A 55,130-nucleotide genomic window follows, 5' to 3' on the forward strand; every position below is an offset into this window, starting at 1 on the left:
CGCCACAGCGCGATTCCGGTTTTTTTTATGCTCATCTGAGAGGGTGTTGTTACACGGATGTCCCAGCCTCATTTTTGTGTAGTTATTTTAATTCTTCATGGTGTTTCGCGCGGTACTGTGCAAGGTCACCTGATATCCCCGGTGTTGTTAAACCGTATGGGCTAAGAATTTTGTCGATTTCTTCTGGTGTGAAGTGACCGTATTCAACACATAGCTCACGTACAGGTTTACCTGTTGCAAGTGCTTCGCGTGCGATGCGAGAAGAAGATTCGTAACCGATGTATGGTGATACAGCTGTAATAATACCAATGCTGTTTTCAACATAAGCAAGTAAACGTTCTTTGTTTGCTTTGATGTCTTTTAAGCAGTATTCTGTAAATACTTCAAATACGTTGTCCATAATTTGTAATGATTGTAGTAAGTTGTACACAAGTACAGGTTCCATAACGTTTAATTCAAATTGACCTGCTTCAGAAGCCATTGAAATTGTTAAGTCATTCCCTGCTACTTGGAACGCTACTTGGTTCATTACTTCAAGCATTACAGGGTTTACTTTCCCTGGCATAATTGAAGATCCTGGTTGGCGTGCAGGTAAAATTAATTCACCTAGACCAGCAGTTGGGCCAGAAGCCATCATACGAATATCATTTGAGATTTTTGACATGTTTAGCATACACACTTTTAATACAGATGATACTTCTGTGTAAACATCGGTGTTTTGTGTACCATCGATTAAGTTTTGCGCTAATGCATATGGATAGCCTGTATTTTTGCGTAAGAAGTTAATCGCAAGTTCGCGATATTCTAAATCAGCATTTAAACCTGTACCGATTGCTGTTGCACCAAGGTTGACGCTTAATAAGCTTTCTTGTGCTTTTTTAATACGTGTAATATCACGACCTACTACCGCTGCATATGCTTCAAACTCTTGACCTAAGCGAATTGGCACAGCGTCTTGTAAATGTGTACGACCCATTTTTACAATATCATCAAACTCTAATGATTTTGCAACGAATGTGTCTTTCATTTTTTTCATCGTCTTACCTAGTTTTTGAATCATTGAATGTGCTGCAATGTGGATTGCAGTAGGGAATGAGTCATTTGTTGATTGTGCCATATTGACATGGTTGTTCGGGCTAATGATGTCGAAGCGACCTTTGTCATAACCTAAAATTTCAAGAGCACGGTTTGCGATTACTTCATTGGTATTCATATTGATTGAAGTACCAGCACCACCTTGGATTGGATCCACAATAAACTGCTCGTGCCACTGACCATCAATGATTTCATCGCATGCTTCAATCATAACATCTGCAGTCGATGGTTTTAGTTGATGTGTCGCAGCATTTGCTTGTGCAGCTGATTTTTTTACAATCGCCATTGCACGAATTAATTCAGGATGAATCGTATATCCTGTAATTGGGAAGTTTGCTTTTGCGCGCATTGTTTGTACGCCATAATAAGCTGTGTTTGGAATTTCTAATTCGCCTAAAAAATCATGTTCTTTACGTGTATCCATAGTAGTGTGTCAAGCGAGTAACTCGCTGACTCTCACCTCTCTTTGTCATTTAGTTTATAGTCGTCGCATCATAAGTGTAAAGCGTTCGATTGTTAAAAACAGTGCTGATTATGTAAAAGCTTTTACAATACTTATGATGCATTTTTCTTTCACCATTACGCTAACGTTTTTTGGAAGCGTTATCAACTAATTCGCCTCAAAAATTTCACATTTTCGTAACTTATCTCATTTTGGCATAGTATTAATCTTTTTTCAAGATAAATAAAGGAATTTCTGCATAAAAAAGAGAATTTAATACAAAAAGGGGGCTACGATATGAAATATGATGTCATTATCATAGGTGCAGGGCTCGCTGGGCTTGTTGCAGCAACCGAATTAATTGAACGTGGTAAATCGATTTTATTGCTTGACCAAGAAGGAGAACAATCAATTGGAGGGCAAGCATATTGGTCGTTTGGTGGGTTATTTTTTGTCAATTCACGCGAACAGCGACGTTTAGGCGTAAAAGATAGCTTTGCTTTAGCGTGGAAAGATTGGCGCCATGCAGCTGGCTTTGATCGTTTAGAAGATGAGGATAGCTGGGCGATTCAATGGGCACATGCCTACGTTGATTTTGCGACGCATAAAAAATATGATTATTTAAAAGAAAAAGGCATCAAGTTTTTCCCGGTAGTCGGTTGGGCAGAACGGGGAGCTATGCTAGCGGGCGGTTATGGGAATTCTGTGCCGCGCTTTCACATTACATGGGGGACAGGTCCAGGGCTAGTAGAACCGTTTAAACAGCGTGTATTGGCGGCGCGTAATGAAGGACAACTAAGTTATTTAGCAAGACATCAGGTGACAGAACTGATGATGACAGAGGACGGTGTACAAGGCGTTCGAGGGAATATTTTAGTACAAGATACCGCCGAACGTGGAACAGCAACCTCGCGCGATGTCGTGCGCTCATTTGACTATATGGCAGATGCGGTCGTCATAGCTTCTGGTGGAATCGGTGCAAATTTAGAACTCGTACGAAAAAATTGGCCTGCGCGACTTGGGAAAGTGCCCGGCACGATGATTGCCGGCGTGCCGAGTTATGTCGATGGTAAAATGCTTGAAGTAGCTGAAGCAAGTGGAGCGCGTATCGTCAATAAGGATCGGATGTGGCATTATACGGAGGGATTGCGAAATTTTGCGCCGATTTGGGAAAATCATGGTATTCGTATTTTACCAGGGCCGTCATCATTATGGCTTGATGCAGAAGGCAATCGCTTTGAGGCGCCTAATTATCCGGGCTTTGATACATTGTCAACGTTAGAAGCGATTTGTAAAACCGGCTATGATTATTCTTGGTTTATTTTAACCGAAGAAATGATTGAAAAAGAATTTGCATTATCAGGTTCAGAACAGAATCCAGATTTGACGAATAAACGTTTTTTTGATGTGCTACAACGCGTTAAAAAAGGCGCACCGAAACCTGTACAAGACTTTGTAGAGCAAGGCGTCGATTTTGTTGTGGCAGATGGCGTAAAAGAGCTTGTCGCAGCGATGAATGACCTAGCTGGCAATGAACTACTTGATTTTTTATCAATTAAGGAGAAAATTTTGAGTCGCGATGGCGAAATTGTGAAAAAACAATCAACAGACCTACAAATTCAAACAATTTATCGCGCAAGAGACTATATCGGTGATAAAATAGTACGCGTAGCGAAACCACATCAATTATTAAGCCCAGCTAGTGGTAAACTCATTGCGGTACGCCTCAATATTTTGACGCGTAAAACGCTAGGAGGCTTACAAACAAATTTAAACGGTGCTGTCTTAGACGAACAACAACAAGCCATCAATGGATTATATGCGGCAGGTGAAGCAGCCGGATTTGGTGGCGGAGGTGTTCACGGTTACCGTTCGCTAGAAGGAACTTTTTTAGGTGGCTGTATTTTCACGGGATATACAGTCGGGCGTGCAATACCATAGGAGGATGTAAGTAGATGAAAAAGTTTAGTTTATTGTTTATGCTAAGTATCGTATTTGTTGTACTGACGGCATGTAGCCAAGAAGAACCAACACAAACATACGATTTTAAAGCGACAAATAGTGAGTGGGAATCAACTTATAAAGTTGTTCAAGAGCCATCGGTTGGTCAAAAACAATATGAGTTAACAATCAAGTATATTGGTGACGGTGACTTACCAAAACAAGTAGGCTACGAATTAGCCGAAGAAAAAATTGCGGGTACAGGCGAATTATTAGTGAATAATTCCATTACAAAAGGGAATTCATGTAACGAATGTACATTAGCTACAGAAAAAGATAAAAATTTAACGCTAACATATGACGGGAAACAAGAAACATTAGTGTTGAAAAAACAATAAGTAAAAAGGAAGTAGGAGGTTTAAAAGCCTTAACTTCCTTTTTTTGTATGTTACAATAATGTGTGAGGTGAATGGTGTGCATAATCGAAGTGCAGTTATAGTGATCGAACAGCGGAATGTAGCGCTCATTAAACGCGTTAAAAATGGCTGCTGCTACTATACTTTTCCCGGTGGCAAGGTAGAAGAACATGAAACGGTTGAAGAGGCAGCTATTCGGGAAGCTTATGAAGAGCTAGGACTGGTCGTGACGCTTGGGCGTTGTTTTTTACAAGTACCTTATAATGGCATGCAGTATTACTATTTTGCAAAACGCCAGCGCGGCATCTTTGGCTCGGGGACAGGAGCGGAGTTTATCGCTATGTCACCACATGATACATATGAAGCGGTATGGATGCCACTTCAAGCACTATTGCAACACGACATTATTCCGATAGAAGTTGCTCAAAAATTGTTTGAGGAGGCATAGGATGCGACCTAAAATTCAACTAGCTAAAACGCGGTCAGAAAAAATAGCGAATGTGATTGGCTATGCAGCACTGTTATTTTTACTATTCTTTTTCTTCTCCAAAATAATGACATTACCAGCAGAAATTCCGCTACATTATAATGGCGATACGGTCGACCGTTATGGCTCGAAATGGACGACGATTATCATCGTTATAATAGCAATTGCGCTGCATATTGGAATGACCGTTTTAGAACGAAAACCGCATATTCATAACTATCCAGCGCGTATTAATGAAAAAAATGCGGCGCAGTTTTATCGCGTTAGCGTTCAAATTTTAAATTACACAAAAAATACAACTGCTGTACTGATGGTGTTTGTAACCTATGACCTGTTACAATTGCATGCACAAGTATCGCCATTTTTCTGGGTACTACTTATTATGATTTTACTCATACCTGTTTGGGGCTTTATTAAAATGCAGCGTATTCCCGATTAAAAAAACCGCGAAGCTCGTATTATACGGCTATCGCGGTTTTTAATTATTTCGCGTCTAATTCGGCGCGTAACATTGGTTGAAGTTGTTCTAATGGAATATGTCCAACAAGTGGCTCATACATCCCATTATTTAAAATAACACGTGTATGTGGAATCCCCATTACATCAAATTGTTCGGAAATTTCCGGATGCTCATCAACATTGACTTTCAACACTTGAATATCGTCATTATCGCTATCAAGTTGTTCTAGTACTTCTGCGAACATGCGGCAAGGACCACACCACGTGGCCCAAAAGTTTAAAATGACCATTTTATTAGATGCTACTTGTTCATTTATTTGTTGCGGATTCGTTACATGAATAATTGACATTCGTCTTTCCCCCTACATAAGCTAGGAGTATCATAGCACCGTATTTTCATTTGATGCAACGAAAGTGCTCACGCTATTACTAAGATAATTGCTAACAAAAAAAGTAGGAACGGTAAAAGTCCTACTTTTTATGAATGGTTACTCGAATTTTGTTTTATAAGCACTAACATAGGTGCCATCAGTTGTTTTAAAGCGTGGAACCCCATTTTTATTAAATTCGATATCAGCGATTTGAATGGTTGTACCAACTGGGATTCCTTTTACTTTCGTTAGTAACTCAACATCACTAAATTCAGAAATAGCTTGTACCGTTTTTACGGTTTTAGGGAAATCTGTTGTGTAATAATATTTTTTTATGTCTTCTGGAACAGCGAGTGTATATTCTTTTAATGCAGTCATATATTTACCGCTTGATGTTTTTAAGAATGGCGTCCCAGCATCGGTATATTCAATGCTATCAATGACAAATGTACGATCGATACCATAGTTTTTATATACGCTCGTGCGTTCGAAATCATTATAAAGTGTTTGTTCTTTTAATGTAAGGACACGTTCAGGTACATCTGTAATATAATTTTCAATGTCTGTACGTACTTTTTGCACATATTTTTTATTTGCAGAAATATAGCGCCCATCTGCTAACTCTAAACGCGGTGTGCCACCATCTGTAAATTCAACGCCAACGATATCTAATATAGCGCCTTTAGTAGCAGCACTAACACGTGTTTGAGATGTAAAGTCGACATTGTCGTATAAGCTTGCGTCTTTCTTCAATAAAATCTTCTTAGGATTCGTATAATAGAATGATTCATAATTTGCGGTGATTTTTTGCATATATTTTTTGTTTGCAGAAATATATTTATTCGTGCCAATTTTTAAACGTGGAACGCCACTTGATGTAAGTGAAATGCCTTGTACTTCAACAACCGAATTTTTATCTAACGTACGGATTTTTTGGCTATCTGAAAATGTGGTGTTTTTATAGACGCTTGCATCTTTTTTTAGTATGACATGTCCAGGGTTTGTTACGAAGAATTTTGTTGGGTCAATCTCATTTCCTGCTTCTGTCACAAGTGACGATTTCCCGCGAATATCCCCTAAATCTTGGCTTGGGTGTAAACGATTTAAATCGACATAGCCACCAATGCCGCTGACAATTCCTTTATCTGTATATTGCCATAAATCGTAATTATAAGCAGGAGCCGTTGAGCCGTAGCGTGGAATCCACACAAAGTCAGCTTTTGATGTATCTAAATTTAATTGATTATATAAATGGTGTGCAATATAGAGACCTACTTTTTTATCTGTATATTTACGTAACTCATCTACATAGGCATTAATAATTGTACGCATGCTCTCACCAGAAGTTCCGGTCATTTCTTCAACGTCGATAACATACATTTGTGCATCTTTATCAGCACGATTATAGAAGTCGCGAGCTTCTTGACGAGCATCAGAGCTTGAAACCGCTAAACTATATGAATAAACGCCGAATGGTACGCCATTTGCTTTTGCTTGTTTTTCATATGTACGGTGCATATAGTCCTCAACAGAACTACCATATTGTGTACGGATAATCGCAAAGTCAACCGTGTTTGATACTTTGGCCCAATCGATATTTCCTTGCCATTTTGAAACATCGATAATTGTTTCACCCGTAGACATTGTAGTTGCTTTTGATTTATTTGTTGTATCTGTAACAAAAGGTGTACCTTCCCATTCAACTTGGCCATCTGGTTTGGCTGGTGATAACTCCTCGGCATTTGCAGCGATTGGTGCCGTTAATGCTGAGGCTAACAATGCGGCAATACTTGCAGAACGTAGTAAACTTTTCATATTCTAAACCTCCTAATATTCTTAACTTTGCCAGTATAACAAAGGAATAAGACAACGACGTTTTATTTTTGTAACAAAACAATCTCAAAATGTTAGTTTAATATGACAATATTATTTATAATGTCAAAAAAGTAATAAAAAGTTGTTTGACTTTTCAAAACTTTTCCGATATATTAACACCACATTTAATGAAGGAGTTGGTTGATGTGAAAGTGTTTGCTGTGATTCCAGATGGACTTTCTAGTGCAAAAATAGAAGAAATTGTTGAAGCGGTTATTGCACGTATTGATGATTTTGATTATGTATGTATTCGTCAACAATGGCATAGCGAAACATTGTTGCGTTATCTTTTGACATGTAACGTGAAAAAAGAAAAAATTATTTTGTACGGTAATATCGAATTAGCGGTAAATTATGATGTAGCTGGCGTACACTTCTTGGCACATGATGATCGTTTAGAAGCTTTTAAACAACAATATCCACATAAATTGGTAGGGCAATCGATTCATACGTTAGAAGAGTTTCAATGTGTTTCAAATGCCGACTATTTCATTGTTGGTCCCGTGTATCAATCTTTTTCACAACCGACTAAAGAGCCGATCGGGGAAGTTGTATTACAAAAAATTTGTAACAGCACGAGCGTACCAGTGATTGCAATTGGTGGTATGACCGAAGAAAAGAAAGTATTGTTAGAATCAATTGGCGCAGCAGGAATTGCGGTATCGACGTCATTTTTTCAACTACCTCTTTTACATAATTTTAAAAAATAAAATACGAACGTATGTTCAAACGCCTTGAAAAGAGGTATAATGGAAACAAATCTATAACTAGAAAGTGTGTTGAATGTGTCTTCAGGAAAAACACATGACCGCGTTAATAGCATATTTATTACGCTTTTGGTGTTGGTATTATTTTTTTACAATCTAATAAATGATGTTAGCATCCTTTATTTCGTTTTGGGCTTTATGATTGGAACCTTTTATTTAGGGCCGGATTTAGATTTGCGTAGTAATTTATACTATCGCTGGGGTGCTTTACGCTTTATTTGGCATCCGTATCAAAACATGTTGTCACATCGCTCAGTATGGAGCCATTTCCCACTAATTAGCGATATTATTCGCTACATTTGGGTTGGTGTGATGTATAGCATCTTCTTTTTATCGCCATATATCCTATCAAAATATGTGTTAGAAGATATGCAATACATGAATGCAGCCTATCTACTGTTGACCATAGCGGTGCTGTTATATGTGACGGCAACGAAGAAAAAATTGCCGAAAAAGTATCGTAAAAAACGTATTCATGTTGATTTCGGTAGCGTTGTACTTATTTTATTTATTGTCAACAGCGCTTATGTATTAATAAATGGGCATCCATTTTTTATGGAACTAAAAGATCATGCGTTAGCAGATGAGTTACATCGCTTATGGGACCCATTTAGCATTTTCTTTTTAGGGAATGTTTTAGCCACAACATTGCACTCCCTGTTAGACATGTTATCAACAGGCTTTAAAAAAATGAAAAAATAATGCTGTAGTAAATACCTCGTTATAACAGTAATTTGTTTGTTTTTTCGAAAAACAGACAAAAATTAGACATATTTGATGCAAATAAATCTTTTTTAGCCGATAATAGATAGTAACAGTAGTTAAAGGAGTGAGCGCAATGATGAAACAAAGTTTAGTAGATGTTTGTGTAGATAACGTGATGTTAACAAGAACAGCAGCAGAGATGAGTGAACAAGCCTATCACGCAGCAATCATCGAGGTGGCGCATCATGAATTTGCGCATGGATTGTATACAGGCGCACAATATGATGCACTAAAACATAGTTATTTGTCTGTCATTGCACCAGATCGTTACGGAGCCATTGAGCAAATGATGGCTTTACCAATCATGCGAAATCAACGTTTGCAGAAAATGAAATTACAAGATAGTTTTGGATATGATATGTTAGTTTATCATCGTGAAGATGGATGGCGTGAAATTATTACGCCACCAGAAATGGCACGCGCAATAGAATTTCATGCGTTATATGAAGAATGTTGGTACGCGTTACAATCAATGTGTGTATCGTAAAAATAGAACAACATAAAAAAGCAGAAATCACGGTTTGTTCCGCGACTTCTGCTTTTTTTATTGCAAAATAATTGCTGGATTGAAATAAAGAATCACAAGTGCAGCTAGTCCATAGAAAATCAAAAAGAAAATATTGATTAAATGTTCACGGGATTCACGAATATATTTATATTGCATAATAATATCAAATAAATATTGAACGAATAAAATGACTAAAAATAGCCATAGAATATGATATTCGGTCGTGAAGCTAATGATAACGATAGCTAATAATGCTACCATTAAAATATTTTTCCCGATTCTATGTACATTGTTGACGGGTGCAATCGATAAAATGCTTTTAGGTACATTAAATTGTTTTCGCACAGTGATTTCTAAAATATACGATGCGATTAATAAAATCAGAATCGTAAAAATAAAATTCAAACTATCCACCTCTTTCACATGTTCTTATTATAAGCGACAATGAAAAGAAGCGTCCACGCAGGAGCATGACCGATGCTAAAAACGCCAAAAATCTAGCGTTTTCGATGATGTATTAATCTTTACGGTTCCACCGATTGGAAATGTAAACATAGATTGTGTATGACCAAAGTCTGTATTGTATATAACAGGTATATTTTGTAATGATGGAATTTTGCGTAATATAAATTCAATTTCGACATCACTCATTTGAGAGGCACGTTGAAAACGTCCAATAATGAGCGCTTGCACATTATGAATATTTTGAAGTAGTGACGTTAAATCACGCGCAAATATCTGTGGGCGTGTTTCGTAATCGTCTTCAATAAATAACACTTTTTTATCAAACCCGCTCGGCATATAAGGTGTACCTTGTAATAAGTTTAGCGTGCATAAATTGCCACCAAACACTTGGCCACATGCTTCTCCTTCATGAAAAACTTTCCAAGTTGTTTGCTCAAATCGGCGATTGTCTTGGTCAATATACCATTCATCGTCACTCCAATAAGAAGAGGGGGTAACGGTATATGATTCCTCCGAAGTCAGACATTTCAGAAAATTATGTTCGTGATATGAGCGACCTTTTTCCATATGGAAGGTTGAAAAATGTGGTCCAGAATACGTGATAAGTCCAGACTTTGTTGTGATTGCTGTTGCGAGTGCCGTAATATCACTAAAGCCGCAAAGAATTTTAGGGTTTTTCTTTACCAATGTATAATCAATGTATGGTAGAATTTCATTGCTACTAAAGCCGCCGATAGCTGTCAAAATAGCTTTTACATTTGGATTTTTAAATGCTTCATGTAAATCATCGATGCGGCTTGCAATAGACGATGAACCGAAAAGGTCGGATTCATAAACATGTTTGCCGAATGTGACGACAAACCCAAGCTCTTCTAAACGAGCTTTTGCATTTGCAATTCCAGCGTCTCCTAGAATTTTAGCGCTGGTGCTTGGTGCGATGATACGAATTTCATCACCTTGTTGTAATTTCGATGGAACAATCATAGAAACGCCCCCGTATAAAGTTTTTGTAAATAGTATTAGTATATAGGTAAATGAAAGGGAGTACAATCACAACATGGATTTATTAGGCTGGATTTTATTTTTTATTCTAGCGGTATTAGTAATGGTTGTCATTACGAAATTTGTGACGAAAAAATTTAACATTCCTCAGCAACCTGCTGGAAAGTATGAGCATGTTAATGTGTGGCAAAAACAATTGGAACGAATGTTGTATATCGTTTTTCTCATTGTGTTAATGATTGAAATGTTTATCGTACAAAATACGCGTCCATTTTCAATCTATGTCTTTATCGTGTTATTTGTCGGGTCACGTATGTTTTTTGAGTATCGTTATCGCCAAGAAAATAAACAATATATTATTTATGGTGTAACACTTGCTTATATGTTAGTGTTCTTTGCGATTATTGATTTTATTGGTTAATAAAAAAGAGTCTGAGGTATTAGCGCTCAGACTCTTTTTATTATTTTGATAAATCAATCGTGAAAATCCCAAATCCTTTTGCATCGGTTTTACCAGTATAGCTATATGGGCTTGTTTCTTCTAAATACTTCGCACCGGTAGGAGATGATGTAAAGGTTACATTTGGTGTACCAGTCATTTTTGTAAGTGACCAGTTATTATCGGCTGTTGGTACGATTTCTTTTTGCTCTGAAATGTAATCCATTAATACTTGACGATTTTCATCTTGACTGTCAACGACAATTGGACTTGCTTTGACACCAGGGAAGTTACCGCCACCTGTCGCGCGGTAATTATTTGTAATAACGATAAATTGTTGTTTTTCGTCAAGTGCTTTACCATTATAAGAGAGGTTTTTCACGCGATTTGCTGTTGGATTAATCAACACACCATCTGGGTCATACTTAGACGGTTGTGTGACATCGATTTCATATGTTACACCATCAATAACATCAAAATTATAAGGTCTAAAATCGCTGTTGATTAATGATTGTTCAGTAGTTTTCGTTGGGTCGATTTGGTTAAATTGACCAGCAGAACGCTCTAACCATTCTTTAACAGTTGCACCAGAAACTTTGACTGCTTTTAATGTGTTATCGTATAAATAAAGGTCTGCAGCACTACGAATCGTTAAATCACCTTTTTGAATTTCTGTGTATTCTTCTGGGCCATTACGTCCAGCTTTAAACGGCGCACCTGCTGATAAAATTGGTAAATCTTTTAGTGCTGGATCGTTCGCAACGATTTTTTCGACATACCATTTTTGTGCGTTTGTTACGACTTGAATCGATGGGTCATCTTTTACAAGCGCAAAGAAGCTATGAATCGCGTCGGTGGTTGTGCCGATTGGTGTGTTAACATAGTTGATTGTTTGTTCATGACCTGGCTTCACGATAGCTGAAATTGTTTTCGCTGGACGCGTTGCTTTGGCATTGCGCGTTTGTGATTGTGAAGAAACGACTTTCCATTTATTCGTTTTTGATTTTGTTAATTTCAAATCGATAATACCAAGCTCGGCACCACCATAACCAGCTTGAACAGCTGCGACGCCATTGATTGTACCTTTAGCATTATTAACGCCAGGAAGTAATTTGCCATCTTTATCTTTAAATGATGAGCTCAGTGACGCTTCATCTTTTGCAGGGAATACTTGGTGGGTATGTGAGAATGTCACGGCATCAATGCCTTTTACTTTTGTTAATGCATAGATGACATCTTCATTGTTTGTGAGGTCTGCACTGAAGCCTGAGTGCGCCATCGCAATCACGACATCAGCACCTTTTTTCTTCATTTCAGGAACATAATTTTCCGCTGTTGCGACGATATCTTTAGCTTTAACTTTACCAGCTAAATGCGTTTGATCCCAGCTCATAATTTGCGGTGCAACAAAGCCGATGTAACCAACTTTAATGACATGGGATTTTCCGTTAGCATCTTTCACTTTTTTGTTTACAATTGAGTACGGTGTATATTTATTTTTGTCGTTGTTATCATTTTTATCGTGGTCATCGACATATACATTGGCGTTGACGCGTTTAAAATCACCGTCATTATAAACTTCCTTTAAGTAACCAAGGCCGTAGTTGAATTCGTGATTGCCGTATGTTGCAGCATCATAGCGCATGGCATTCATTGCTGCAATACTTGGATGTACTTCCCCTTTTTTAATGCGGTCCACTTTTGCAAAGAATGTACCAAATGGTGTTCCTTGAATCGTATCACCATTATCTACAAGTACATTGTTTTTATTTTCCTTACGTGCTTCGTGTACTAATGTTGCCGTTTTGACAAGCCCTACTGCATCTGTTGGTGCATTTTTGTAGTAATCATAATTCATTAGATTCGTATGCACGTCTGTCGTTTCCATAATACGAAGGTCCACATTTGCCGTTGTCGATTTAGCATCAGCCATTGTTGGAACAGCTAAACCCATAGTCAGAATGGTTGCTAGTGCGATAACACTTTTCTTGCGTCGATGATTTACCATACATAAAACCTACCTTTTACTGTATTTGAAAAAAACTTTTCCTTCTTGTAATATAGCGTAATTAGAACTTAATGAATACATTTTTTTGTTAAAAAAAGGTCTTTTTGATAAATTTTATTCGAAAGGAGTGAAGATGGATGAAAATCACCGTTTCATTACTATGTGCAAGCTTCTTACTATTTTCACCAACAAATAAAACCGGAGATGAAAAAATGAATATAACAACGATTCCGAAATCAACGTGGGTTTGGAATGCATACAGTTTACAAGATGTTGATTTGTCGGCATTACGTGAGCAACATGTCAAAAAGATATATGTTCAAGTAGAAAAAGAAGTTCCCGTTACAGATTATGCCGCATTTAGCGAGCAAGCAAAAAAATATGGTATTCGACTGTATGCGCTAGATGGTGCAAGTACATGGGCGTCTAATCCAAAAGAGGCTCGTGCAACGCGAGCATGGATAGAAGCAGCGCAGCAACAATATCAATTGTTCGCAGGTGTGCATTTAGATATCGAACCGTATACATTGCCATCTTATGAGAATAATAAACAACAGTTGTTTGAAAATTATTTTGCTATTTTAAAATCGTATCGCGCGATGACGAAGAATTATGCTATGAAATTAGAGGCGGATATTCCATTTTGGTATGATGAGGAACGTTATGATAATCGATACGGGAAAGGACTTGTTTCGGAATTCTTAATTCGCCAAACAGATGAGGTAGCGGTCATGGCTTATCGAAACAATGCGCGGCATATTATCGACATTACAAAAAGTGAACGTGCATATGCAATGAAAAAAGGGAAAAATATAACGATCGCTGTTGAAACACACCCTTCAGAAGAAGGAGACAATATTAGTTTTGCTAATAAGTCCCGATACTATTTTGAACGCCAATTAGAGAAAGTTTATGCTGAAACGAAGCAACCGATAGGCATTCATTTTTTACAGTCTTGGCAAGCACTGTACCAATGAAAAAGCAGGAATTCTGCGATGTGTGGAATTCCTGCTTTTTTTATAATGTTTGCTTGAAAATTTCTGTTGGAATACCGTCAATTATGCCCGCTTCGACTGATGTGAAGCCGGCACGCGTTAAAATTTTACGTGAAGCCATATTTTTTGGATCAATCATCGCAATTAACGATGGGACATTTGTGTGGCGTGCAAGTGCCACTAAGGCATTAGCAATTTGTTGACCGTAGCCTTTTTTAAAATAGCGCGGGAACATCATATACCCAATTTCTGCTTCGTTTTTGTCAGTATCATAAAGCACCATACCAAAGCCGATATAGATGTCCTCAACGAAGATTTTATAACTACCAAAAGTGGCATGTTCATCATTTTGACGAATGCTTTTTTCAAAGCGAACTTGTGCTTCTTCCGGAGAGAGTGCGTGTCCAGTAATGTATTCCATAACAGTCTCATCGCAAACGAGTGCATAATAATCATTAAAATCTTGTGCTGTATATTTTTTGAATTGCAAATGGGTCATCCTTTCATGTGTGAAAAATCGAATATTATGTCGAATTTTCATGGCTTGAGCTATTTTCCTAGAAACTGAAAACGCCTTCAAGTACAATGCTTATAATATTCATAAAGGCAGGAAAACGCAATGATTAAATTGGTGACACCGAAGCCCTTTTTTTATGAGGGGGATGAGCGCGCAGTGTTATTGCTGCATTCATTTACAAGTACAACAAGCGATATGAAACGTTTAGCAAAATATTTAAATAAGCAAGGATACACTTGTCATGTGCCGCTGTATAGTGGACATGGTGAAGCACCGGAGCAATTTTTAAAAACAGATTTAGCGCAGTGGTGGGCGGATGCAGAAGCGGGTTTTCATTATTTACAGGCACATGGCTATCAAAATATTGCGGTGATTGGGTTATCAATGGGCGGCTTATTCACACTGAAGTTGGCACAACAGGAGCCGGTGAAAGGAATTGTGACGATGTCGGTACCTAATCATGATGCCGCGGCGTTTTTATCGTATCGTTTTTTAAATTATGTGAATCGCTATTTAGAGCTCGAAGGAATGAGTACAACAGAAATTGAAGCGCATGCGGAGCCATTGAAACTAAAAGCACGGCACATTTTAACAACACTTGTTGAGCTAATTGATGCCGTACATGACAATATTGACCATGTACGCGTGCCAACGAGGTTATTTTATGGCGAGCAGGACCGAGCATTATATAAAGCGAGTGCAGAGGCAATGTATGCGCGCTTAAACATTGCTGATAAGCAGGTCAGAGGGTATCCGCATGCAAGTCACCTTATGACAGTTGGTGAAGATGCGGCGCAATTGAATGCAGATATTTTTGCCTTTTTAGAATCCCTAGATTGGTAATGAAAAAGAGGCTTTGACAAAACAGTTCCTGTTCCTTTTTTAGCGTTCGCCACAAAAAACCGGAACCGCGCCACCGCGCGATTCCGGTTTTTCTTATGCTCATCTGAGAGGGTGTTGTTACACGTATGTCCCAGCCTCTTTTTTCAATCTGTTTAATTGTAAATTTCGCCACCAGCGCAATTAATAATTGAACCTGTTAATAATTTACCGTTTTCCATTGCAAAAATCATTGATTCAGCTACTTCATCTGCTGTTGCTGCAATATTTTTACCCGTCGACGCATGAATAGCAGCGCCCACTGTCGCATCAAGTGTGACTGTAGCACTTTGCGCAATCGTCGTTTGCATTGTGTTTGGTGCAACGCCGACTGCATAAATTTGTTGCTCTTGATAATCTTGGCCAATTGATTTTGTAAACGCAGCTAACGCATGTTTTGTCGCTGAATAAATTCCATTATAAGCAGTTGGTTTAAACGAATTTGACGATACGGTATTAATAATCGTACCACCGCCATTTGCAAGCATTACTGGAATGACATGTTTAATGCCCAGAAATGGTCCTTTTAAATTAATGTCCATAATACGGTTATACTCTTCAGTTGTATAGTCATGTAATAGACGGAAAGGCACCATAATACCGGCATTGTTAAAGAAGAAATCAATCGTACCAAACGTTTCAACAGCTTGTGCTACATAATGTTTCACCTCTTCTTCATTTGAAACATCTGCTTTAACGAAAAGTGCTTCTGCGCCAAGTGCTTGAGCATCTTTCATCGTTTGCAAGCCTTGTTGTTCGTTGAAATCAACAAGTACGAGATTAAATCCTTGTGTTGCTAATTTTAATGCGGTTGCGCGGCCTAAACCAGTGGCAGCTCCTGTAATTACTACAACTTTTTTCATCATTTACCATCCTTTATTTCTAATAAAATGTGTGTGGTCCCATTATAGAATTAGGGCCTCTTGCTAGTTAAATTTAATTTACCATTAAACAATTAGTATTGACAACTTTTAAATTACTGAAATATTAAATGAAAATCATTTTCAATTAATGCTTACGTGAATAGATAAAGCATAGTATAGTGTTAAATGAAAGAAAGGGAGGTTTTTATGGGCTTTATATTTCGTTATTTGTCGCCATACAAAGTAGCGGCGATTTTAGCACCTCTTTTTATGGTGTTTGAAGTAACGATGGATTTAATTCAACCGACGATTATGCAGCACATCATTGATAATGGCATTGCGCAACAAGATCATGCATATGTGTTGAAAATGTTTTTGTTTATGATTTTAGCGGCGATTGGTGGATTAATTGGCGGTATTGGCTGTTCCATTTTTGCATCGCGCGCGGCTGTTAATTTTTCAACAGATTTACGCGAAGCTATTTTTGCAGCTACGATGTTGTTCTCGTCAAAAAACAAACAAAATATTGGGATTGGCACGTTGATTACGAATGTCACGAGTGATGTTGAAACATTACAAAAGGCGGTGTTGATGACGTTAAAGGTGTTTGTGCGAGGTCCGCTGTTATTTATTGGCGCTGTTGTTATTGTTTTTATTACAGCACGTGAATTATTTTCATTATTACTCATTATTGTACCTATTCTTATTGTACTTATTGTTCTTTTCACGCTGCTTTCTAGTAAAGTATTCGGACGTGTTCAAAAACAAATGGACCGCGTAAATACATTTATGCAAGAAAATTTAGCGGGTGTGCGTGTCGTCAAAGCGTTTAATCGTAGCAAACATCAAACGCAGCAATTTACAGCGATTAATGATGATTTAGCCGCGCGCTCTATTCGTGCTGAGAAAGTCGTTGGTACGCTATCACCACTAAGTATGTTGGTGATTAATGTGGGTATGATGGCTGCGCTTTGGCTAGGCGTTATGAAAGTGGACCAAGGTACGCTTGAAGTAGGGGTTATTTTAGCGTTCATTAATTATTTAACAATTATTATGAATGGTATTATGTCATCGAGTAATGTCCTCATTCAAATTGCGCGTGCAGTGCCGAGCGCCAAACGTTTAAAACGTGTTCTTGCTACGCGTACGACGGTTGAATCAGCTAATGATGCTGTTAAAACGTCGATTCGAGGGGAAGTTTCGTTTGAAAATGTGTCATTTTATTATTACAACAAACAGGAATATGTACTGAAAGATATTTCATTCCAATTGTCGCCAACTGAAACATTAGGCATTATTGGCATGACCGGAAGCGGGAAATCGTCCTTAGTACGACTGATTCCACGACTCTATGAAGCACAACAAGGGCGCATTTTAATCGATGGTCGCCCAATTGAGCAGTATGACGTGCAAACGCTGCGCGGGGCTATTGGTTTTGCGCCGCAGCAAGCAACGTTATTTTCGGGCACGATTGAACAGCAGCTACGCTTTGGACGCGAAGAGGCATCACAGCAACAAATGATGCACGCACTTGAGGCGTCGGCTGCCACTGAATTTGTTTGCCGTTTTGACGATGGCTTACAGCATGAAGTGTCGCAAGGAGGGCGTAATTTATCAGGAGGTCAACGTCAACGTTTAGCGATGGCACGCGCCTTTATTCGTCAGCCAGCAATGTTGATTTTAGATGATACGACATCGGCAGTAGATGCGATATCGGAGACAAAAATTCAGTACAGCATTGCGCGTGATTTTGATGCAACAACAAAGATTATTGTCGCATCAAAAATTTCATCAATTCGTCATGCGGATAAGATTTTAGTGTTAGATAATGGTGAAATGGCGGGCTTTGGCACGCATGAGCAATTGCTAGCAACGAACGCAATCTATCAAGAGATTGCTGAAACACAAGCAGAAAAGGGAGCTGTGTTGCATGAGTAGAACAGGCTTAGAAAAGGGCCCGCGTATCGGCAATATGACATTTGAAAAACCAAAAAATCAAATGTCAACGCTTAAACGGTTATGGCTCTATATGCAAAAGCAGCGCCTCGGAATTATTATTGCGACGATTACGGTTTTTGTTGCAACGGTATTAAAAATAGCAGGGCCGTGGCTCATTGGATATATCGTGGACCATTATATTATGAAGTTGGACATTCAAGGGACTATTTCGATGTCACTCATATTAGGTGCAACGTATGTCGGGCTCTTTATTGCGACATACATTCAAACGATTGTCATGATTTATGTGGCACAAAAAACGATTCAGCGCTTGCGCCGGACATTGTTTAAAAAAATTCAAGTACTGCCACTACGTTTCTTTGATCGACGTCAACAAGGCGATTTAATGAGCCGTGTAACGAATGATATTGATAGTTTAAATATGGCATTAACGCAAAGTGTCACACAAATTTTAACAGCTATTTTAACGATTGTTGGAACGACGATTGCGATTTTTTGGCTCGATTGGTGTTTAGCACTCGTTGTCATGACAGTGATTCCATTAATCGTCTTTTTATCAAAGCAAATTATTAAACGTTCAAGCGTGAATTATCGCGCACGTCAAAAAGCATTAGGCGAAGTTAATGGTTTTGTCGAAGAGTCTTTGAGCGCCTCAGAAGTCGTCACATTATTTGGTAAGGAACAACAGCATGTCGCAGCATTTCATCATAAAAATGAAGCGTTACGGCAAGCTGCAGTACGCGCCGAAACGATTTCAGGTTTTATGGGGCCGATTAACAACGCGATGAATAATATAGGTTTAGGATTAGTCATTGGCGTTGGGGCATTGCTAGCGGTGAAAGGCTATACAACAATTGGCGTGATTGCGGCGTTTACGACGTATACGCGTCAATTTTTCCAGCCAATTAATCAACTGTCCAATTTACTAAATGTTTTTCAATCAGCCATTGCGGGTGCTGAGCGCGTCTTTGAAGTGTTAGATGACGAAGAGGAAGTGCTTGAAGGGCCCGCAACGAAAAAGATTAAAAATTTGCATGGCGATGTTGTTTTTAACGACGTCGATTTTGAATATGAAGCACATAAGCCGATTTTAAAAAAGATGTCATTCCATGCAAAAGCAGGTGAGATGGTCGCGTTTGTTGGGCCAACAGGTTCTGGTAAAACGACGATTATTAATTTATTATTGCGTTTTTATGATGCCACGGCAGGTTCTATTACGATTGATGGCCATAATATTCGCGATTATGAATTAGCAAGCTTACGCAATCATATTGGCGTTGTATTACAAGATACGTATTTATTTTCAGGAACGATTCGCGAAAACATTCGCTTTGGTCGTTTGGATGCGACAGATGCAGAAGTAGAGCAGGCGGCAGAAATTGCATATGCGCATCAGTTTATTCGCCATTTTCCAGCACAATATGATACACAAATTGAGTCAGGTGGTACGAATTTAAGTCAAGGGCAGCGCCAACTGATTGCGATTGCGCGTGCGATTTTAGAAGACCCAGATGTACTTATTTTGGATGAAGCAACATCAAATATAGATACGCGTACCGAGGTTCATATTCAAAAAGGCTTGCATAATTTAATGCAAGGTCGTACGAGTTTTGTTATTGCACATCGTTTAAAAACAATTGAGCAAGCAGACCAAATCTTCGTATTACAGCAAGGTGAAATTCATGAACATGGGACGCATGAGGCACTTATGCAGCAACAAGGTTTTTACTATACGATGCAAACAAAGTTAGCAAACTAAAAACAGGAATCGTATGTGGACTGACCTAAAAAACAGAAACAACGTAAAAAGAGTAAGACACTTCTAGAGTAAAAACTTTAGAGGTGTTTTTTGATGGGCAAAAAATAAGTGTATTCGCATGACATCAAAATAATTAACATGAAATTACCGAATAAGAATGTTAAGATAAAGGACCTTACGAAGAAGAAATGTGAGAGTTAGAACAGTTAAAAAAAGCATTATCATGAGCATGTCCGGTAAAGGTCAACCCTCTGATAACGCCATTGTTGTAATGTTTTATTTTGAACGGCTGACATGAGGTTACCGTTCAAACAGCTCTAAACTACTAGCATTACTCGAATTTTGGAAAAGCGAAACTACCTAACTCCAGTTGCATATCGAAAAAAGGCGGTTAAACGAGAATTTGACGGCGGCTCCTAGGGAAAAGTATGAGCAGAAGATCCACAGTGAGCTTGCGAGCGAGGAGGTTTCAGGAAAGCGTCCGTTAAATTCAACTAAAAGAAGCGTCTTTTTCACTGTCCCAATCTAGTGGGTGAATTCCATTACACACTTCTTTTTTTGTTATTTTCGCTTTAGCAGTTGCCACAATGCAAGTAGGAGTATAACGATACCTAAGGCGCTGAAGCAAGCGATAAAATGCCCACTCCAATAAACAAACAGCCCAAATAATGCCGGGGCAGTAATAATAAAGAATTGGTTGATTGTTAAGGCGGTACTAATCGTTAGCCCCATCATGCGTTCATCTGCCTGTTCTGAAATACTGACGATATACAATGAATACCAACCAAATGCAAACAAGCCAAGTACGAAACTGTAGCTGCTAAAAAACCACAAAGGGCGATCGATAATTAATGGGAACAAGACGATAAAGCAGCCTGTTATCGTTAAAATAATGACGAGGAAAAACAAGCACCGTGTTGCAAAGAAGCGGTCGCTAATTGCTGCTAAAATGATGCGTCCAATAACGCCACCAATCATTGCTAAACTCAATACAAAGCCGGCCTGCTGGAGTGATAGGTGCAATGTACCGTAGAGAAATGATACATAATGTGCGGGAATTACCATTTGAAATGCCACCATAACGCCACCAATTGCATATAAGCTATAAAGGCTACGATTATGTTTAATCGCACGTATTTTAGCACGGAATGTAATTGTCTCAGTGCTGTTCGTTGTTGTATCGGGAGGGTCTTTATAAAGCGTTAAAAATAAGAGTGCCCCGCTAATGGCGATTGTGGCTTGTGTATAATGTGCTGCTGCAATTGAGTAATGAAAATACATTACCGGTAATAAGAGCGCCGCGATAGCACCACCGATTGGTAAGCCCGTTTGCCGAATACCCATTGCGAGGCCGCGATGTTCTTTTGGAAACCATTTTGTAATGACCGTGCTACCGCCTGTTTGAGCGCTACCATAAAATAATCCAACGATAAATAATAACAATAAGAGCGTTGCATACGATGAGGCAAATGGTAGTAAAGCAGCTGTTATACCAAGTAATAGTGCGCTAATGCCGATAACATATTTTTCACCGTAACGATCCATTAAATGGCCAAAAATCATCATGGAGCATAGTGGGCCTAAATTTGTCATCGTCGAAATAAATCCTGTTTGAAATTGTGATAGTTGCCATTCGACTTGATAAAATGCAGCAATCGTTCCCATGCCATAGGTGACAACAGAACCAACTGCCAACGCAATTGTAGCGATGGCAACGATTAACCAACGATACATGAAAATTCCTTCTTTCTACTATAGTTATAAGTGTACAAATATTCTGCGATTTTGTGAAATTCGATATCGTAAGAGTGGGTATCAATTCTATTTATATCCCAGTATTTATTATGTTTATTTTGTTAAAAAATAGCTAATTAATTGTTTTTAACATAAATTTAATCAAAAAAATAGCAAAAAGGTTCCTTCGCACTAGTTGAAAATTGATATGATAAGTGCGAGGCGTTTTAAAAGTTTCAGCAAGTAGATAGGTGATAAAAAGTTGTTTTTTTGAACGATACTACATCGAAAAAGGCTTTATCGGCCATTTTCTAGCTGCCACTCAAAGTACAAGCTGCGTCTTTGCGTGGCTTTTTTGTTGTGGCAACAATTGATAAGGCGTGCTCAAATCAGAAGGGAGAAACAGCAAAAATTGAAAAGTACAAAGCAATTTTTTGTTGTCGCTTTTAGTTTCGTATTATGTTTCATCGTTGCAAGCAGTGCACAGTTAACGGCTTCTGCTATTGATGAACAATCAGGGAAACCTGATGGCACCATCCAATGGGAAGGCCAACCATACGTAACAGATTACACATCAGGTGTTCAAACGAAAGCTACAACAGGTAAGATTATTGATGTCTCAAAATGGCAAGGGAATATTAATTGGGCAAAGGTAGCAAAGTCAACGGATTTAGCCATCATTCGCGTACAATACGGTAGTGCAGTACAAGATTATATGCATAAAACGTATGAAAAAGGTGCGACGGCAAATGGTGTGCCATATGGTGTTTATTCATATATGCAAGCTTCTTCAAGTGCGAATGCACGCATAGAAGCACGCAATTTAATTAATCGTGCAAGTAATAATGCAAAATTTTATGTTATTGATGTCGAAGAAATAACAAGTAAATCAGGGGAATCGATGCGTACAATCGTCAATGCGTATGTCGATGAATTGCGTAAGCATACAGACAAACAAATTGGCTTATATATCGCGCACCATATTTATAGCAAATTAAATTTAGATACAAAAAAAGCTGACTTTGTGTGGATCCCACGTTACGGTTCAACAAAACCCGCATATCGCTATGACTTATGGCAATATACGGACCGTGCAGTTGTTAGCGGCATTAGTGGTCCAGTAGATGCAAATAAATTAGCACCTGGAAAAAAAGTGAATGATTTCTTGAAAAAATCACCTCTCGCAAAAGATTCAGGTATCACGCAAACGACTAATAATCGTTATTATTCAATTAACCCCCGTAAAGTCGTGTTAAAACAAAATGTTGGAGAATATCGTGATACCGCATTTAAATCAAAAGTACGTATACTTAAGAAAAACACCATTGTTGCTATCGATGATGTGCAAATTTTATCGAATGGTGTACCGCGCTTGCGATTAGAAAACGGCAACTATATTACGGCGAATCGCGCCAATGTTTTAAAAGTGCGTAGTGATATTGAAAATTATATTACGGACGTACCCGATCGCGTTTTATTACGTCGCTATCAAATGATTTATGATTCGAAAGATTTTACAAAGCAACATGAGGTACGTAAATATAATAAAAATACGACGTTTGAAGTTGCCTCAATTGTCTATACGGCAAATGGCACGCCGCGCTTGAAAACGCCAAGCGGCAATTATTTATCTGCGCGTAAGGACATTACACGCGCTGTACCAGCAGATATTAAAAAATATTATTATGTTAGTCCAAAGCAAGTAACCGTTGCGCAAGATTTGAATGTATTTTCAACGGTAGATTTTAAGGCCGATGAAAAGCTACGCATCGTGCGCGCTGGTGAATCGCTGCCAATTGAAGGAATTCGTTATACAGACAACGGTGTACCGCGTTTGAAAATTGCAGATGGGCAATACATCAGTGCTTATAAAGCTCGTTTTAAATAGAAAAAAGAGGAATTGCATTTTTGCGCAATTCCTCTTTTTTTTAGCTGTAATTGAATGAACATTCAAAGTCCAAAAGATTTGAAATATAAAAAAGGTGTAGTTTTTAAGATGTATATATATAAAATAAATATAATAATATTTATGCTTTTGTAGACTAAAATTCATAAAAAGATTGATTTTTCTGAAAAAATGTGTCATATTAAATATGTAAATAGAGAGTGCAACGATTAGAATTTTGGTCATGGAAAGGATAATCAGTTAATTAAGTATAATCGCATCAGTCGTGTATGACAGGTGGATATATATGATAACGAACTGATAGTCAACAGTGATTAAAAAATGAACTAAAGGGCTCCATTGATAGTAAGGCGTCATAAGAACTTAGAGTAAATACTATTCCAATGAGGTGAACATCATGAAGTCAAAATTGGTGAAGTGGACATTAGCTGCCAGTTTGGCGACATCAGCTTTTGGATTAGGTGTAGTAGCATCTCCAATAACTAATGTAGAAGTAGCGCAGGCAGCATATACAATGTTCTCGATTACAGATGGCGTTAATGTACGTAGTGGTCCAGGAACAGATTATCGTATTTTAGGTAAATTAACATTTAATGACCCAATCTCAGTCATTAGCAAATACAACAGCTCTTGGTCAAAAATTTTATATAAAGGTAAAACAGCTTATGTATCCAATAGTTGGATTGCCGCACAACCAAATGTCCAAGAATATTATACGGTGAATACCGGTAGTGCAAATTTAAATGTGCGTAGTGGTCCGGGAACATCGTACAGGATTTTGTTTAAAAAACCAGGTGGTTCAATAGCAGCAATGCTCAATAAAACAACTTCAAAATGGTATCGTATTTGGGGTGGCGGTAGTCGAGTAGGGTATGTATCCGCAACATATTTAGAACGCTTACCAGCATATATTGTTAACTCGGGCGATGCGAAGTTATATTTACGTACAGGTCCAGGGTCAGCGTATAAAAAAGTTCGTACAGTGACAAATAATGAAGTGTTATATGCGGTCAATGTAGAAAGTAGCAAATGGTTTGCGGTAGCGTATGAAGATGGAAAAATTGGTTATGTGAATGCAAAATATTTAACCCCTTTCCCATATTAAATCGTAAGGAGGAGTAGTTATGGCCAGGTCCCTTTTAAAAAAATGGATGATGGCGACAGGTATCGCATTTTCAGCTTTGGGAGTAGGTGCGCTCGTACAACCGGATTTTACAGTGCAAGCCGTTCAGCAAGTTACAACAAAATATGCGCAGTTTAATGGTGTAAAGGCATTTGAAAAACCAACGATTTCAAGTGCTGTAGTCGGAACATATACACTGAATAATCCAGTGCATATTGTAAAAACGTATAATGCTGATTTTTATGAAGTACGCCTCGATGGTCAAAAAGGATATGTCCAAAAAGAATATGTTCAAGCAACCCCTTATTTCGTAAAAGCGGTTATGGTTTATGCGCCGCATGATACACTTAATGTTCGTACGGGCCCAGGTGTTAAGTATCGCAAATTTGGTGCCGTAGCGCATAATAAACCACTATATGTGACGAGTGATAAAACTTGGGGTAATTGGATTCAAGTTTGGCATAAAGGGAAATTTGGTTTTGTGAATAAACGTTATACAGTAGCGCCACCATGGTATACCGTTCGTGTGCCGGCTGATGATACGCTTGCAGTACGCACAGGCCCAGGTGTCGGTTACCACCAAATCGGAGGATTGTATAATAAAGATCGCGTTCAAGTGTTAGCGAAAACAACATCGAAATGGTACCAAGTGTATCACCGAGGTGAAATTGGTTATGTGTCAGCATTTTATGTGACAAAATAATAATAGAGGTGAGATGTCATGAAGTCAGCATTGCTTAAGTGGACGATGGCTGTGGGCATGGCAACATCAGCATTTGGATTAACGTATGCCGCACAACCAACGCAAATGGACGAAGCATATGCAGCGACAACAATGTATTCGCAAGTTGATAATTTAAATATCCGTACAGGTCCTAGTACAAAATATCGTTCTATTGGACAATTTGATACGAATGATAAAATTAAAGTATTAAAATCATATAACAGCTCATGGTATCAAATTTCGTACAAAGGGAATAAACGTTACGTTTATAAATATTGGGTTAGCAAAAATATTTTTGTTTTAACAACAGGTACAGTTGTAACGCCAAAAGGAGTTAATTTAAATATTCGCTCAGGTCCAGGAACCGGCTATCGTATTGTGACAAAAGCTGCTTCTGGTGCAAAAGTAAAAGTCACAAGTTTCCACAATGGCAAATGGTTCAAAGTGTATCACAATGGACACTTCGGCTATGCAAGTAGCGACTATTTAAAAGTGAAATACGAATAATAATTGAAAAAACTATCGCATGAAAGCGAACACTACAGCGATGGCGATATCAATAGCGAGCAATTTGGCGGGGGACAACCACCCCGCTTCTTTTTATGGCGCTTTTTTGAAACTATGTTATACTGTACATAATTAAAATTGTTGCAGGGGGACACAATGTGTTGAGAAGGTTAAAACCTGACCCTTAGAACCTGTCCGTTAATACGGGCGTAGGGAGCAATGTACGAGATTTTGACGATGTACATTTGCTCTCCGTTATGGAGAGTTTTTTTATTGCACTATTTTAATTTGCGGGGGGACACAATGTGTTGAGAAGGCTAAAACCTGACCCTTAGAACCTGACAGTTAACACTGACGTAGGGAGCAATTTTTTGAAGCACGCTCCTATTTTATGGCGCGTGCTTTTTTTTGCCTACGTCCATCCAAGAGGAGGACTTTTAATGACATTTTGTGAACGAGTACGACAGGAGAACGATATTTATTTTGAAGCAAGTTTTAATCACCCATTTGTACAAGGAATTGTCGATGGTACGTTACCACTTGAAAAATTTAAAGACTATATGATGCAAGATGCCTATTATTTAAAGCATTATACGAAAGTATTGTCGATTGCAGCATCAAAAGCGACAGAAGCAGATGAAACGTTGTACTATTTACAGTCAGCACAAAATATTCAATTAGCAGAGCTTGAAATGCATCGTATTACATTCCGTGAATTAGGTGTGACCGAGGAAGAATTAGCAGCATTTGAACCAGCACCCGCCGCGTATAATTATGTAAGCCATATGTATAATGCGGCGCATAATGGAGATGCAGCTGAAGCATTTGCGGCGATGTTCCCTTGCCCATGGCTTTATTTAGAGATTGGCAATCGTTTTAAAGATGCTAAACCTGGTGTGCCATTGTACGAGCAATGGATTGCCCTATATAGTTCAGATGAGATGAATGAAAATATTGGGCAGCAACTAGCGCTTATGAACCGTTACGCAGAAGCACAGCCAGAAAAAGAAGCGTTGTTCAAACAGCATTTTAAAAAGAGCTGTTATTATGAGTGGAAATTCTGGGAAATGCCTTGGACAGCAGAAAATTGGGAACAAGAGGTGGCGCACTATGTCACTCGCTAATATACGCAGTAAAGCGCCACTTGTACATTGTATAACAAACTATGTTGTCGCAAACTTTACAGCAAATGGCCTACTTGCTATTGGCGCGTCCCCTGTCATGGCAGATGCATGTGATGAAGTAGCCGATATGGTACGCGTTAGTAGTGCGCTATTATTAAATATTGGCACGTTAAATGAACGGACAACGGAATCGATGTTGATGGCAGGAAAAGCAGCGAATGCCCATCAGATTCCAGTTGTACTTGACCCGGTCGGTGTTGGTGCTACACCGTTTCGCCAAAAGTTTGTGAAGGAGCTATTAACAGCTGTACACATTGATTTATTGCGCTGTAATGTAGGTGAGTTAGCGGCCATTGCAGGTGTTGAGTGGCATGCAAAAGGTGTCGATAGTGGCGCTGGCGAAATGGATATTGTAGCAGAGGCCAAAAAAGTAGCGCGTAAATACGATTGTGCCGTTATTATTACCGGTGCAACGGATATTTTCATAGAACGTGATGTAGTGCAGTTCATTCCAGGTGGTGTCGTTGAAACAACTGCCGTTACGGGAACAGGGTGTTTATTAAGTGCCGTATGTGCCGCGACACTTGGTGCAGGTGCATCACTTGCGGAGATACTGCATGATTATAAACAGGCAGCAGAACGTGTAGGCCCGAAAGCAACAGGGTCATTCCAAGTTGACTTTTTAGATGCCTTACATGATATTTCGGAGGGATTGTAATGATAGCATTAACGATTGCAGGGTCAGATAGTGGTGGCGGTGCAGGCATTCAAGCTGATTTAAAAACATTTCAAGAATTAGGTGCATTCGGAACATCCGCAATTACGGCATTGACTGCACAAAATACGCTTGGCGTCCATGACATTATGGCAGCGGAGCCAGCATTTGTCGAAGCACAGCTTCAAGTATTATTTGATGATTTTTCAATTGCTGCAGCTAAAACAGGCATGTTATTTTCACCAGAAATTATTAAAGCTGTCGCCAATTATATGCGACAGCAAAATATACCGCTTGTAGTCGATCCCGTTATGATTGCCAAGGGTGGTGCGACATTGCTTGCACAACAAGCTGTTAAAACGATGAAGGACGTATTATTACCTGTCGCGACAATTTGTACCCCAAACATTCCTGAAGCAGAAATATTAGCTGATATGTCGATTACGACCGATGAGGATGTTGTTGAAGCTGCACAGCGATTAATGGCGCTTGGCGCACAAAACATCGTCATGAAAGGTGGCCATTTACATGGTGCACAAGCAGTGGATCATGTGTTTTTATCCGATGGTACATCGTTTACAATGACGACGCCACGCATTGATACGACAGCAACACATGGGACCGGTTGTACATTTTCAGCAGCAATTACTGCAGGGCTTGCGAACGGACAGTCATTAAAAGAAGCGATTGTCGAAGCGAAACGTTTTGTTCACGCAGCGATTGAAAACCCACTTGGTATTGGGCATGGACATGGGCCAACCAACCATTTTGCATACAATCGCTATGAGTGTGAGGTAATCGTTAATGAAGCGTGATGATTTAGCTGTTTACTTTATTATGGGGACAGAAAATTGTGTGAAAGCACCATTAGAAACGTTACGTGAAGCACTTGAAGCAGGCATCACGATGTTTCAATTTCGTGAAAAAGGGCCACGCGCTTTAACAGGACAAGCATATGAGCAATTTGCGCGTGACTGCCAACAGCTATGTGCGACTTACGGGGTCCCATTTGTCGTCAATGATGACGTCGCATTAGCGACACGCTTACGTGCAGATGGTTTGCATATTGGTCAAGATGACGCGCGATTGCAACAGGCGAAGGAGCAATTTAATGGGTTTATTGGCGTCTCTGTACATACAGCAGATGAAATGGAAGCGGCTATTGTAGGCGGCTGTGATTATGTGGGGATTGGCCCCATTTATACTACGGCATCAAAAGCAGATGCAGAAGCACCTTGTAGTACAGCGTTCCCGGCAGCTATGCACAAGCAGTTCCCACAATGCCCCATTGTAGCGATTGGCGGTATTCAAACTCATAATGTGGAGCCGGTTTTGTCCACTGGTGTTGATGGTGTATCGGTGATTTCAGCGTTGTGTCACAGTTTAGACATGAAACATACCGTGAAACAATTAAAAGGTGAAACTATTTATCACTAGTGCGCGTCTATAGTTTAATGACGCAAATCTAGGGGGATTTAGATGGCTAGTAAGCAAACGTTATCAGACATTGTGACAGACTGTTTTAAAGGGCAGTTATTAACGAAGTATGTAGCAAAAAGTCCCGTTTATGTTCGTAAGGGACCTGGCGTAAGCTACGAAGAATTAGGTTATTTAAATAAGGATGAAGTCGTCGACGTTTTTTGTACGACTGGTGAATGGTGCAAAGTGCAATTTCATCATCACATTGGTTACGTTAATAAGTTATACTTGCAAAAACTTTCATAACTCGAGCCCTCGGCGTATACTACAAGCAAAGGGGGCTTGAGGATGTTAGAAAATGAAGTCGTCATGTTAAAGCCGCTTGCGCGTGAAGACGCAGCAGCTTTATTTCATGCAGGAAATGATGAGCGAATTTGGGAGATGACGCAACCGCGTATCCATTCGTTATCAGATGCGGAGGCCTATATTGACAAGGCATTAGCTGCAACAGATCAACAAACTTTTGCGGTGTTTTCCAAAGTACATAATCAAATTGTTGGAGCCACGCGATTTTATACAATTGACGAAGGTTTTGGAAGTGTTGAAATTGGTTATACATGGCTCAATCCAATGGTGTGGCGCAGCGCGGTTAATACGAATATGAAATTATTAATGCTCACGTATGCGTTTGAACAATGGTCGATGAAACGCGTTCAAATTATGGCTGACGAGCGTAATATACGTTCGCGTAATGCTATCGTTCGTATTGGTGCAACATTTGAAGGGATTTTACGAAAACACAAATTCGGTGCTGATGGCGCTATTCGAAATAGTGCCGTGTATAGCATTATTGATGATGAATGGCCAGATGTGAAGCAACATATTGAAAACAAATTATAATAAAAGAGCAGGAAGTGCCATCTAATGCGCTCCTGCTCTTTTATTATTCTGAATCATTAGACAGTTCTTGTGAAGGCTTAGCAAGACGCCAACAAATCGCTATAATCGCGATGAATAATGCTATAAAAATAATCAATGGGCCCGTAATAATAACGGTTGTATGCGGATGAATAATCGTATAAACTTCAATCGCTATTTTTGTTGATAATACACAAAGCAAGCCATTTTTAAGGGCATTTAATAATGCAGTTGAATTTTTGTAAGATAATTCTCTATTTTCAGAATTTTTATCGCAAAATTCATGCCATTCTGGATGGTGTTCGAGTATGTGCAAAAAACTCCAAAGCACAATGCCAATAAGAAGGGGCAAAAAAATAAATGCCCGCGTTTGCCAGTCATTAAAAAGCGCACTATGAATAAATGGAGGGAGCGTTTGAAAAGCTATAGTTGTATACAGTACAACTATACTGAAAAAGCTAATTGTTGCGGTCGAAAAAATTCTTTTCTTCATTAATCTGCCTCCTTTATGCTCCATTATATCAAATAAGGCACTTTCTTTTCGAGGCACTTGGAATCGCTAACTCATCGCGGTATTTTGCGACCGTACGACGTGCGAGTGTAATATTTTCTTTTGCCATTAATAAGTCCGTAATTTTTTGGTCGGATAATGGGCGCGTTTTATTTTCGGTATTAATTAAATTTTGAATATGCACTTTAATCGAAGTTTGAGATGCACCATGCTCACGTACAGCATTTGTAAACAGTGAACGTAATTGAATCGTCCCAAATGGCGTCGCAATCCATTTGTTTTTTGTCGCGCGACTAACGGTTGATTCATGAACGCCGAGAATTTCGGCCACATCTTTTAATAATAGCGGTTTAAGTGCAATATATCCGTTGTAAAAAAATGGTTGCTGATGTGAAATGACCGCTTCGAGTAAACGCGTCAAAGTATTATGGCGTTGGTTGAGGCTATGCATAAGCCATTCATAACGTTTAAATTGCATTTTTAAAAAATCAGCCGCTTCTTGATGTTCAAAAAAGGCATCATATGCTGTTGATAATGAAATTTTAGGCATACCAGCTGTATTCAATTGGAATGTAAAGCCTTCCTCTGTCAACATAACCGTTGCATCGGGTGTGATAGTTGTTGCAGGGCGGCTAAATAATGAGCGGCAAGGTTTTGGTTCGAGAGTTTGAATTTTGCGAATAGCGCGTCGTAATGCAGGTGGCGAAATTTGTAGTGCTTGTGCAATCTTATCATACGCACCGTTTGCCACATCTTCTAAATGATGCGCTACAATTTTTTCAACGATAATTTGGCGAGGCTCCATTGTTTCTAGCTGTAATAATAAACAATGGCGTAAATCAAGTGCACCAATACCAGCGGGGCCATGCTGCTGGAGTTCTTTAATGGCTGCTTGCAATAACTCTTCAGGCATTTGATAAGGCGCAATCGCTTCGCGCGATAGATAGCCATTGTCATCTAAATTATGGACGATTGTTAGGCAAGCATAAAGCAGTTGTTGATCTCGAATTTCGCAATGAAGGAGTTGCAATAATTCATCACGATAATCGGTTTCGCCCGCAACAGATGGAAGTACGTCATCAAAGCCTGCCATTGATTTCTGATATGTAGGCGTTGTTTCTTGAAGCTCAATTAAAGGGTTTTCTAATGCTTGTTCACGTATGAATTCTATTAAATCTTCATGCGAATACTGTAGTAATTCAATCGATTGGCGCAATTGTGTCGTCATATATAATTTTAGTTGTTGTTTTTGCGATAAACTCATCTTCATATGTGAAACACCTTCTTTTTTCTCTTTTAAGAAATTATTTTCTATATCATACCACTTTTTTAATTCAAGGGATATTATTTGACCTAAAAATTTTTTTTGGTGGGACGAATGAGTACCCGATTTTCTACAAAAAAGCGTGGTTGTGCTGTTTTATAACACTCTTTAAGTCATATAACAGTTAGCAATAGTATAACCTAATAAAAAAATGTGTTGACTTGATAAAAATCGTGCATTATATTATGTGTAATCGGTTACATATGGAACCGGTTACATACAAAAAGTTTTGAGGTGAAGGCATTGGCAACAATTCGTGATGTCGCAAAAGAAGCAGGCGTTTCTGTGGCGACCGTTTCTCGACATTTGAATAACAAAGGATATGTAAGTGAAGATGCAAAAAAAGCGATTGAAAAGGCCGTTGCTACATTGAATTATGCGCCGAATCAATTAGCGCGCTCGCTAACGACTAAGCAAACGAATTTACTTGGTTTGCTTGTGCCAGATATTACAAACCCCTTTTTCCCTGAATTGGCGCGTGCTGTAGAGCGAACAGCTTATAAGCATGGCTATACCGTGGTGTTGTGCAATGCTGGTGAAACGAGTGAGAAAGAAAAACATTATATCCGTTCGTTGCAGCAAAATTATGCAGCAGGATTTATCGTAACAACAAATCATATTAAAGCGGATTTTTATAAGAAGCTAAATGTGCCAATTGTCGCGCTTGATCGAAATTTATCGGACGCGATTCCAACAGTAACGTCAGATAACGTATTAGGTGGACAGCTTGCAGCTAATTATTTTGTTGAGCAAAAAGTAAAACGCATTTTATGTGTGCGTGGTCCACTTGATATTGATGTAGCAAATGATCGCATGCATGGTTTCGAAGAAATTATGACAGCACATCCAGCGATTCAATACGATACAATCGTAAGTCCATTTGATTTTGAAGCGGCGAAAAAAATTGCAATGGAACATTTACAGTTTGACCGTGATTATGACGCTGTATTTGCTTCTAGTGATGCCTCAGCAATAGGCGTTATGAAAGCTGCGGAGTCACTTAGTATTCGTATTCCAGAGGATGTATCGCTTGTTGGATATGACGGTATTAATATTGGTACATTGCTATCGCCAGAGCTAACAACCGTCGCGCAACCAATTTCCACAATGGGTGAGCGTGCAACGGAATTATTAATTGCATTAATTGAAGGAAAAGAAATGGCAACGACACGCGTTGTATTTCCACCAGAGCTTGTCATTCGAAATTCAACAACGAAAGGAACGGAAGCATGATTACAGTAATAGGTAGTATTAATATGGATATCGTCGTTGAAACGGCTGTTTTTCCGAAGCAAGGGGAAACGGTGTTTGGACAAGCATTTCATACCGTTCCAGGTGGTAAGGGAGCGAATCAAGCTGTGGCAATTGCACGATTAGGCAGCGATGTGCATATGGTCGGAGCAGTTGGGCAAGATGCTTTTGGGCATGAATTACGCACGATTTTACAACAAGAAAAGATTGACGATACATACGTTCGTACGACAACTACAGCGACCGGTATTGCAAACATTACTTTATTTGACAAGGATAATCGCATCATTGTTGTGCCGGGTGCCAATGCGGACGTGACGCGTGAATCAATTGATGCGGCACGTGCATTAATCGCGAAGAGTGATTTAGTCGTGATGCAGCTCGAAATTCCGCAACATACGGTGGAATATGCGTTAACTATTTGTGAAGAGGTAGGGACACGCGTGCTATTAAATCCAGCGCCTGCTGAAAATTTTAAAGCAGCATGGATGGAGCGCGTTGCATACTTTACACCAAATGAAACAGAATGTGCCGATATTTTTGGCGTGGATGTAGAAAGCGCCTTAGAACGCTTCCCGAATCAATTAATTGTGACATTAGGTGCGGAAGGTGCACGTTATTATGATGGTGAAAAGCATGTTGTTGTCAAGGGTTTTAAGACGACACCCGTTGATACAACAGGTGCAGGTGACACATTTAACGGAGCACTTGCATATGCACTCACAAAGAATGAAACGTTAGCGCACGCTGTTGAATTTGCGAATGTTGCGGCGTCATTATCGGTTGAAAAATTTGGTGCGCAAGGTGGTATGCCGCAAAAAGATGCGGTGCTGAAACGTTTGGGAGGCGCACAATAAATATGAAAAAACAAGGAATATTAAATCGCGAATTAGCCGGGATTTTTGCGCGCATTGGTCATACTGATCACATCATGATTGCTGATTGTGGGTTACCAATTCCAGATGGCGTAATGTGCGTTGATTTAGCTTATAAAATTGGTGAACCAAGTTTTATGGCGATTTTAGATGCTGTTGTAGCAGACTACAAATCAGAGAAAGTCATAATCGCGACTGAAATGGCATTACAAAATACGCCACTTTATAAAGCGGTACATGAGACGTTTGATGTGCCATTTGAAGAAGTATCACATGAACAATTGAAAGTGTTATCTGCCAAGGCAAAAGTGATTATTCGTACAGGTGAAGCAACACCGTATGCCAATATTTTATTGCAATCAGGTGTCATTTTTTAGAAGGAGGGAACGTGCATGATTGAAATGTCTGGCATTCAAAAAGCGTTTAATGGCAACGTTGTTTTGAAAGACGTCCAATTCCAATTAGCAGATGGTGAAATCCACGCGCTAATGGGTGAAAATGGTGCTGGTAAATCAACAATGATGAAAATTTTAACGGGAATTTACGAGCGTGATAACGGCGTCATTAAAGTCGATGGTGAAGAAGTTCATTTCAAATCACCAAAAGAGGCAGAAGCAAAAGGAATTGCCGTTATCCACCAAGAATTAAATATTTTACCTGACTTAACAGTTGCTGAAAATTTATTTTTAGGTAATGAACAAACAATCGGTATGGGCATTATGAAAAATAAAGAAATGAATAAAGAAGCACAGCGTATTTTAAGTCAACTTGGTTTAGATATCGATGTGCGTATGCCAGCGGGTGCTTTATCGGTCGGGAAACAGCAAATTATTGAAATTGCGAAAGCGATGGAAACAAAAGCGAACGTTATTATTATGGATGAGCCAACAGCGGCATTAACGGATCGTGAAATTCAAACGTTATTTAAAACGATTCGTAAATTGCAGTCAGAAGGCGTGTCATTTGTCTATATTTCACACCGTATGGAAGAAATTTTTGCGATTTGTGACCGTATTACGATTTTACGTGATGGTGAATATGTCGGTGTCCGGACGATTAAAGACACAACATTTGATGAAATTGTCCAAATGATGGTTGGGCGTGAGCTTGGGGAACGTTTCCCCGGGCGTACCGCAGCAATCGGCGACGTGAAGTTAGAAGTGAAAGGGCTTACACGTCCGGGCCTTTGCGAAGATATTCATTTTAGTGTTCGTAAAGGTGAAATCGTTGCACTCGCAGGTCTTATGGGTGCTGGTCGTACAGAAGTTGCACAAGCCATTTTTGGTTATCGCAAAATGACAAAAGGTGAACTTTTTATTGACGGCAACGCAGTGAAAATTAACAATCCTCGCGAAGCAAAAAAACGAGGCATTGGTTTTGTAACCGAGGATCGTAAGACACAAGGATTGGTTGTTGACTTCTCGATTAAAGAAAATATCGCGATGGCTAACTTTAATAAAACATCAAAATCAGGTATTATTCGCGGCTCAAAAGAAAAATCATTCGTTGGCAAACTTGTGGAAAAATTAGGTGTTAAAACGCCGAGCGCAGAATTGCCAGCTAAATCATTGTCTGGTGGGAATCAACAAAAAGTTGTTATCGCCAAATGGTTAGGTATCGAACCGGAAATTTTGATTTTAGATGAACCAACACGCGGCGTTGATATCGGTGCGAAAAAAGAAATTTATCAAATTATGAATGACCTTGCAGAACAAGGCGTGGCGATTTTAATGATTTCTTCTGAATTACCAGAAGTTATCGGTATGTCTGACCGCGTGCTAGTGATGCACGAAGGGAAAATTACCGGCGAAGTTGCTGGTGATGATATGACACAAGAAAAAATTATGCATTATGCTACTGGAGGTGACAAAGTTGTCCAAAGCCAAAACTTCTAATGGCCTAATGCAAAAATTAGGACCATTATTTGGATTACTACTTATTGTCGTTATTATTTCTATTATGAGTCCGAACTTCTTAACAACGGACAATATTTTCAACGTATTACGTCAAGTTTCAATTAGTGCGTTAATCGCATTCGGGATGACGTTTGTTATTTTAACAGGTGGGATTGATTTATCAGTTGGTTCCACATTAGCGCTAACCGGTGCTGTTGCGGCAAGTTTATTAGCTGGCGGTACAGATCCATTCATCGCGATGGGTGTTGCGTTAATGTTAGGGTTAATTTTAGGTGCGATTAATGGCGTCATTATTGCCAAAGGGAAAGTAGCACCGTTTATTGCTACATTAGCAACAATGACAATTTATCGTGGTTTAACGCTTGTATATACAGATGGTAAGCCAATTTCAGGTTTAGGCGATCATTTAGCATTCCAAATGTTTGGTAAAGGTTATTTCTTTGGAATTCCGGTACCAGTCGTTACGATGTTAGTTACATTCTTCGTTTTATACTTCATCTTACGAAAAACAACATTTGGTCGTCGCGTTTATGCAATCGGTGGCAACGCCGAAGCAGCTCGTCTGTCAGGTATTAATGTAGACCGTACAACGATTGCCGTTTATGCATTAACAGGTATGTTAGCTGCAATGGCAGCATTAATTTTAACATCTCGTTTAAATTCTGCTCAGCCTACTGCAGGTCAATCTTATGAATTAGATGCTATCGCAGCCGTTGTTTTAGGCGGTACAAGCCTTACAGGTGGACGCGGTTGGATTGTTGGTACATTAATCGGTGCGTTAATCATTGGTGTGTTAAACAATGGTCTAAACTTAATCGGTGTATCATCATTCTTCCAACAAGTAGTCAAAGGGTTAGTTATTTTATTCGCGGTATTAATCGACCGTAAAAAAGCAGCATAAAGGGGTAATTTACGATGAATATGAAAAAATTATCAGTTACAGCATTACTCGCATCATCTTTATTATTAAGCGCTTGTTCAATGTCACCAAATGGTGATGATAAAGCGAAAGATACTAAAAAAACAGATTGCGATTTCAAAATTGGCATGTCGGTATCAACGTTAAACAACCCGTTTTTCGTTACATTATCTGATGGTGCGAAAGCTGAAGCAAAAGATGAAAAAGTAGACTTAACGGTCGTAGATGCACAAGATAATGCTTCAAAACAAGCATCTGACGTAGAGGATTTAATCCAACAAGATGTTGATTTAATCATTATTAATCCAACCGATTCAAAAGCAGTTGCTTCTGCTGTAGAATCAGCAAACAATGCAAACATTCCCGTCATTACTGTTGACCGTGTTTCTGAAGGAGGCGACGTGATTTCGCATATCGCTTCTGATAATAAAGAAGGCGGTAAAATGGCGACGGCATACTTACAAGAAGTAATTGGTGAAGGTGCAAAAGTGGCACAACTTGAAGGTGTAGCGGGTTCATCAGCTGCAACAGACCGTGGTGCTGGCTTTGAAGAAGTAGCGAAAAAAGGATTTGATGTTGTTGCTTCTCAAACAGCAAACTTTAACCGCGCTGAAGGGTTAACAGTTATGGAAAATATTCTTCAATCAAACGGTGACATTAAAGGTGTCTTTGCACAAAATGATGAAATGGCTTTAGGCGCAATCGAAGCGATTGAAGCATCAGGTAAAGATATTAAAGTTGTCGGCTTTGACGCTACCGACGATGGTGTACAAGCAGTTAAAGATGGTAAAATGATTGCGACAATTGCTCAAAAACCAACTGAAATTGGTGAAACAGCAATCGAAACAGCAGTCAAATCATTAAATGGTGAAAAAGTAGAAAAAGATATTCCGATTGAATTAGAATTAATCAAGAAATAAATGAACATGATGTAAGAGGTTGGATTCGCGTATCCAACCTCTTTTTTTCACGAATGACATCTGTTATAATACAATTATGGTAAAAATTACAAAAAGAGGTGTGTAGTATGACAGAAAAATTTGATAAAGGGTTAGCAATTCGTCGAAAAGTGATGGGCGATGAGTTTGTTGACCGTGCATTTGCAAATGCCACAGAATTCACTGAAGATTTACAGCAGTACATAACGGAAGTTTGTTGGGGTGGTATTTGGGGACGACAAGGCTTAGCTAAACGTGATCGTAGTTTGATTAACCTTGCGATGTTAACGGCTCTAAATCGTTCACAAGAACTTCGTGGTCATGTCCGCGGTGCCATTAACAATGGTGTGACTGTAGAAGAAATCAAAGAAGTCATGCTACAAACGGCTGTTTATTGTGGTGCACCAGCAGCGCAAGAAGGGTTTCGTATCGCTGCGGAAGTATTAGAAGAAATGAATGTACGTTAGGTCTATGAGTTTACAGGTATCAATCCAATAATGGGATGATACCTGTTTTTAATTACGTGCAACTTGTATAAGGTGTAAAAAATAGGCATTAAAAGACAAAAGTATTAAAAATTTTCAGAAAAATATGATAAAATATAAATAACCTTTTTAAATATGTAATTTATTTCTTTTGAGAGGAAGTGAGCCACTATGACCGATTTAAAAATGAATAGCATTAGTTTACTTATCGCGATTGTTATTTTTCATGTGTTGAGTTATTTTACGCATTCCATGAATGATCATCAGCTTCTTCTATCAATAGGTATTTGGCTCCTCGTAGGCTGTTTATTAATTTTTGGTGTAGAACTAAAAACAAAACGCCAACGAACGAAAGAAGTCTCATAAGGCTTCTTTTTTTATGTCAAATTCATCATTTTATATGCAAACTATCATATTTTCGCGCATTTTAGGTAATAAGTATATTAATCCATTTATCTAAAAAAAAGGGGAGTGAGCGCGGTGATCTTTTATATGGGCACAGTGGGGTATTTATTCTATTTACTATTGATTGTTGGAAGAGTTGGAATACGAAAGATGCGATTAACGAGGCGAAGCATTACGTTGCTGAACTTATGCGCACCAGGAATTGGGTATTATTACAATCATGATATGAAGCGATCCGTACTCTTTTTTTCGATGTTTATAGTGTTGACTTGCTTACTTCTCGCAGGAAGTAGTGTGTGGATGCTTGCAAGTAGTATGTGGATTACGCTCGCAACTTGTGAATGGTGTACGTGGCGCAGTCAATCCTTATTAGTGCATATGAAGCGTTTGGAAATGCATACGCATAAACGCCCTATTGTTGCACTAGATGCGCAGGCAATGGCACATGAAAAGAATCGCCGCAAGCTTTGGAAATTATATGAGCAATCAACGTATGAATTTGCGATTACAAAAGAGGTTATCGCACAATTGCAACGCGAAAATTGGGGTCGCCAATTAGAGTTGATGTTTTATGAACGGCGTCTGCGTATCGTCGATTATCATACGCAAATGATTACGCGACATTTTCCAATTAATTTAGAAGGTTCAGACGATATGGTACATTTTATCGCCGATAGTATGACACAAAAGGAAGTTTTTGTGATGCCATTAACAAAAAATATACCAAAATTCCCTGGAATCGTTAATTTTAAAAGATTGGTTAATAATAATTAAATCTTTAGAATCAATAAATGAACATATTAATAGTCTATAAGGATTGTTTTTTTAGTCTAATATAGCTATAATGAAATGGAATTTAATCGATAAAGAGGGCGATTATTATTGCACAACAAAATATTTTATTAGTGTACACGTATTTAGTGTTAAAAAAATATTCTAGTGAAACAACACCGCTTAATGCAACTCAAGTTGCTAAATATATTATGGTTGAATTTGATTTGGCACAGCAACTAGATCGGCGAACAATTTATGCACATTTCGTTGATTTGCAAACATTGGCGCAATGTTATCCAGAACATATTGATTTTACATTTTATCGCCAAGCAAATGGTGCAGTGTACGTAAAAATGAAATAAATTCTCGTCAAAAAATGAGCAACCGTTGTATGATACGGTTGCTCATTTTTAGTTGGTGCGAATTATAATGTATCTGGTAAATCGTTGGTGTACATTACAAGCGCATCTTGTGCTTCTTCTAGTACGTGCATTGTTTTGTTGTTTGGTGCTACATAAATGGTTTCATATGTTTTTTCACCGAGTGATTCATCAGGAATAAAGGCTAGTGCAGGCTCTTCAATCGACAATTCGGTTTGCACATTACCACGCGCATCAACGTAAATCCAACGATTTAATGTAGTTAAATAAATGCCATTAAAGGCGTGCAGATAGTACCCTTGTTCTGGTTCATCAAACAGCATAAGGCGCTGATAGCAAAAGCCACTAGGGATGCCCTCTTTGCGAAGTAGTGCCGCGAGTAAGTTTGCTTTAGCGTAGCAAATGCCTGTTTGATGTTCAGCGACTTCAGATGCTGTACGTGTAACGACATGGTTTTGTTCATCCCATGAATGGGCGATGTCGTCGCGCACATATTCATAAAGGCGTTGTACTTTTTCTAATTCTGATAGTGGTGCAATGTGCAGCGTATCGATTATTTGTTGAATATGCGGATGTTGATAGTTGACAACGTCTGTCGGTTTCAAATAGTCATCAATAAATGGAGATTCTAATTGGAATGGCATGGTCATCATCCTTTCAAAAAATTTCATTCTTCTTTTTATTGTATATCAAAACATGCAAAAATGTGGAATTTTTTAGTATATATTCTAAAAATTATTGCTAAAAATGAACAATAGTCATGAAGAGGAGTCATTAATTAAATAACAAAAAAGAAGCAATGACATAATTGCTTCTTTTATTTTTTAAGAGTACGCTAAAGCCGTTGTCCATTTCCAATGACGAATTAGATTTAGAACACTCAAGTCTTGTCATATCAAGGGTTTGAACATTTGGTTCCCCAAGAGGTCCCCCAATTGTACTTTATTAATACTTTTCAAATATCTTACCTATACGCTGAATTGCTTCCTCTCGTTTATCATTAATCGCATGAATATAGGTGGTTTGGATTGTTCCAACGCTATCTCCCATAAGCGATGCTACGGTTGCAATGTCTACTCCCTCACTAATTAAAACACTTGCATATGTGTGTCGAAAAACGTGAGGCGATAGTTTTTCAATTTCAAGTTTTTTTCGCATGGTGCGGAAGAAAAATTTGACCGCTGAATAACGGAGTGGCATTCCTCTACTATTTCTGAAGACATAGCGCAATTCAAACTGCTTGCCAGAAATAAATTCAGCAGCCAATCCGCCTTGTAAAAGTCCTTCTTTTTGTTGGAGCTTGTATTTTTTTAGTTGAGTTAGTATTTTCGAAGGAAGTGGAATGAGACGATAGCTATTTTTAGTTTTGGGTGTGCCTTCTCCGTAGTCAGTGGTCATTGTGCAATTGATATCAACTGTGCCTTCTACAAAGTCAATATCACGCCATTTTACGCCAAGAGCTTCACCTACGCGTACACCGGTATTAATGAGGAAAAGTAAGAAATGCAGCATATAGGGTTTGTTCTTACGCGTATACGCTATTATTTGAGTCATTTCTTCGACTTCAATTACTTTATGCTCAACATCATAATCAAACGTAATACTTAAAAGTCGGTTCTTATCAAGAAAGTCATTTTGCACAGCGAAATTGAGCACTGTACAAATTCGACTGTGATACTTAGCCAGTGTACTTGTTTTAACGTTACCTAGCTTATTAAGAAAAGATTTTTTATATAGATAAGGGGTTAATTTATTTATAGGAACATTGCCAATTAATGGATTCATTCTCTTGGAAATAGATTGTGTAGCATGTAATGTATTGGGTTTAATATCATTTTTTCGATACTCTATAAACATCTCAAACGCCTGGGCGAGTGTCAGTTGGCGGTGATCTACCTGTCCATAATTTCCTTTAAGCAACTCAGCTTTTAATTCAGTAAGAGCCAGTGTAGCATCTTTTAACGCTATAAATCCTTGCTTATAAAATTCTTTTCGAGTATTATCTACACGTGTATGACGATAGCGATATGCATATCGTTTTTGATTTGATTTAGTTTTATAGCTAAATACATGAGCTTCTTTCGTAGCAGCTAATTTTGGTCGTCCCATAACTTTCCCTCTCTTTTCGTACATCGGCAAATGAATGGAATAGGGGGAGTTTTATGGGGAATATTTTGATTAGTGCAGCGTAAAGAATGATAGGGACATACATTGCGGTATGTCCTTTTTGTGTTCATCGATATCGCTACACGCTTCCAGTATAAAGAGTTTCATCGTATTTTGCACTTGAAACATTAAAAAAAACGAATATACGTTCTTTGTGTGATGAAATAAAACCTCACTTTTGTGAAGTGAGGTTAAGCCAATTCTTTGACCCAATCATCTTTCTTTGACCAAGTTAAAACTTCAATTTCATAATTTGCTAGAGATGTTAAGAATTTTTTGTCGATTTTGTTATCATCGTTAGCAATTACTATAAATTCAGAATTCGTCCTGTTGTCTTTGATATCCAAAAATGATAATAAAGGAGATTTATAAGCCTCTTTTGTAGGATTGTTTATAGTCTTAATTATTTTTTCAACTTTCTTTTTTGAACGAGGGATAATGAAGTCAAATTGATTAGCATTTCCGGTTTTTCCAGTGATACTGACGTCACTAATTGCAGGGATATCATAATCCTCAAATAAATTTGAAACTTCTTCAAAGAATATACTAGTAATAGTAGTTCTACTAGTCATCATCATGTCAGAAATTCTTATGATACATTGTAAGATTCTAAATAGCTGAGTTGGATATTCTTCTAAAGAGTTTATTGTGATAAGTAATTCAGAGTCTAAAGATATTTTTACTCCAAAACTATTTAATGTTTGATTCAAAAATTCTTGGCGTTTAGTCGATTTTTTATAATCAATTTCATATGTTTTTAGTTCATTTAAGGTATATCCATCATCTGAAATAACAATTTGATTGTCTTGATGATACATAACAACGTGTAATAAATCATGATGATTGTCAACAAATGGAGTGATAATTTCTACAAAATCGCCGTGATCAACAAGTTTAATGTTTTCTTGATTCCATTTTGAATAAATTTGATTTAATTGATCAATATTAAAGTTATAGGAATTCATAGCGACACCTCCTTCAAATGTTAAATTGTTCTTGTTGTGTATTGAATGAATATGTATTTAGGTTTACAACATTACATTTATCTAAGAATTTTTTGGTAACTTGAATAAAATCTTCTAATTCTTCTTCTGTTAGGTATAAGCCTGCAGTTTTCGAATTTAATGGATAAGCAATTTTATCACCGTAACCTTCTTTAGCAATATGTATATGAGGACAAGGAATCTTTTCTCCTGCAAATGGGAAATTCCCAGGAGGATTTGGGTGATCTGGACCAACCAAGTCAAGTCGTAATAAGGGTAATTCTTTTTTTCTTTTCGCTCTTAATTGTAGTGTATACCTTTTTAAACGTCTTCCTTGTTTGTTTAAATCAATATAAAAAAAATCAGAATGTGATTTCGCTTCAATTAATTCTTTATTGTTAAAATCAGGTATGTTAATTAGTGTGGTGTCTAATAATAATCTTTTAAGCGAATTAATTAAATTATCAATTTCAGGTTGTTGCATATTATATTATTCCCTTCTTTCAAAAAATAAGCAATTAAAATTTTATAAATACTTTTACCTATATTTTATATTCTTCACACCACGCGTAAAACCCTTTAATTTGGCATTTTGAAATAACCAAGCCTATTATGTATTTGAATTTAAATAAGATTCTGAGCTAACGAAATCAAAAATATTTTTGTTGCGCCACTCTAACTGGAATAAAAAATCATCTATTCTTTTTTTTGCGAAATTTTTACTAACTGTGAATTTTTCAGCTATATCAAAATATAAATGTTCCTTTGTAGCATAGCTGTCAAAGTCAAAATTTAATAGCATGAATGTAGGAATACAGTAATGTGCAGCAAAAGTTTCAGCTGTCCATTCTTGATATTCTTTCCATAGTGGCTTCAATAAAGTTTGATTACCTTCATGCCATAGGGCGTGACATAGTTCATGCGCAAAGATTTCTCTAAAATGTTCTTTTTGTACATCGATATTCATATAAATAATGCCATTCCCTGAAATAACTTTCATTTTGAAAGGGAGAAAGACAACTTCAATATCAAGTATTTTAGAAATATGCAGGTCATTTTTATATGAAGGTTGTGATACTTCAGCTAAATTATAAATCTCTCGTATTATTTCTTCTTTTTTATTGAGTGTAAATTCCATCAAATCTCTCCCAGCATCAACTTATGAAATCTAAAGGTACATCTTATAGGATGGTTAGTCTTTTTTATTTTGATCACGTTTTTTAGTAAACTCATAAAACATTTCAAATTCTTCGAGCGCGTCTAGTATCTTTTGCGGTTGATCATAGAAGAATAAATTTTCTCGTGAAATAATGAAATCTACTACTTCTTTCTGATAAGCAGTTAACTTCTCATAATCCTCATTTGAAATACCTTCATTAGTTACTTGTTCAGGATTTTTGATGTCGCTTCTTCCTATCAAATAATCCACAGTAGTATTAAAAATATCAGCCAATTTGGATAGTACTTCTGTATCAGGAACACGTTCTCCCTTTTCATAAGTGTCTAGAGCATTCTCAGTAACACCTATTAATTTACTAAGTTCCTTCATGGTTAAAGAAGATTCTTCTTGTCTTAATTCGTGTAATCTTTTTCCGAATATTTCATTTGTTATTATTGAAGGATTATTTTCATCAAAGAAATAAGAAACAGGAACATCAAATATTTTAGCCATAAGCAATAATTTATCCATTTTAGGATTGTTTGCATTACGTTCCCATGCTGAAACAGCAGTAGTGGCAACATCCAGTTTGTCTCCGAGTTCTTTCTGAGTTAATCTAGCTTCTTTTCTTAATTTCTTGATTTTGTCAGCAACAGTCATGTTAAATTTCATCTCCTTAAAGTAAATATTACAATAATACTGTACTTTTGTACAGTGAATCTATAACTTTAGACCTTTTTAAAAATAAAAATACATTATTTCTGTATTTAGTGCTTGAAAGTACAGAAAAACTGTATTATAGTTTAGCTACGGAGGTGATAGCCACATGAGATATACATTAGAACAAGCTCGGAATTTAAGTGGTTTGACACAAGTGGAGATGGCAAAACACATGAATATTTCCGAAAAGACTTATATTCAATATGAAAAATATCGTCGAGTTCTTCGCATGGATCAAGCTTATAAATTTGTGGAGAAAGTAAATGTGCCATTTGATAATATTATTTTTTTTACAGGTCATGTACAGAAATTCTGTAATATGAATTCGAGAGGGATCTCTTAATATAAGATTTTCTGTAGTTTAATATTAAAAACTTACTAGGAGGTTATGACATGACAGATGGTTATGTAACATATGCAGCACAGGATATGAATGCTAATAATTCGCAAATTCAAATAGTTGAACAAAAGACAGTAGCTTTTGCCGGCACTGAAATTTTGACGGTTAAGGCTACTGATGAAAAAGTCTACGTAGCAGTTAAATGGCTTTGCGAGAGTATTGGACTTTCAGAAGGCCAGATAAAATCTGAACGTAAACGAGTTAAAGAAGATACAGTTCTTTTAAAAGGGGGTCGAAATTTCACCCTCCTTACAAATGGCGGTATGCAAACAATATTATGTATTGAATTAGATTATTTACCATTATGGCTTGCTAAAATAGCAATCACACCAAATATGAAAAAAGAAACTCCTTGGATTGCAGATAGGTTAGTGGAATTTCAATTGAAAGCAAAAGATGTATTAGCTGCTGCATTCTTTCAACAACCACAACAAAATTCACCAATGACCCCAGTTGAGATTTTGGCACAAGCGGCGCAACAGATGTTGATACTAGAGCGTAAAACAAATCATTTAGAAGAACGCCAAAATCTGATGGAACAAAATCAGCAAAATATTGTAGAAGTGTTGAAAACAGATACAACCAATTGGCGTCAAATGACGAACGATTTATTACGTAAAATTGCTTATGCACGAGGTGGAGAGAATCAGTATCGTGCTGTACGTAATCATGTATATGACTTATTGAAAGTGCGTGGGCGTTGTGACTTGGAACGTCGTTTAAGCAATCGTCAGAAAAATATGTTGGCACAAGGAATGAATAAATCCGCCATTAATAAACTTTCTAAAATCGATATGATTGCGGAAGAACCACGATTAATTGAAGTTTTTGTAGCAATTGTGAAAGAGATGGCTATTGCACATAATGTGAATTTTTAAGGAGAGAAGAATAATGGCAGCAGAAAAAAGAAAAGACCAGTTAAATACTATTGAAGTAACTGATCCTAACCAATCTTTAGTTCTAGAAAATCATAGAGAAATCACTATTTTACTTAATGTAATAGAAAGAAATACTCAAGCTATTATTTTGCGAGATAAGTATATCCGTATGCTACTGGGCATTAATTTAGCCGTATTGATACTAATGTTATTCAAATAGACCGAAAATGAAATTATCGATAAACATTTTAATTTCTGCCGCATATGCAGAGATTAAAATTGTAGCTATCCAAGTTAAAATGCTGAAGAAAACTGATGATCCAACTCCAAATTTTCTGCTGATTAAAAATTCTATAATGCTAGCAGGAATATAAAATATATCTTTTATAAAATATTTTGGATTTAAGTATTTTGTTAGTAAAAAACGGTTTTCATGAATTTTTTCTAGTAAAAGAATTCTGGAATCTCTTATTAATTGGGCATCACGATAATCGTTATAGCTCGGAAAGTTATGATGCCAAGGGTATTCACAAAGGTAATCAGAAAGAGCTTTTCGAATAACAATATTTTGAAAAGCTTCTAATCGTTTTTCTTCACTATCAGCATTATCGAGGTCATTATAGAAGGTCAATATATTGTTAATTTTATATGTTTGGATCATCTTTTTTAGAGGTCTGCGTAAATACATGCATACTATAAAAATAATGATTAAAAATTTTATTATAATCTATCAACTCCTAATGTTTTAATGAGGAATAACTCTGCTAAATATAGTATCACGAGTTATCGTTAGATTCAAAATGAATATCAAAGGAGTAAATCAATATGGCTATTTTTTGTGTGAAAGAAATGAGAGAATATCGCGGTATAACACGATATCGCTTAGCTCAATTATCAGGTCTTAGCAATTCAACGTTACAAGATATAGAAAATAATTCAAATCCAAATCCTACATTTCGCAGTATGTGTAAAATTGCAGATGCACTTGAAGTAAGTTTGGACGATTTAAGGAGAGAAGAATAATGGCAGCAGAAAAAGATATGACGGCCCCATCATTGGTGCACGTCCAAATGAATGAGCAAGTGCTTTTTGCTCATGTTGATAAACTTGTGGAACAACGCATGAATGAGGTTGTATTACCACGGACACTGGCTATTAGTATTAGTGATGTAAAACGTATTACAGGTATTAGTCATCCAGATACGCTAAATAAAATTCTTGCGGATCCACGTATTTTACAGCATCAATTCCGATTGAATGAAGGTGGTCATCGTCGGTGGAATGCGAAAGGCTTTGAAGAAGCATTTGAAGAAATAATGAACGATTTGAAAGTTCTTTAATCACAACAAAAATAAAATTCATCGGCAAATGAATGGAATAGAGGTAGTGAACAAAATGGATAAACTACAACGTTTAAGCCAAGAAGTAGAGTATGAGCGCGTTTTACAACAGCTACATACATTAGAGGTGGCTGAAGAGAAAGAAGAGTGTGTGAGCTGGCTAGATATACCAGAGGGCGAGCCTACATGGTCAGATAAGTTGATGACAGTTGGTGTTCTAGGTTTTTTACCGGGCGTTACAATCGCAAGCTTGTTTTATATGATTATTATCTTTTTAAAGATGTAATAGCCATATTCGCGATATCTATTAACGGAATATTCTGTTTACAAGGAAAGTGTGAAAATAAATTAAGTGGAGGAAATAAATTTGAAAAAAATTAACTTAGTTGAAGATTATGAAACTGTAATGGATTCACGTCAATTATTAGAGGAAGAAGTCGTGGAACTTGTAAATGTATTAGGCAAGGTATGTAAAGAATCGAGTTTAAGCTATGCAAAATTAAATAAAGCCCTACATCAAACAGATGCAGAACTTTATATCAAACTTCTTTATAGCGACCCTAAATAAGACTAGATTTTGGCTCTTGTAAGTAAGCATCATATTGTTCTTTTGTGGCTCCCAACACATAAGAAGTAGAATAATACATTTGGCCATTAGATATATCACTTGTCTTAGGCCCAACGCTTAATAATGTCCAACCCTTTTCTAAGTAACGATTAGCACGAGATTCGGCACTATCATCTGAAAATTCTTTTACGTGGAAAATATCTTTACTTATCATAGGTTCACCGCCTTTCTAGTACTACTATTCGACAAAATCAGTAAATACCCTTTAAGGAAGTGACGTATGAAAAAAACATTATGGGATGTTGTAGAAGAAAAGCGACAACAAAATTTAAAAAGACGGGCAGTAGATCATGCTGAATTTAATGAAATTCGTAGAAGAGTTGAGAAAAATGAATGTTCATGCAAGCACTGTGCCCAAGATAAAGAAAAAGGCGCCAGCTGTTTCCGCAGCTAACGCCAAGTCATGATTCTCGCAATTACAGTATAGCATAAGGTATTTAAGCAAAAGCGAGAGTTATTAGGGCATAATTCAACATTTTAAAGTTATGTTGAAATAATTTTAAGGAAGAAGGAGAAAATATGCCAAAAAAATATGAAAGGCGTCAAGCATTGTTTGGCGCAGCTACTGCTCAAAACCAACGCAAAGAGCATGTTATTCAAGAGTTACGCGTATTAGGGATTTTTAAAGTGAAGGGTTTGCATTTAGAAGATGCAAATTACTATGATTTACGCTTAGCGTTGATGATACAGAAAGTGAAAGAGGTGTAAGAGATGGCAGAACAAAACGAAATTCAAGGTGTACAACATGAGGGTATTTTAGAAAAAGGCTATGGCTTAATCCCACAGTTACTGACACGAGATAAAAGTTTATCAATTGAAGCAAAAGCAATTTATGCATATCTAGCGGCATTTGCTGGTACTACACAAAAAGCATTCCCAGGCGTGAAACTTATATGTGACGAATTGAATATTTCGGAAAATCGTTATTTGAAGCATCGTAAGCAATTATTAGACAGAGGTTATATAGAGATTAAGCGAAAGCGTTTAGAAAATGGTTTCTCGAAAAATATTTATTCTCTTAAACAATCAATCCCCGTACACCTTCAAAACGTAGGCATAGGAAACGTAGGCATAGGAAACGTAGGCATAGGAAATGAAGGTACTAAAAGTAACATCTTTAAAAGTAACATCTCTAAAAGTAACAGTATTCAAAAACAACAACTACAAAAAGAAGATAGGTCGTCGTTGTCATCTCAAATCTTTAAATTTTATGAAAATGAGTTTGGTCCTTTATCTCCTTATATTAGCGAAGAAATTGATTACATGATTAAAGAAAGCAATGAAGAGTTGGTACTTGAAGCATTAAAAATATCGGTGCTTGCTAACAAACGAACAATTAAATATGCAGCAGCTATTGTTCGTAATTGGAATAATGAAAACATCAAAACTGTATCGGATTTAAAAGCTAATGAAAATAAGAAAGGGCGTGAACGCAATGAAAGCAATTCAGCAAGCTATGAGCCTACCAAAAAATATGATGATGGCGTTAACTTCTAAAGATTGTGAAGCAGAGCATGTAAATGAATATGGTTATAAAATCAAATATCCATTGTATGAAGCAAACAAATTAGGTGCAGCTTATGAGCAATATGGTGACCAACTTATTTGTTTGCAATGCATCAAAGAAAAGCAAGACGCATTATTTTCTCAAAAAATAAGTGATGATGCCATTGAAAAAGAAAAAAATAAACGTAAAAACACGATGCGTTATGCATCTGTCTATAGTGATCAGTCGATTGCAGATGCTGGATTTAAAAACTTTGAAGTAATGGCAGTAGAAGAACAGCTCAATAAAGAAAAGGCACTGAAATCTGTGAAGCATTATAAAGCAAAGTTTAAGCATGAAGCAGACGAGTATTTTACAACGATGCTTACAGGTGCAACTGGCGTAGGTAAGTCTCATTTAGCGATGGCTATTTTACGAAATTTGAATGAAACATTGGACGTTGAATGTGTATTCGTTAATGTACGCCGTATGCTCATGATGATTAAAAAATCATGGAATGACCCTAAATATCCGTATGACCAAATGTATTTCATTGATTTATTGAGTCGAGTGGACTTTTTAGTACTTGACGATCTTGGTAATGAAACTGGTAGTGATTCAGAAGCAAAACAGTGGGTGAAGGACATACTTACAGAGGCACTTGAAGCGCGTCAGACAAAAGGAACCATTGTTACATCGAATTATACACGCGACCAGTTAACGAAAATGTACAGCGAAGATAGAGCCGTTAATGCGCTAATCAGTCGTTTACTGAAAAATACTGCACCAATCGTTTTTAAAGAAACAAATGATAAACGCGTTAAACTATTCGATTTAGACGCGCCAGTGGAGGGATGACCGATGCTAAAGGTTGGTGACCAGGTAGTCATGCATACATGTGGTGAAGCAGATTATTATGACGGGAAATTATGGACATGTATTAGTGATGAACAAAAATTACATGAAGAACATAATTATACAGTTGTTTGGTTAAAAGATTTCAGTGGATGCTTCGATACAAAATATCTTCAAAAGGTTAGATTGGAGGATTAACTCATGAATAATAAATTTGTTGAATTGACTAAAGGTATTAAATTATTTAAAGAACTCCCTAAGATTGGAGATATTGAAACGATTGGTAATACGGAATATGTCCTAGTGAAATATGTGAGTTTTAAAATGCTTAAAAGTAGTTATTTGAAAATTAAATGTTTGTATCAATTGGCTACTTTAAAGCCAAAATTTTTGGTGAAACCTCAACAGACAATCACAGTTTATGCGCAGCATAAGTACACAAAATTTGTAGACGACTGGTGGGATTATGAAGTAGGTGGGTTAATGACAATTGATGGAGAATTTTATCAAGTTGAAGAATTAACGATGATTGAATTACGTGGAACAGATATTTATTTGGAATATGAAGTTTCAGAGTTACAACCATTCGAAACGGGCGCAACTCGGAAAGAGTTGTTGGAGCACCGTAAGAAAAAAATCGGGTTAGTCGTTTTGTAGGTGGATTGAATATGCGCAGTATAGCTCAAAATCTACGAATAGAAGTTGCAAAAATAGCAGAAGAATTATCACAAATACGAGTGGAAATTATGAAAGTATTGGAGGAAATCGAGAATGACCGAACATATGAAAAAAACAAGAAAAATAATCAAAGCATTCGATAAATATAAACTTCAAGAAAAAATTAATGAGCATCGAGAGCGTGGGTGGAAGCAAGTTGGCGAAATAAAGATGGAAGGGTACTACGATGGAGCTTATGCAGCATTAGTAGAACTTGAGTTAAAAAAATAGGAGGTGCTAAAAATGATTGAATCTATTGGATATGATACACCAGCACCATTTGTCCTTATAGCCTTTTATGATAATAACGGGTTTCGATTTAAAAAGGTATGTTACACCTACGAAGAAGTAGAAGCAGTTGTAACTGCATACCAGTCACAAATCGGGCTTTACAAAGGTACCACTTACATTCAAATGGCAAATGAATTAAATAACTCATCTGATTTATTAGCTGATTTTAGTAGGGGGCTAGAGAAATGAATATAAAAGTTGCGCGTAGTCGCCGTATTATGGACCGTTTTAATCGAGCAAATCTAGCTGAACAACAAAATGCGATTAGTTCAAAGAATTGCATGAAGTGTCCAAATTTTGGTGATGGCCATGTTGATAATTGCGCTCAATGTCCAATTTTTCATAAGCTTACTCAAATTGGTGATGAATTTATTGCCATTTCAAATAAACGAAAATGCGCTAAGAAAAGTAAATTATTGAAGGATGCTAATGAGTCTGGGTTAACAGCATCAAAATATTTAGAATTACGCTTAAATGGGTTATATGATTTTGAAATTTATCAAGCTGTGGGTATTTCAGCAACAAAGTTTCAAAAGTGGAAAAAGGAACATGGATTGTTAGAGAAAGCAAAGGAGTTGTAATATGTCATATACACATGAAAATTTTCAACAAATTGATATTTTTGCAGTATTGAAAGAGATTCAAGATATTGAATGGATTGAAAAAAACATACTTAATTTAATGCCGGGGAAGAAAATTACAACTACTACGTGTGAAGTGGAACTGGCGGATAAATTTATTGTCGTTAGGTCATGCGATTTTGAAGAAATATTTACTAGCAAAGAAGTAGCTTTAAAGTATATTAAAGATTATTTTGAAGGCAATAAAAAAAGTGTCAGCAGCAACTGACACAATAAGCGAAGGTATAAGTTTAAAACTTCCCCAAAACATTATAGCATAAGGAGTGGTGTTGTTTGGAGAAAAAATCAAATGAATTAAATATAATTGATTTAAGTAAAGATGGTGTCTATTACGTTAAAGACGGGAAAGTAAATACGGTAGATGATTTACCATACGGTTTTGGTACACAGACCATTACTTGGCAAAATGGGCAAGTTGTAAGGACGGAATTGTCGTATAGCAAAAAAGTGTGATAACATTTAAATTAACTTAATAAATATAGAGCTGATCAGGAACAACCGGGAGCACTAAAATGAACGCAATGACTTGTTGCGCGCATTTAGTGTTCCCTTTTTTTGTTCAATTTGTTCATAGGGGGAACGAAAATGCAAGATTTAATCAAGGAGTACAAAGTGACTTTAAAAAATACAAAAGCATTATTGCCAACACGTAAAACAAAATTGTTACGTGCAAAACAAATAAAAGATATTGAAAAAATAAAACAGTTGGAAAATGAAATCAAAACAATCAATAGTTGGGTTAGTAATTTACAGTACGTTATCCAATGGTTACAAACAGGACGGCAACCGGGCACAACAAGGGGAGCAGAAAATCGTGCAGCATATCAACGAGAGATACCTGTTTCATGTGAATGGATACATACAAATATAAGAGTTGATTTACAGCCAGAGGAAAAAACAAAAGAACAAGTAGAAGTTGAACAGATGAAAGAGCAGCTACTGCAAGATGTCATGAAGAATATTGATAAAACTGATGCAGAAATATTTACAATGCATGCGAATAGCTATTCACAAGAAGAAATTGCAAAAACAATGGATGTAACGCGCGATCAAATAAAAAGAGCGATTGCACGATGTAAACGTATTATTAAAAAAGAAGGTTGGGTGATGGTGTGAGGTATGTGCAACCTATCCGAGATATGGACCAAGTACAGGAATTCATGGAGTATTTTGAAGCAACAGACAAACGGGACTTTATTATGTTTATGCTGGGCATTAATTTAGGCTTGCGTATTTCAGATATTTTACAGTTAAAAGTGAAAGACGTACGCGAGAAGAAAAAGAATGGCCAGACATGTATTCGAAATAGCGTTAAAATCCAAGAAAAAAAGACCGGTAAGTTTAAGCAGCTTGTGATTAGTTATGAGTTGAAGAAAGCATTAAAAGATTATACAGAGGATATGAGTGCGCATGATTATCTTATACAAAGTAAAAAGAAAGGTCCTCATGGAGCGCGTAAGCCTATTACACGCATACAAGCATATCGTATTTTAAAAGATGCAGCAGAAAAAATAGGATACCGAGGCGATGTTGGGACGCATACAATGCGCAAAACGTTTGCATATCACTTCTATCAAGAAACAAACGATGTAGCTACATTACAAATCATTTTGAATCATCATGACCAAGCTGATACGCTGCGCTATATCGGTATTGAAGAAGATAAAGTAAATAAAGTAGTGAATGGACTATTTAAGCGAAGAAAAGAAAAGGACTACGAATAGCGACAAACGTTGATATAACAGCGTTTGTTTTTTAATACAGAAAGCTAATGTAACATAAAAAGGTAGTTTGTACATTAGAAATAAAAAAAGTTTAAAAAAGTTTTGAAACGTTGATATAGCGGGATTTGTGAGGAGGTAATCTAATGTAACAAAACAAAAGATATGTTACATAAGACCACAAAACCGCCCAGAGAACACACTTATAGTGAGAGGGTTAATTAATTTGAGTTGATTAAGGCATACAAAGAAATTCAAAACTAACCCCTAATAGTTCGTGTTCTTTTGTATGTCTTAATGAGTTTAAAAAAGGGGTGATGTTTTGAAATGAATCGGTTTGTTGAATTGATTAAAGAATATTTCAAAGGCATTCAAAGAATGTGGTTGCGGACCAAATTCAATCTATTGAGGTTATTTGGTAAACAAAACGTTCGAAGTAATGCTGGGAGTAGTTGGTTTGATGAAATGAACAATTGTAATGAGAAGCCAAGAAAGAAATATCCAATTAAAATGGATTTTTCGAGAAAGGTATTACACAGCCAAGTGACGTGTAGAAAACCCAAGCATCTAATCAAAAAGGTTATTTAACTCGATATGAGTAGAAGGGACACGGTGATCTATAGTCTCGCGGTGCCAAGCGCTATTGGCAGCTATTACATTGGGTAGATGTTTCAGTAGTTTGGGATTAATGATACTTGTTACATTTGAAAGAAATATCATTCGATACATTTAGGTATTAATAGAAAAATGGAAATATAGATAAATGTATAAGGGGCGTGAAAGGTATGATTGATACAGGAAACAACTTATCGATTGAATTAAAAATGGACACTAATAAGATGGCAGACAAACTAAAAGCTATTGCTAAACATGCAAATGCATTGGCTAATGAGTTGGAGGCTATTGATGCAGTGGGCGAGCATACAATCATTCATAAACCTAATGGTACAAACATTGTATTAAATGATGAGCTCATTAAAGCAGAGGGCAGTGAATAACAATGCCATATGTGAAAGGTAAGAAGGTCAATCCTTTCTATTTATCACGCTCATGGAAAGATAAACGACTTGAAATACTGGAACGTGATAATTACGAATGTGTGATGTGTAAAGCAGAAGGTCGAGTAACCACACGAAATGATGCCATTTTAGAAATCGACCATATTCAAGAATTAGATGATTATCC

Annotated in this window: 73 protein-coding genes and 2 riboswitches (1 of these 75 only partly in view); of the genes, 54 read left to right on the forward strand and 19 right to left on the reverse strand. The window is 37.4% G+C overall.

Annotation, left to right across the window (positions count from 1 at the left end; all coding sequences use genetic code 11):
* Positions 1-82 precede the first annotated feature (82 nt).
* The gene (locus V514_RS0110685; RefSeq protein ID WP_029499938.1) at positions 83-1,519 is read right to left on the reverse strand and encodes an aspartate ammonia-lyase; all 1,437 of its coding nucleotides are present in this window, start codon (positions 1,517-1,519) and stop codon (positions 83-85) included.
* A 315-nt stretch (positions 1,520-1,834) separates the two neighbouring features.
* Between V514_RS0110685 and V514_RS0110690 the strand changes: the two genes are divergently transcribed.
* The 4 genes from V514_RS0110690 to V514_RS0110705 are packed head-to-tail and all read left to right on the forward strand — an operon-like array spanning position 1,835 to position 4,820.
* Positions 1,835-3,478, forward strand: a complete 1,644-nt coding sequence (locus tag V514_RS0110690) for an FAD-binding dehydrogenase (RefSeq protein WP_029499939.1) — start codon at positions 1,835-1,837, stop codon at positions 3,476-3,478.
* A gap of 14 nt (positions 3,479-3,492) precedes the next feature.
* Complete coding sequence (locus V514_RS0110695) at positions 3,493-3,876, forward strand: hypothetical protein (RefSeq protein WP_029499940.1); 384 nt, start codon at positions 3,493-3,495, stop codon at positions 3,874-3,876.
* A 58-nt stretch (positions 3,877-3,934) separates the two neighbouring features.
* Positions 3,935-4,342, forward strand: a complete 408-nt coding sequence (locus V514_RS0110700; protein WP_239584626.1) for an NUDIX hydrolase — start codon at positions 3,935-3,937, stop codon at positions 4,340-4,342.
* A 1-nt stretch (position 4,343) separates the two neighbouring features.
* On the forward strand, positions 4,344-4,820 hold the full coding sequence (locus V514_RS0110705; RefSeq protein WP_029499942.1) for a DUF1648 domain-containing protein: 477 nt from the start codon (positions 4,344-4,346) through the stop codon (positions 4,818-4,820).
* Positions 4,821-4,863: 43 nt separating this feature from the next.
* Here the strand turns inward: V514_RS0110705 and V514_RS0110710 are convergent, their stop codons facing one another.
* Both V514_RS0110710 and V514_RS0110715 read right to left on the reverse strand, forming a co-directional pair.
* Positions 4,864-5,190 carry a thioredoxin family protein gene (locus V514_RS0110710; RefSeq protein WP_029499943.1) on the reverse strand — a complete coding sequence of 109 codons (327 nt, stop codon included), beginning with the start codon at positions 5,188-5,190 and terminating at the stop codon, positions 4,864-4,866.
* Positions 5,191-5,328: 138 nt separating this feature from the next.
* Positions 5,329-7,026, reverse strand: coding sequence for a DUF5776 domain-containing protein (locus V514_RS0110715; protein ID WP_029499944.1), 1,698 nt, complete (start codon positions 7,024-7,026; stop codon positions 5,329-5,331).
* Between the two features lie 188 nt (positions 7,027-7,214).
* Here V514_RS0110715 and V514_RS0110720 point away from each other — a divergent pair, with 188 nt between their 5' ends.
* From V514_RS0110720 to V514_RS0110730, 3 genes are all read left to right on the forward strand, one after another.
* Positions 7,215-7,796 (forward strand): thiamine phosphate synthase, encoded by a 582-nt coding sequence (locus tag V514_RS0110720; protein WP_152528968.1) that lies wholly within the window; start codon positions 7,215-7,217, stop codon positions 7,794-7,796.
* A 75-nt stretch (positions 7,797-7,871) separates the two neighbouring features.
* Positions 7,872-8,555 carry a metal-binding protein gene (locus V514_RS0110725; RefSeq protein ID WP_035944731.1) on the forward strand — a complete coding sequence of 228 codons (684 nt, stop codon included), beginning with the start codon at positions 7,872-7,874 and terminating at the stop codon, positions 8,553-8,555.
* A 136-nt stretch (positions 8,556-8,691) separates the two neighbouring features.
* Positions 8,692-9,105 carry a hypothetical protein gene (locus V514_RS0110730; protein WP_029499947.1) on the forward strand — a complete coding sequence of 138 codons (414 nt, stop codon included), beginning with the start codon at positions 8,692-8,694 and terminating at the stop codon, positions 9,103-9,105.
* 57 nt (positions 9,106-9,162) lie between these two features.
* Here V514_RS0110730 and V514_RS0110735 read toward each other — a convergent pair whose 3' ends face one another.
* Together V514_RS0110735 and V514_RS0110740 are read right to left on the reverse strand one after the other, a co-directional pair.
* The gene (locus V514_RS0110735) at positions 9,163-9,531 is read right to left on the reverse strand and encodes a DUF4181 domain-containing protein (protein WP_029499948.1); all 369 of its coding nucleotides are present in this window, start codon (positions 9,529-9,531) and stop codon (positions 9,163-9,165) included.
* Positions 9,532-9,606: 75 nt separating this feature from the next.
* Entirely contained in the window at positions 9,607-10,575 is a 969-nt protein-coding gene (locus tag V514_RS0110740) for a S66 family peptidase (protein ID WP_029499949.1), read from the reverse strand.
* A gap of 73 nt (positions 10,576-10,648) precedes the next feature.
* Here V514_RS0110740 and V514_RS0110745 point away from each other — a divergent pair, with 73 nt between their 5' ends.
* Positions 10,649-11,014: a DUF4181 domain-containing protein gene (locus V514_RS0110745; protein ID WP_029499950.1), complete on the forward strand. Its 366-nt coding sequence runs from the start codon at positions 10,649-10,651 to the stop codon at positions 11,012-11,014.
* 40 nt (positions 11,015-11,054) lie between these two features.
* On the opposite strand, the gene V514_RS0110750 is transcribed toward V514_RS0110745, so the two are convergent.
* The gene (locus V514_RS0110750) at positions 11,055-12,986 is read right to left on the reverse strand and encodes a bifunctional 2',3'-cyclic-nucleotide 2'-phosphodiesterase/3'-nucleotidase (RefSeq protein ID WP_051392466.1); all 1,932 of its coding nucleotides are present in this window, start codon (positions 12,984-12,986) and stop codon (positions 11,055-11,057) included.
* Between the two features lie 191 nt (positions 12,987-13,177).
* Between V514_RS0110750 and V514_RS0110755 the strand changes: the two genes are divergently transcribed.
* Positions 13,178-14,017, forward strand: coding sequence for a hypothetical protein (locus V514_RS0110755; protein ID WP_029499952.1), 840 nt, complete (start codon positions 13,178-13,180; stop codon positions 14,015-14,017).
* A gap of 40 nt (positions 14,018-14,057) precedes the next feature.
* Here V514_RS0110755 and V514_RS0110760 read toward each other — a convergent pair whose 3' ends face one another.
* Entirely contained in the window at positions 14,058-14,525 is a 468-nt protein-coding gene (locus V514_RS0110760; RefSeq protein ID WP_051392458.1) for a GNAT family N-acetyltransferase, read from the reverse strand.
* A 129-nt stretch (positions 14,526-14,654) separates the two neighbouring features.
* On the opposite strand from V514_RS0110760, the gene V514_RS0110765 reads away from it, so the two are divergent.
* Positions 14,655-15,395: an alpha/beta hydrolase gene (locus tag V514_RS0110765; RefSeq protein ID WP_035944676.1), complete on the forward strand. Its 741-nt coding sequence runs from the start codon at positions 14,655-14,657 to the stop codon at positions 15,393-15,395.
* A gap of 152 nt (positions 15,396-15,547) precedes the next feature.
* On the opposite strand, the gene V514_RS0110770 is transcribed toward V514_RS0110765, so the two are convergent.
* The gene (locus V514_RS0110770) at positions 15,548-16,297 is read right to left on the reverse strand and encodes an SDR family NAD(P)-dependent oxidoreductase (protein ID WP_029499955.1); all 750 of its coding nucleotides are present in this window, start codon (positions 16,295-16,297) and stop codon (positions 15,548-15,550) included.
* A 204-nt stretch (positions 16,298-16,501) separates the two neighbouring features.
* On the opposite strand from V514_RS0110770, the gene V514_RS0110775 reads away from it, so the two are divergent.
* Entirely contained in the window at positions 16,502-18,232 is a 1,731-nt protein-coding gene (locus tag V514_RS0110775; protein WP_029499956.1) for an ABC transporter ATP-binding protein, read from the forward strand.
* Positions 18,225-20,012 (forward strand): ABC transporter ATP-binding protein, encoded by a 1,788-nt coding sequence (locus tag V514_RS0110780; RefSeq protein WP_029499957.1) that lies wholly within the window; start codon positions 18,225-18,227, stop codon positions 20,010-20,012. Before V514_RS0110775 ends, V514_RS0110780 begins: the two co-directional genes overlap by 8 nt.
* A gap of 561 nt (positions 20,013-20,573) precedes the next feature.
* Here V514_RS0110780 and V514_RS19045 read toward each other — a convergent pair.
* Positions 20,574-21,746, reverse strand: coding sequence for an MFS transporter (locus V514_RS19045; protein ID WP_035944677.1), 1,173 nt, complete (start codon positions 21,744-21,746; stop codon positions 20,574-20,576).
* A 412-nt stretch (positions 21,747-22,158) separates the two neighbouring features.
* On the opposite strand from V514_RS19045, the gene V514_RS19735 reads away from it, so the two are divergent.
* The 10 genes from V514_RS19735 (at position 22,159) to V514_RS19055 (ending at position 30,164) form a co-directional block, all read left to right on the forward strand.
* The gene (locus V514_RS19735; protein WP_029499958.1) at positions 22,159-23,634 is read left to right on the forward strand and encodes a DUF5776 domain-containing protein; all 1,476 of its coding nucleotides are present in this window, start codon (positions 22,159-22,161) and stop codon (positions 23,632-23,634) included.
* Between the two features lie 415 nt (positions 23,635-24,049).
* Positions 24,050-24,757, forward strand: a complete 708-nt coding sequence (locus V514_RS0110795; protein ID WP_029499959.1) for an SH3 domain-containing protein — start codon at positions 24,050-24,052, stop codon at positions 24,755-24,757.
* 19 nt (positions 24,758-24,776) lie between these two features.
* Complete coding sequence (locus tag V514_RS0110800; protein WP_081715035.1) at positions 24,777-25,478, forward strand: SH3 domain-containing protein; 702 nt, start codon at positions 24,777-24,779, stop codon at positions 25,476-25,478.
* Positions 25,479-25,496: 18 nt separating this feature from the next.
* Positions 25,497-26,006: an SH3 domain-containing protein gene (locus V514_RS0110805; protein ID WP_029499961.1), complete on the forward strand. Its 510-nt coding sequence runs from the start codon at positions 25,497-25,499 to the stop codon at positions 26,004-26,006.
* Between the two features lie 135 nt (positions 26,007-26,141).
* A riboswitch (TPP riboswitch) is annotated at positions 26,142-26,239 on the forward strand.
* Between the two features lie 49 nt (positions 26,240-26,288).
* Positions 26,289-26,386, forward strand: a riboswitch (TPP riboswitch).
* A 60-nt stretch (positions 26,387-26,446) separates the two neighbouring features.
* Complete coding sequence (tenA, locus tag V514_RS0110810) at positions 26,447-27,130, forward strand: thiaminase II (protein ID WP_029499962.1); 684 nt, start codon at positions 26,447-26,449, stop codon at positions 27,128-27,130.
* A complete protein-coding gene (gene thiM, locus V514_RS0110815) occupies positions 27,117-27,848 on the forward strand; it encodes a hydroxyethylthiazole kinase (RefSeq protein WP_029499963.1) in 732 nt (243 codons plus the stop codon). The genes tenA and thiM overlap by 14 nt, the downstream gene beginning before the upstream one ends.
* Positions 27,848-28,660, forward strand: coding sequence for a bifunctional hydroxymethylpyrimidine kinase/phosphomethylpyrimidine kinase (gene thiD / locus V514_RS0110820; protein ID WP_029499964.1), 813 nt, complete (start codon positions 27,848-27,850; stop codon positions 28,658-28,660). Before thiM ends, thiD begins: the two co-directional genes overlap by 1 nt.
* Positions 28,650-29,282, forward strand: coding sequence for a thiamine phosphate synthase (gene thiE, locus V514_RS0110825; protein WP_029499965.1), 633 nt, complete (start codon positions 28,650-28,652; stop codon positions 29,280-29,282). Before thiD ends, thiE begins: the two co-directional genes overlap by 11 nt.
* A 42-nt stretch (positions 29,283-29,324) precedes the next feature.
* Positions 29,325-29,570 (forward strand): SH3 domain-containing protein, encoded by a 246-nt coding sequence (locus tag V514_RS0110830; protein WP_029499966.1) that lies wholly within the window; start codon positions 29,325-29,327, stop codon positions 29,568-29,570.
* Between the two features lie 42 nt (positions 29,571-29,612).
* Entirely contained in the window at positions 29,613-30,164 is a 552-nt protein-coding gene (locus V514_RS19055) for a GNAT family N-acetyltransferase (protein WP_035944678.1), read from the forward strand.
* Between the two features lie 43 nt (positions 30,165-30,207).
* On the opposite strand, the gene V514_RS0110840 is transcribed toward V514_RS19055, so the two are convergent.
* Positions 30,208-30,675 carry a hypothetical protein gene (locus V514_RS0110840; RefSeq protein WP_029499967.1) on the reverse strand — a complete coding sequence of 156 codons (468 nt, stop codon included), beginning with the start codon at positions 30,673-30,675 and terminating at the stop codon, positions 30,208-30,210.
* Positions 30,676-30,703: 28 nt separating this feature from the next.
* Complete coding sequence (gene rpoN / locus V514_RS0110845; RefSeq protein ID WP_029499968.1) at positions 30,704-31,963, reverse strand: RNA polymerase factor sigma-54; 1,260 nt, start codon at positions 31,961-31,963, stop codon at positions 30,704-30,706.
* Positions 31,964-32,251: 288 nt separating this feature from the next.
* Between rpoN and V514_RS0110850 the strand changes: the two genes are divergently transcribed.
* The 10 genes from V514_RS0110850 to V514_RS0110895 all read left to right on the forward strand — a co-directional run bounded on the left by V514_RS0110850 (position 32,252) and on the right by V514_RS0110895 (position 39,942).
* Positions 32,252-33,250 (forward strand): LacI family DNA-binding transcriptional regulator, encoded by a 999-nt coding sequence (locus tag V514_RS0110850; protein ID WP_235073296.1) that lies wholly within the window; start codon positions 32,252-32,254, stop codon positions 33,248-33,250.
* Positions 33,247-34,125, forward strand: a complete 879-nt coding sequence (gene rbsK, locus V514_RS0110855; protein WP_029499970.1) for a ribokinase — start codon at positions 33,247-33,249, stop codon at positions 34,123-34,125. The genes V514_RS0110850 and rbsK overlap by 4 nt, the downstream gene beginning before the upstream one ends.
* A gap of 2 nt (positions 34,126-34,127) precedes the next feature.
* On the forward strand, positions 34,128-34,520 hold the full coding sequence (gene rbsD / locus V514_RS0110860) for a D-ribose pyranase (protein ID WP_029499971.1): 393 nt from the start codon (positions 34,128-34,130) through the stop codon (positions 34,518-34,520).
* A 15-nt stretch (positions 34,521-34,535) separates the two neighbouring features.
* Positions 34,536-36,038, forward strand: coding sequence for a sugar ABC transporter ATP-binding protein (locus V514_RS0110865; RefSeq protein WP_029499972.1), 1,503 nt, complete (start codon positions 34,536-34,538; stop codon positions 36,036-36,038).
* Positions 36,039-36,045: 7 nt separating this feature from the next.
* Positions 36,046-36,960, forward strand: coding sequence for a ribose ABC transporter permease (rbsC, locus tag V514_RS0110870; RefSeq protein WP_035944734.1), 915 nt, complete (start codon positions 36,046-36,048; stop codon positions 36,958-36,960).
* Positions 36,961-36,980: 20 nt separating this feature from the next.
* On the forward strand, positions 36,981-37,898 hold the full coding sequence (rbsB, locus tag V514_RS0110875; RefSeq protein ID WP_029499974.1) for a ribose ABC transporter substrate-binding protein RbsB: 918 nt from the start codon (positions 36,981-36,983) through the stop codon (positions 37,896-37,898).
* Positions 37,899-38,005: 107 nt separating this feature from the next.
* Positions 38,006-38,383: a 4-carboxymuconolactone decarboxylase gene (gene pcaC / locus V514_RS0110880; protein WP_029499975.1), complete on the forward strand. Its 378-nt coding sequence runs from the start codon at positions 38,006-38,008 to the stop codon at positions 38,381-38,383.
* Between the two features lie 189 nt (positions 38,384-38,572).
* Complete coding sequence (locus V514_RS0110885; protein WP_029499976.1) at positions 38,573-38,767, forward strand: hypothetical protein; 195 nt, start codon at positions 38,573-38,575, stop codon at positions 38,765-38,767.
* Between the two features lie 339 nt (positions 38,768-39,106).
* The gene (locus V514_RS0110890) at positions 39,107-39,580 is read left to right on the forward strand and encodes a hypothetical protein (protein WP_029499977.1); all 474 of its coding nucleotides are present in this window, start codon (positions 39,107-39,109) and stop codon (positions 39,578-39,580) included.
* A 146-nt stretch (positions 39,581-39,726) separates the two neighbouring features.
* On the forward strand, positions 39,727-39,942 hold the full coding sequence (locus V514_RS0110895; RefSeq protein WP_152528969.1) for a hypothetical protein: 216 nt from the start codon (positions 39,727-39,729) through the stop codon (positions 39,940-39,942).
* A gap of 62 nt (positions 39,943-40,004) precedes the next feature.
* Here V514_RS0110895 and V514_RS0110900 read toward each other — a convergent pair whose 3' ends face one another.
* The 6 genes from V514_RS0110900 to V514_RS19745 all read right to left on the reverse strand — a co-directional run bounded on the left by V514_RS0110900 (position 40,005) and on the right by V514_RS19745 (position 44,928).
* Entirely contained in the window at positions 40,005-40,604 is a 600-nt protein-coding gene (locus V514_RS0110900; protein ID WP_029499979.1) for a transglutaminase-like domain-containing protein, read from the reverse strand.
* 301 nt (positions 40,605-40,905) lie between these two features.
* The gene (locus tag V514_RS0110905; RefSeq protein WP_029499980.1) at positions 40,906-42,069 is read right to left on the reverse strand and encodes a tyrosine-type recombinase/integrase; all 1,164 of its coding nucleotides are present in this window, start codon (positions 42,067-42,069) and stop codon (positions 40,906-40,908) included.
* 248 nt (positions 42,070-42,317) lie between these two features.
* Positions 42,318-43,091 carry a DUF1829 domain-containing protein gene (locus V514_RS0110910; RefSeq protein WP_029499981.1) on the reverse strand — a complete coding sequence of 258 codons (774 nt, stop codon included), beginning with the start codon at positions 43,089-43,091 and terminating at the stop codon, positions 42,318-42,320.
* Between the two features lie 13 nt (positions 43,092-43,104).
* The gene (locus tag V514_RS19740) at positions 43,105-43,593 is read right to left on the reverse strand and encodes a DUF6978 family protein (protein ID WP_029499982.1); all 489 of its coding nucleotides are present in this window, start codon (positions 43,591-43,593) and stop codon (positions 43,105-43,107) included.
* A 126-nt stretch (positions 43,594-43,719) separates the two neighbouring features.
* The gene (locus tag V514_RS0110920) at positions 43,720-44,247 is read right to left on the reverse strand and encodes an ImmA/IrrE family metallo-endopeptidase (RefSeq protein ID WP_029499983.1); all 528 of its coding nucleotides are present in this window, start codon (positions 44,245-44,247) and stop codon (positions 43,720-43,722) included.
* A gap of 54 nt (positions 44,248-44,301) precedes the next feature.
* A complete protein-coding gene (locus V514_RS19745) occupies positions 44,302-44,928 on the reverse strand; it encodes a helix-turn-helix domain-containing protein (RefSeq protein ID WP_029499984.1) in 627 nt (208 codons plus the stop codon).
* A 166-nt stretch (positions 44,929-45,094) separates the two neighbouring features.
* Here V514_RS19745 and V514_RS0110930 point away from each other — a divergent pair, with 166 nt between their 5' ends.
* The 3 genes from V514_RS0110930 to V514_RS0110940 are packed head-to-tail and all read left to right on the forward strand — an operon-like array spanning position 45,095 to position 46,486.
* On the forward strand, positions 45,095-45,331 hold the full coding sequence (locus V514_RS0110930; protein WP_029499985.1) for a helix-turn-helix transcriptional regulator: 237 nt from the start codon (positions 45,095-45,097) through the stop codon (positions 45,329-45,331).
* A 50-nt stretch (positions 45,332-45,381) separates the two neighbouring features.
* Entirely contained in the window at positions 45,382-46,266 is an 885-nt protein-coding gene (locus tag V514_RS19750; RefSeq protein WP_029499986.1) for a phage antirepressor N-terminal domain-containing protein, read from the forward strand.
* 13 nt (positions 46,267-46,279) lie between these two features.
* Positions 46,280-46,486 (forward strand): hypothetical protein, encoded by a 207-nt coding sequence (locus V514_RS0110940; RefSeq protein WP_029499987.1) that lies wholly within the window; start codon positions 46,280-46,282, stop codon positions 46,484-46,486.
* Here V514_RS0110940 and V514_RS0110945 read toward each other — a convergent pair.
* The gene (locus V514_RS0110945; RefSeq protein WP_029499988.1) at positions 46,475-46,927 is read right to left on the reverse strand and encodes a hypothetical protein; all 453 of its coding nucleotides are present in this window, start codon (positions 46,925-46,927) and stop codon (positions 46,475-46,477) included. The two genes, V514_RS0110940 and V514_RS0110945, sit on opposite strands and share 12 nt — an antisense overlap.
* A gap of 164 nt (positions 46,928-47,091) precedes the next feature.
* Here V514_RS0110945 and V514_RS0110950 point away from each other — a divergent pair, with 164 nt between their 5' ends.
* The 4 genes from V514_RS0110950 to V514_RS0110965 all read left to right on the forward strand — a co-directional run bounded on the left by V514_RS0110950 (position 47,092) and on the right by V514_RS0110965 (position 48,174).
* Complete coding sequence (locus V514_RS0110950) at positions 47,092-47,289, forward strand: helix-turn-helix domain-containing protein (protein ID WP_029499989.1); 198 nt, start codon at positions 47,092-47,094, stop codon at positions 47,287-47,289.
* Positions 47,289-47,606: a hypothetical protein gene (locus V514_RS0110955; protein WP_029499990.1), complete on the forward strand. Its 318-nt coding sequence runs from the start codon at positions 47,289-47,291 to the stop codon at positions 47,604-47,606. Before V514_RS0110950 ends, V514_RS0110955 begins: the two co-directional genes overlap by 1 nt.
* Positions 47,607-47,661: 55 nt before the next feature.
* Complete coding sequence (locus V514_RS0110960) at positions 47,662-47,892, forward strand: hypothetical protein (RefSeq protein ID WP_029499991.1); 231 nt, start codon at positions 47,662-47,664, stop codon at positions 47,890-47,892.
* Between the two features lie 81 nt (positions 47,893-47,973).
* Positions 47,974-48,174, forward strand: coding sequence for a hypothetical protein (locus V514_RS0110965; protein WP_029499992.1), 201 nt, complete (start codon positions 47,974-47,976; stop codon positions 48,172-48,174).
* Here V514_RS0110965 and V514_RS0110970 read toward each other — a convergent pair.
* Entirely contained in the window at positions 48,167-48,388 is a 222-nt protein-coding gene (locus V514_RS0110970) for a hypothetical protein (RefSeq protein WP_029499993.1), read from the reverse strand. The genes V514_RS0110965 and V514_RS0110970 overlap by 8 nt on opposite strands.
* Positions 48,389-48,454: 66 nt before the next feature.
* Here V514_RS0110970 and V514_RS20410 point away from each other — a divergent pair, with 66 nt between their 5' ends.
* The 15 genes from V514_RS20410 to V514_RS0111050 form a co-directional block, all read left to right on the forward strand.
* Complete coding sequence (locus V514_RS20410) at positions 48,455-48,628, forward strand: hypothetical protein (protein WP_161630194.1); 174 nt, start codon at positions 48,455-48,457, stop codon at positions 48,626-48,628.
* Between the two features lie 125 nt (positions 48,629-48,753).
* Positions 48,754-48,942, forward strand: a complete 189-nt coding sequence (locus V514_RS0110980) for a hypothetical protein (RefSeq protein WP_029499994.1) — start codon at positions 48,754-48,756, stop codon at positions 48,940-48,942.
* Positions 48,943-48,945: 3 nt separating this feature from the next.
* On the forward strand, positions 48,946-49,731 hold the full coding sequence (locus V514_RS19755; RefSeq protein WP_029499995.1) for a DnaD domain protein: 786 nt from the start codon (positions 48,946-48,948) through the stop codon (positions 49,729-49,731).
* The gene (locus V514_RS0110990) at positions 49,670-50,578 is read left to right on the forward strand and encodes an ATP-binding protein (protein ID WP_029499996.1); all 909 of its coding nucleotides are present in this window, start codon (positions 49,670-49,672) and stop codon (positions 50,576-50,578) included. The genes V514_RS19755 and V514_RS0110990 overlap by 62 nt, the downstream gene beginning before the upstream one ends.
* Positions 50,579-50,581: 3 nt before the next feature.
* Complete coding sequence (locus tag V514_RS0110995; RefSeq protein ID WP_029499997.1) at positions 50,582-50,773, forward strand: hypothetical protein; 192 nt, start codon at positions 50,582-50,584, stop codon at positions 50,771-50,773.
* 3 nt (positions 50,774-50,776) lie between these two features.
* Positions 50,777-51,232 carry a hypothetical protein gene (locus V514_RS0111000; RefSeq protein WP_029499998.1) on the forward strand — a complete coding sequence of 152 codons (456 nt, stop codon included), beginning with the start codon at positions 50,777-50,779 and terminating at the stop codon, positions 51,230-51,232.
* Positions 51,233-51,346: 114 nt separating this feature from the next.
* Positions 51,347-51,523, forward strand: coding sequence for a hypothetical protein (locus V514_RS20415; RefSeq protein ID WP_161630195.1), 177 nt, complete (start codon positions 51,347-51,349; stop codon positions 51,521-51,523).
* 12 nt (positions 51,524-51,535) lie between these two features.
* Positions 51,536-51,772: a hypothetical protein gene (locus tag V514_RS0111010; protein ID WP_029499999.1), complete on the forward strand. Its 237-nt coding sequence runs from the start codon at positions 51,536-51,538 to the stop codon at positions 51,770-51,772.
* Positions 51,769-52,164 (forward strand): hypothetical protein, encoded by a 396-nt coding sequence (locus tag V514_RS0111015; protein WP_029500000.1) that lies wholly within the window; start codon positions 51,769-51,771, stop codon positions 52,162-52,164. Before V514_RS0111010 ends, V514_RS0111015 begins: the two co-directional genes overlap by 4 nt.
* A gap of 1 nt (position 52,165) precedes the next feature.
* Positions 52,166-52,432: a hypothetical protein gene (locus tag V514_RS0111020; RefSeq protein WP_029500001.1), complete on the forward strand. Its 267-nt coding sequence runs from the start codon at positions 52,166-52,168 to the stop codon at positions 52,430-52,432.
* A 65-nt stretch (positions 52,433-52,497) separates the two neighbouring features.
* Entirely contained in the window at positions 52,498-52,677 is a 180-nt protein-coding gene (locus V514_RS0111025; RefSeq protein ID WP_029500002.1) for a DUF3954 domain-containing protein, read from the forward strand.
* Between the two features lie 132 nt (positions 52,678-52,809).
* Positions 52,810-53,340 carry a hypothetical protein gene (locus V514_RS19760; RefSeq protein WP_029500003.1) on the forward strand — a complete coding sequence of 177 codons (531 nt, stop codon included), beginning with the start codon at positions 52,810-52,812 and terminating at the stop codon, positions 53,338-53,340.
* Entirely contained in the window at positions 53,337-53,948 is a 612-nt protein-coding gene (locus V514_RS0111035) for a site-specific integrase (RefSeq protein WP_029500004.1), read from the forward strand. The genes V514_RS19760 and V514_RS0111035 overlap by 4 nt, the downstream gene beginning before the upstream one ends.
* Before the next feature lie 782 nt (positions 53,949-54,730).
* A complete protein-coding gene (locus V514_RS0111045) occupies positions 54,731-54,943 on the forward strand; it encodes a hypothetical protein (RefSeq protein ID WP_029500006.1) in 213 nt (70 codons plus the stop codon).
* A gap of 2 nt (positions 54,944-54,945) precedes the next feature.
* Positions 54,946-55,130 carry the 5' portion of an HNH endonuclease gene (locus tag V514_RS0111050; protein WP_029500007.1) on the forward strand. Its footprint extends 124 nt past the window's final position, so only the first 185 of its 309 coding nucleotides appear in the window; the start codon lies at positions 54,946-54,948; the stop codon falls past the right edge of the window.

Source organism: Kurthia huakuii LAM0618, from assembly GCF_000505545.1.
Classification (GTDB): Bacteria; Bacillota; Bacilli; order Bacillales_A; family Planococcaceae; genus Kurthia; species Kurthia huakuii.

Excerpts from the sequence above, each read along its gene's own strand:
- V514_RS0111010 (WP_029499999.1), top strand. The coding sequence starts at position 51,536 with ATGATTGAATCTATTGGATATGATACACCAGCACCATTTGTCCTTATA.
- rbsD (WP_029499971.1), top strand. The coding sequence starts at position 34,128 with ATGAAAAAACAAGGAATATTAAATCGCGAATTAGCCGGGATTTTTGCG.
- V514_RS0110705 (WP_029499942.1), top strand. The coding sequence starts at position 4,344 with ATGCGACCTAAAATTCAACTAGCTAAAACGCGGTCAGAAAAAATAGCG.
- V514_RS0111015 (WP_029500000.1), top strand. The coding sequence starts at position 51,769 with ATGAATATAAAAGTTGCGCGTAGTCGCCGTATTATGGACCGTTTTAAT.
- V514_RS0110980 (WP_029499994.1), top strand. The coding sequence starts at position 48,754 with ATGCCAAAAAAATATGAAAGGCGTCAAGCATTGTTTGGCGCAGCTACT.
- V514_RS0110700 (WP_239584626.1), top strand. The coding sequence starts at position 3,935 with ATGTGTGAGGTGAATGGTGTGCATAATCGAAGTGCAGTTATAGTGATC.
- V514_RS0110970 (WP_029499993.1), bottom strand. The coding sequence starts at position 48,388 with ATGATAAGTAAAGATATTTTCCACGTAAAAGAATTTTCAGATGATAGT.
- V514_RS0110955 (WP_029499990.1), top strand. The coding sequence starts at position 47,289 with ATGGCAGCAGAAAAAGATATGACGGCCCCATCATTGGTGCACGTCCAA.
- V514_RS0110755 (WP_029499952.1), top strand. The coding sequence starts at position 13,178 with ATGAAAATCACCGTTTCATTACTATGTGCAAGCTTCTTACTATTTTCA.
- V514_RS0111000 (WP_029499998.1), top strand. The coding sequence starts at position 50,777 with ATGAATAATAAATTTGTTGAATTGACTAAAGGTATTAAATTATTTAAA.
- V514_RS0110720 (WP_152528968.1), top strand. The coding sequence starts at position 7,215 with ATGAAGGAGTTGGTTGATGTGAAAGTGTTTGCTGTGATTCCAGATGGA.
- V514_RS0110945 (WP_029499988.1), bottom strand. The coding sequence starts at position 46,927 with ATGATCCAAACATATAAAATTAACAATATATTGACCTTCTATAATGAC.
- pcaC (WP_029499975.1), top strand. The coding sequence starts at position 38,006 with ATGACAGAAAAATTTGATAAAGGGTTAGCAATTCGTCGAAAAGTGATG.
- V514_RS0110920 (WP_029499983.1), bottom strand. The coding sequence starts at position 44,247 with ATGGAATTTACACTCAATAAAAAAGAAGAAATAATACGAGAGATTTAT.
- rbsC (WP_035944734.1), top strand. The coding sequence starts at position 36,046 with ATGCAAAAATTAGGACCATTATTTGGATTACTACTTATTGTCGTTATT.
- V514_RS0110905 (WP_029499980.1), bottom strand. The coding sequence starts at position 42,069 with ATGGGACGACCAAAATTAGCTGCTACGAAAGAAGCTCATGTATTTAGC.
- rbsB (WP_029499974.1), top strand. The coding sequence starts at position 36,981 with ATGAAAAAATTATCAGTTACAGCATTACTCGCATCATCTTTATTATTA.
- V514_RS0110800 (WP_081715035.1), top strand. The coding sequence starts at position 24,777 with ATGGCCAGGTCCCTTTTAAAAAAATGGATGATGGCGACAGGTATCGCA.
- V514_RS20410 (WP_161630194.1), top strand. The coding sequence starts at position 48,455 with ATGAAAAAAACATTATGGGATGTTGTAGAAGAAAAGCGACAACAAAAT.
- V514_RS0110900 (WP_029499979.1), bottom strand. The coding sequence starts at position 40,604 with ATGCCATTCCAATTAGAATCTCCATTTATTGATGACTATTTGAAACCG.
- V514_RS0110930 (WP_029499985.1), top strand. The coding sequence starts at position 45,095 with ATGAGATATACATTAGAACAAGCTCGGAATTTAAGTGGTTTGACACAA.
- rbsK (WP_029499970.1), top strand. The coding sequence starts at position 33,247 with ATGATTACAGTAATAGGTAGTATTAATATGGATATCGTCGTTGAAACG.
- V514_RS0110730 (WP_029499947.1), top strand. The coding sequence starts at position 8,692 with ATGATGAAACAAAGTTTAGTAGATGTTTGTGTAGATAACGTGATGTTA.
- V514_RS0110830 (WP_029499966.1), top strand. The coding sequence starts at position 29,325 with ATGGCTAGTAAGCAAACGTTATCAGACATTGTGACAGACTGTTTTAAA.
- V514_RS19755 (WP_029499995.1), top strand. The coding sequence starts at position 48,946 with ATGGCAGAACAAAACGAAATTCAAGGTGTACAACATGAGGGTATTTTA.
- thiE (WP_029499965.1), top strand. The coding sequence starts at position 28,650 with ATGAAGCGTGATGATTTAGCTGTTTACTTTATTATGGGGACAGAAAAT.
- V514_RS20415 (WP_161630195.1), top strand. The coding sequence starts at position 51,347 with ATGACCGAACATATGAAAAAAACAAGAAAAATAATCAAAGCATTCGAT.
- V514_RS19045 (WP_035944677.1), bottom strand. The coding sequence starts at position 21,746 with ATGTATCGTTGGTTAATCGTTGCCATCGCTACAATTGCGTTGGCAGTT.
- V514_RS0110740 (WP_029499949.1), bottom strand. The coding sequence starts at position 10,575 with ATGATTGTTCCATCGAAATTACAACAAGGTGATGAAATTCGTATCATC.
- tenA (WP_029499962.1), top strand. The coding sequence starts at position 26,447 with ATGACATTTTGTGAACGAGTACGACAGGAGAACGATATTTATTTTGAA.
- V514_RS0110940 (WP_029499987.1), top strand. The coding sequence starts at position 46,280 with ATGGCAGCAGAAAAAAGAAAAGACCAGTTAAATACTATTGAAGTAACT.
- V514_RS0110885 (WP_029499976.1), top strand. The coding sequence starts at position 38,573 with ATGACCGATTTAAAAATGAATAGCATTAGTTTACTTATCGCGATTGTT.
- V514_RS0110690 (WP_029499939.1), top strand. The coding sequence starts at position 1,835 with ATGAAATATGATGTCATTATCATAGGTGCAGGGCTCGCTGGGCTTGTT.
- V514_RS0110780 (WP_029499957.1), top strand. The coding sequence starts at position 18,225 with ATGAGTAGAACAGGCTTAGAAAAGGGCCCGCGTATCGGCAATATGACA.
- thiD (WP_029499964.1), top strand. The coding sequence starts at position 27,848 with ATGATAGCATTAACGATTGCAGGGTCAGATAGTGGTGGCGGTGCAGGC.
- V514_RS19750 (WP_029499986.1), top strand. The coding sequence starts at position 45,382 with ATGACAGATGGTTATGTAACATATGCAGCACAGGATATGAATGCTAAT.
- V514_RS0110685 (WP_029499938.1), bottom strand. The coding sequence starts at position 1,519 with ATGGATACACGTAAAGAACATGATTTTTTAGGCGAATTAGAAATTCCA.
- V514_RS0110910 (WP_029499981.1), bottom strand. The coding sequence starts at position 43,091 with ATGAATTCCTATAACTTTAATATTGATCAATTAAATCAAATTTATTCA.
- V514_RS0111020 (WP_029500001.1), top strand. The coding sequence starts at position 52,166 with ATGTCATATACACATGAAAATTTTCAACAAATTGATATTTTTGCAGTA.
- V514_RS0110695 (WP_029499940.1), top strand. The coding sequence starts at position 3,493 with ATGAAAAAGTTTAGTTTATTGTTTATGCTAAGTATCGTATTTGTTGTA.
- V514_RS0110775 (WP_029499956.1), top strand. The coding sequence starts at position 16,502 with ATGGGCTTTATATTTCGTTATTTGTCGCCATACAAAGTAGCGGCGATT.
- V514_RS0110995 (WP_029499997.1), top strand. The coding sequence starts at position 50,582 with ATGCTAAAGGTTGGTGACCAGGTAGTCATGCATACATGTGGTGAAGCA.
- V514_RS0110765 (WP_035944676.1), top strand. The coding sequence starts at position 14,655 with ATGATTAAATTGGTGACACCGAAGCCCTTTTTTTATGAGGGGGATGAG.
- V514_RS0110710 (WP_029499943.1), bottom strand. The coding sequence starts at position 5,190 with ATGTCAATTATTCATGTAACGAATCCGCAACAAATAAATGAACAAGTA.
- V514_RS19740 (WP_029499982.1), bottom strand. The coding sequence starts at position 43,593 with ATGCAACAACCTGAAATTGATAATTTAATTAATTCGCTTAAAAGATTA.
- V514_RS0110715 (WP_029499944.1), bottom strand. The coding sequence starts at position 7,026 with ATGAAAAGTTTACTACGTTCTGCAAGTATTGCCGCATTGTTAGCCTCA.
- V514_RS0110840 (WP_029499967.1), bottom strand. The coding sequence starts at position 30,675 with ATGAAGAAAAGAATTTTTTCGACCGCAACAATTAGCTTTTTCAGTATA.
- V514_RS19745 (WP_029499984.1), bottom strand. The coding sequence starts at position 44,928 with ATGACTGTTGCTGACAAAATCAAGAAATTAAGAAAAGAAGCTAGATTA.
- rpoN (WP_029499968.1), bottom strand. The coding sequence starts at position 31,963 with ATGAAGATGAGTTTATCGCAAAAACAACAACTAAAATTATATATGACG.
- V514_RS0110805 (WP_029499961.1), top strand. The coding sequence starts at position 25,497 with ATGAAGTCAGCATTGCTTAAGTGGACGATGGCTGTGGGCATGGCAACA.
- thiM (WP_029499963.1), top strand. The coding sequence starts at position 27,117 with ATGTCACTCGCTAATATACGCAGTAAAGCGCCACTTGTACATTGTATA.
- V514_RS0110960 (WP_029499991.1), top strand. The coding sequence starts at position 47,662 with ATGGATAAACTACAACGTTTAAGCCAAGAAGTAGAGTATGAGCGCGTT.
- V514_RS19760 (WP_029500003.1), top strand. The coding sequence starts at position 52,810 with ATGCAAGATTTAATCAAGGAGTACAAAGTGACTTTAAAAAATACAAAA.
- V514_RS0110950 (WP_029499989.1), top strand. The coding sequence starts at position 47,092 with ATGGCTATTTTTTGTGTGAAAGAAATGAGAGAATATCGCGGTATAACA.
- V514_RS0110990 (WP_029499996.1), top strand. The coding sequence starts at position 49,670 with ATGAAAGCAATTCAGCAAGCTATGAGCCTACCAAAAAATATGATGATG.
- V514_RS0110795 (WP_029499959.1), top strand. The coding sequence starts at position 24,050 with ATGAAGTCAAAATTGGTGAAGTGGACATTAGCTGCCAGTTTGGCGACA.
- V514_RS0110770 (WP_029499955.1), bottom strand. The coding sequence starts at position 16,297 with ATGATGAAAAAAGTTGTAGTAATTACAGGAGCTGCCACTGGTTTAGGC.
- V514_RS0111045 (WP_029500006.1), top strand. The coding sequence starts at position 54,731 with ATGATTGATACAGGAAACAACTTATCGATTGAATTAAAAATGGACACT.
- V514_RS0110750 (WP_051392466.1), bottom strand. The coding sequence starts at position 12,986 with ATGGGTTTAGCTGTTCCAACAATGGCTGATGCTAAATCGACAACGGCA.
- V514_RS19055 (WP_035944678.1), top strand. The coding sequence starts at position 29,613 with ATGTTAGAAAATGAAGTCGTCATGTTAAAGCCGCTTGCGCGTGAAGAC.
- V514_RS0110890 (WP_029499977.1), top strand. The coding sequence starts at position 39,107 with ATGCTTGCAAGTAGTATGTGGATTACGCTCGCAACTTGTGAATGGTGT.
- V514_RS0110865 (WP_029499972.1), top strand. The coding sequence starts at position 34,536 with ATGATTGAAATGTCTGGCATTCAAAAAGCGTTTAATGGCAACGTTGTT.
- V514_RS0110745 (WP_029499950.1), top strand. The coding sequence starts at position 10,649 with ATGGATTTATTAGGCTGGATTTTATTTTTTATTCTAGCGGTATTAGTA.